This window comes from Frateuria sp. sgz306004 (genome assembly GCF_057750885.1).
This window is the reverse complement of record NZ_JBYLFE010000001.1, coordinates 57672-114669: the sequence shown is the minus strand read 5'-3', so window position 1 is coordinate 114669 and position 56998 is coordinate 57672. Positions and strand designations below refer to the sequence as shown.

Here is a 56998-nt window from a genome sequence, read left to right as displayed (position 1 = left end):
GGCGCCAACGATGGCTTCATGCACGGCTTCCGCACCGGCTCCTACGATTCCAGCGGCAACTACGTAAGCAACACCACCACGCCGAACGATGGCCAGGAGGTGCTGGCCTATATGCCGCAGGCGGTGTTGAAGAGCATCCACAACACGTCCACCGCCACGCTCGACTACTCCTCGCCCAAGTACGCCCATGCGTACTACCTGGATTCCACCCCCGGCACCGGCGACCTTTACTACAACGGCGCCTGGCATACCTGGCTGGTGAGTGGCCTGGGCCCGGGTGGCAGCGCGATCTTTGCGCTGGACATCACCGACCCCACCCAGTTCACCAACGCCAACGCCGCCAGCATTGTCATCGGCGAGTGGAGCGGTGCCACGCTGAGCTGCTCGGGCAACACCACCTGTGGCAGCAACCTGGGCCAGACCTATGGCACGCCGCAGATCCGTCGCCTGCATAACGGCGAGTGGGGCGTGATCTTCGGCAACGGCTTCAAGAGCAGCACGGGCGATGCGGGCATCTTCGTGATGACCTTTACCAACAAGGGCGTGCTGGACACCGTGTATTACCTGAGCACCGGCGTCGGCTCCTCGTCCAACCCGAACGGCATTGCCTATGTCACGCCGGTGGATTTGGACGGCGACCACATTACCGACTTGGTCTATGCGGGCGACGTGTACGGCAATGTCTGGCGCTTCGACCTGACCGATGCCACGGCCACCAACTGGGCGGTGTCCAAGTACGGCAACACGTCGGCCACACCGCTGTTCACCACCCAGACCACCACTACCAAGGCAGTGACAAGCGGCGGTAGCACCACGACCACGTCGTCCAGCAGCAGCCTGTCGCTTTCGGCGCAGCCGGGCACCGTGGTGGGTTCCAACACGGTCACCAGCGGCTCCACCACCACGACCACCACCATCACCAACCAGCCGATCACGACTCAGTTGACGGTAGTGTCCGTGTCGCCGTCGGCCACGGGCCAACCGCGCGTGCTGGTCGAGTTCGGCACGGGCTCGGTGATTCCGCAGTCGACCACGTCGGATATCCAATACTCCCCCGGCCAGCAGGCGCTCTACGGTGTATGGGATTGGTACCTGGGCCAGTCCGGCACGGCGGGTGCCCAGTACGCCACGCTCATCGGTAACTCGTCGCAACCCACCACCACCATTGCCTTCAGTCAGCTTCAGCAGCAATCGGTGACGGGCACGTTCAGCGCGGCGCAATCGGGTATCGGCCAGGGTGCGCGCACCATCAGCAACAACACCATCTGCTTCGTGGGCACCACCTGCACCAGCGTGAACGCACAGGGCAAGGTCACCAGCGCTGCCGGCACCATGCTCGGCTGGTACATGAACCTGCCTGGCTACAACGGCGTGAGCGGCGTGGGTGGCAACAACCAGACGGAACAGGTGATCTACAGCCCGATCGAAACGGACGGCTCGTTCATCGTGAACACGGTGGTGCCAGCCAACAACTCGCCGCTGACCTGCACGGTGCAAAGTGCGCAGGGCTGGACGATGGCCTTGAACCCGGCCTCGGGCGGTGCGTTCCAGAACTCGTTCTTTGCCGATGCCAACGGCAACTTCGTCAACATCAACGGCGCGCCGATCAGCGGTATCGCGTTGAACGCCACGGGTAGCCCGTCGGTGGTGACGGCGAACAAGCTGCCCTACCTGGTGACCCAGACGGTCAGCGGCGCGGGTGCGGTCAACCAGATCAACCCGCCGGGCTCGCTCTACAACAAGCGCCTGACGTGGCTGCAAGTCCACTAAGCGGGGGAGGAACCATGTCGAACGCCTTGAAGCCAGACAGCACCTCGCGGCAGGACACGGCGGAAAGCCGCCGCCCCGCCGCGCGTGCCATCAACGGCACTCGCACGCGCGGCTTTACCCTGGTGGAGCTGATGATCGTGGTGGCGGTGGTGGCCATCATCACGGCCATCGCCTTTCCGCAGTATCAGTCGCAGGTACGCAAATCCCGCCGCACCGCCGCCAAAACGGCCTTGCTCGACGTGGCCAGTCGCGAGGAGAAGTACTACGCCACGCAGAACACTTACACCGGCCTTGCCAACCTCGCCTATGCCAGCAGCGTCGTGCAGGTGCCCAGCGCCTCGCAGGATTACTACAACGTGACGGTGACGGTGGGCACGCCGACCAATGGCTATACCGCAACGGCCACGCCCCAGGGCGACCAGACCAAGGACGGCTGCGGTAGTTATTCCCTCACCAATCTGGGCGTGCAATCGGTGAGCGGCACAGCCAGCAGTTGCTGGTAATCGCGTGACCGCGGCTTCACGCCCGCATGCCGGGCGTGAAGGTGCCACAGGGCTCCGATCGGGCGCGTTCGCACCCGGGCATGGTCATCTTGGGCTGGGCAGCGGATAATTCGCGACCTGTATTCCCAGCTCCAAGTCACAGAATGTTCGTACCCGGTCAACGTTGGATCTCCACGGCCGAGCCTGAGCTCGGCCTCGGCACCGTGCTTCGCGTCGAAGGACGCGGTGTGCAAGTGCTGTTCGCCAAGGCAGGCGTGCTGCGCCCTTATGCGGTCGACTCCGCGCCACTGGTTCGCGCGGAATTCCGCCCCGGCCAACGCGTGGCGGGCAAGGGCATCGCTTTCCTGGTCGAACGCGTGGAAGTGCGCGAAGACCTGCTGATCTACCGCGGCGAAGGCCGCGAGCTGGAAGAAGGTCAGCTCGACGACGAACAGAGCGTGAGCCAGGCCGACGACCGCCTGATCGGCGGCCGCACCGACCCCGTCGCTCATTTCGAACTGCGCGTGGAAGGCCTCAAGCGCCGCGCCGAGGCCCGCCGTTCGCCCGCCTGGGGCCTGGGTGCCTCCCGCATCGGCCTGGTGCCGCACCAGTTGCGCGTGGCCGGCATTGCCTCGGCCCGCCGCCCGCCCCGCGTGCTGCTGGCCGACGAAGTGGGCCTGGGCAAGACCATCGAGGCGGGCATGATCATCGCCCGCCAGCTCGCCACCGGCCGCGCCCAGCGCGTGCTGGTGCTGCTGCCCGACACCCTGGTGTACCAGTGGTTCGTGGAGCTGCTGCGCCGCTTCAACCTGAGCTTCGCCATCTACGACGAGGAACGCTGCGAGGCGCTGGACATACCCGGCGACGGTAGCAACCCGTTCGAAGACGAACAGTTGGTGATCGCCGATTTCTCCTTCCTGGAGCAATCGCCCAAGCGCGCCCAGCAACTGCTGGAGGCGCCCTGGGACCTGCTGGTGGTGGACGAAGCCCATCACCTGGCCTGGACGCCTGAGGCCGCCAGCCCGCGCTACACCCTGGTGGAGCGCCTGGCCGAGGCCACGCCCGGTGTGATCCTGCTTACCGCTACCCCTGAGCAACTTGGCCGCAGCGGCCACTTTGCCCGCCTGCGCCTGCTCGATCCGCAGCGCTATCACGACCTGGATATCTATCTGTCCGAGTCGGACCGCTTCCACAGCCTCTCCAAAGTCGCTGACCGCCTGCTCGAAGGCCAGTCGTTGGACGACGCCCAGCGCGCCGCCCTGCAAGAAGCCTTTGCCGGCGATCCGGCATTGCTCGAACGCCTGACCGATACCGCCAAGCCCGAGAACGCGCGCGACATACTGGCCGCGCTGATCGATCGCCACGGCACCGGTCGCGCCATGTTCCGCAACCGTCGCGCCAGTATCGGCGGCTTCCCCAAGCGTGTGCCGCAGTGGCAGTTGATCGATGCCAACACGCTCAGCGACGACGGTCGCCAGGCCCTGCTGGCCGAGTTCCACGCGGATATCCAGCAGCCCTCGCCCGCCATCGAAATCGACTACGCCAACGACCCGCGCATCGACGCCCTGGTCACCCTGCTCGATGCGCACCCGCAGGACAAGTTCCTGTTGATCTGCCGTAGCCAGGCAAAAGTACTGGCGTTGGAAGAAGCGCTGCGCACCAAGAGCGGCGTGGGCGTGGCCCGCTTCCACGAAGGGCTGGGCATCGTGCAGCGCGACCGCAATGCGGCGTACTTCGCGCAGCCTGATGGCGCGCGCCTGCTTATCTGCTCGGAAATCGGCTCCGAAGGCCGCAACTTCCAGTTCGCGCACCGCCTGGTGCTGTGGGATCTGCCGCTGGATCCGGACCTGCTGGAGCAACGCATCGGCCGTCTGGACCGCATCGGCCAGAAGCACGACATCAGCATCCACATCCTCGCCGTCACCGACAGCGCCCAGCACGTGCTGGCCCGCTGGTACGACGAAGGCGTGGACGCCTTCCGCTCCAGCCCGGCCGACGGCCGCGAATTGCTTCGTCGCTTTGGCGAGGCGCTCGCTCGCCTGGCCGATGAGCACGCCCGCGGCGACGACAACCGCGACCAGGAGCTGGACGTACTGCTCGCCGAAACGCGCGCCAGCCACGAGGAAATGGCCGCGCTGATCCGCGATGGCCGCGACCACTTGCTCGAACTGGCCGCCAGCCGCGACCTGCATGCGGATGAACTGCAGCAGGCCTTTATCCGCGAAGACAACGACCCGGGTCGCGACCAGTTCATCCAGGGCTTGCTCGAACGCTTCGGCATCCACGCCGAGGAGCTGGGCGGCAAGGTGATCCTGCTCGACCCGCAATACCTCTCCACCGACGCGCTGCCCGGCTTCGCCGAAGGCCCGGTGTCGGTCACATTCGCGCGCGACGTGGCGCTGGCGCGCGAAGACCTGCCCCTGCTGCGACTGGATCACCCGATGGTGCAGGGCGCACTCGACCTCACGCTGTCCAACGAACAGGGCAACGCCGCCTTCCTGGTGGACGACACCTTGCCGCCGCGCAGCGCACTGCTGCAGGCCGTGTTCCTGCTGGAGTGCGTGGCCGACCGCAAGCTCGATGCCGAACGCTTCCTGCCTACGCAGCCGATCGTGGTCACCATCGACACGCGCTTGGCCGAGCGTGCGGATTTCCGCCCCAGCGACCTCGCCTTGCGCAAGGCCGCCGATCGCACCATCGAAGTGCCGCGCTACCGCAAGTTCCTCTCCAAGCTCGTGCCGCCGATGCTGGAAAAGGCCGAAACCATCGCCAGCGAGCGCGCCCAAACCAACATTGTCGATGCCGTGGCGCTGGCCACCGACACCCTGGATGGCGAGCTTGCCCGCCTGTTCGCCCTGCGCGCGGTGAATCCCGCCATCAGCGACAAGGAAATCGGCACCATGACCGATGAGCGCACCGCACTGCTCAAGGCACTGCCCGAAGCGCGCGTGCGTTTGGACGCGGTGCGCTTCGTCGTAAGCCCGGATTTCCTGGCGCTGCGATAACAACCATGGCCGGGGTGCCAGCACCCCGGCGTCATCACGCACGGAACGCCATGATGACCGACTCCCCTCAGGAAACCCTGCGCTGCGACTGCGGCGCCGTCGTCATGCAGCTAAGCGGCGAACCCGTCGCGCGCGCCATCTGTCATTGCCACGCCTGCCGCGATCTCTACGGCTCCATGCTCCTGGCTGCCACTGCATGGCAGCCGGAGCAGCTTGTGCATCTCGGCGACCCGACCGCCTTGCTCGACTACGCACACCCCACGCGAGACATGCGGCGAGTGAGTTGCCAATGCGCCTGGCGCCAACCATGCACCTGTTCTACGCCGCGCGCGCGATGGACGCCACCGACGCGCTACCCAAGTACCTGCAAGGCTGGGACGGCCCGCTCGCTTAAGACGTAGCCGCCGCCTCGCCCGCCACGATGCGGTGACGCACACCAAACAGCTTGTAAGCGACACTGAGCAAGGCGATCCACGCCGCGCCCACGTACAGCGCCACGCGCGTATCAGGACTCACGCCCAACATCACCACCACAAAGGCGAGAAACGCCAGGCAGATCACGCCGGTGAACGGCCACCAGCGCAAGCGGAAGCCGGAAGGCTCCTCGCCCTGCTCGCGCAGTCGGCGGCGAAAGCTGTAATGCGCCAGCAGCACCATGCTCCAGGTCCACACCGTGTTGAACGACAGGATGGACATCATCATGCCGAACACCTTGGCCGGCAGCAGGTAGTTGAGCAGCACCGCCAACAGCAGCACCGCCAGCGTGGCCAGAATCGCCCGCACCGGCACGCCGTGCTCGTTCACGTGATTGAACACCGCTGGTGCCTGCCCCTTGTCGGCCAAGCTGTAGAGCATGCGGCTACCGCTGAATGTCGTGCTGTTAAAACCCGATAGCGCCGCCGTGATCACCACGAAGTTGATCAAGCCCGCCGCCTGCGGAATGCCGAGCTTGGCGAAGGTGGTAACGAACGGGCTGCCGTGCTCGCCCAGGCCCGTCCACGGGTAGATCGCCATGATCACGAACAGCGCGCCCACGTAAAAAATAAGGATGCGCCACAGCACCGAATTCACCGCACGCGGAATGGTGCGCTCAGGGTCGGCCGCCTCGCCCGCCGCAATACCTACGGTTTCCACGCCGCCGAAGGAAAACACCACCACCGGCAGCGCCAGCACCATGCCCACCAGGCCATGCGGGAACCAACCGCCATTCGCCCACAGGTTGGACAAGCCGGTCGGCTGACCGCCATTGCCCCAGCCCACGAAAATAATGGCCAGGCCGCAGGCGATCATCGCCAGCACGGTCACCACCTTCACCAGGGTGAACCAGAACTCCATCTCGCCGTACACCTTCACGGTGAGCAGGTTCAGGCCGCCAATCATCATCACGCTGCCCAGCACCCAGATCCAGCGTGGCCAGTCGGGGAACCAGAGGTTCATGTAAGCGCCCACGGCAGTGGCCTCGGCCATGCCCACGCCCACCATCAGCAGCCAGTAGTTCCAGCCGGTGACGTAACCCGCGAACGGCCCCAGGTAGCGGCGCGCATACACGCTGAAGGAGCCGGCCACGGGATCGCGCACAGTCATCTCGCCCAGCGCGCGCATGATGATGAAGATCATCACGCCGCCCACCAGGTAGGCCAGCAACACCGAGGGGCCCGCCAGCTTGATGGCATCGGCCGAACCCAGGAACAGGCCCGCACCAATGGCCATGCCCAGCGCCATGAACGTAATGTGGCGCGGCGTAAGGCGGCGCTGAAGATGCTGTGTCATGAAAAACCGAACGTGATAGAGAGGGTGCGCTCAGCGCCAGAGCTGGCGACGCGGCTTGATCGGCAACTTGCCGCGCCAGTATTGGATAAGGATGAAGCCGCCCAGCATGCCGCCCAAATGGGCAAAGTGGGCAATGCCCGACTGCGTACCGGTCACGCCGAGCACCAGCTCATACAAGCCGTACAGCGTCACGAACAGCCAGGCGGGCATGGGAATGGGGGGAATCAGCAACATGATCCGCTCGTGCGGAAACAGCATGCCGAAGGCCAGCAGGATGCCGAACACCGCACCCGACGCGCCCAGCGTGGGGTAGAAGCCGCCCGTGAACCACCTCACCACGGCCAGTTGGGCCAGCGCCGCCATCACCAGGCACACGAAGTAGTACACGGTGAAGTTGCGCGGCCCGAACACCCGCTCGATCTGGCCGCCGAACATGTACAGGGCCAGCATGTTGGAGAACAAATGCAGCAGGCCGCCATGCATGAAGGCGTAGGTCACCAGCTGCCAGGGGCGAAAGCCCACCGCGACCACATCGCCGGCCGAAGCCTGGGCCAGTTGGTCCGCCCCCCATGGCCACAGGGCGAAATGCATTAGCAGGGTTTCGCCCATCACCTGCTGCAAAAGGTAAACGGCCACGTTGGCAATCAATAGGTTACGCGTGACGGTCGGTAGATCGAACGGCATGGCGGATGGGGTTCCAGTCAGGCAATCCGACCAAGCGTAACCGCACAGGCGGGCCACCGCCATGGACAGTCGCGACAATTTGCCACAGGCCGCCGGAAACCGCCCTGAGGCGGCCCTGCGGCGCGCCTCTTCACCCCGGGACGAACTGCTGAATGCCTGCGCACCCAACGCAACGACGGGCCATTGGTTGACATCGTCAACAACCAATGTACAAATAGACGTCCATACCGCTATTTGATGGCGACAACTCAGGTCGCTCGCAAGGGACACTCCGCATCGTGAACATCCAGCGTTTCTGCCAGGCCATCGACTCCGCACACCGCCGCATGGCGATGTGTTGCGGCTGTTGATCGCCACACCTACGCAGAAGCGCGCCGCGCGAACGCCGCGCCGACGCAGCTAGGCTCATGGCCTTTCATGGATGTCCATATGATCGTTTTGCATAACCCGACACTTGCCGCTCCATACGCACAACTGCACAGCGCGATGTGTTGGCGCGCGCACCGAATGTGTCGCATCGACTGACGCGACCCTCTTGAGCGTCCCCACGCTCATCTATTGAAGCCGCCCCTCGGCGAATTCCCAGACAGCTCCCCCGCTGTCCATACCAAGCACACTCACACCGGCCACCCTGGCCCGGCGGGCGTGCGCACAAGGACTGCCTCAAACCATGTTCAAGCCTCAACTGCTCCCGTTCGCCATGGCGGCGGCGCTGGCGGCCTCTGCCCTGCACGCCAGTGACAACACCGACACCCAGGCCAAGCAATTGGAGGCCGTGACCGTCACAGGCTCCAACATCAAGACCACCGACACGGAGGGCCCCAGCCCCGTGCAGGTGATCACCGCCGATCAGATCAAGGTGAGCGGCAAGACCACCCTGCCCGACTTTCTGCGCGCGATCTCCGCCAACACCGGCAATAGCGTCAACGAACAGCTCACCGGAAGCTTCTCCGCGGGCACGGCCGGCATGTCGCTGCGTGGCCTTGGCCAGAAGAACACGCTGATCCTGGTCGATGGCAAGCGCGTGGCCAACTACGCCACGGCCTATGAGCTGCAGGACACCTTCGTCGACCTCAACTCCCTGCCGCTGGCCGCGGTGGAGCGCATCGAAGTGCTCAAGGACGGCGCCTCCGCCGTCTATGGCTCCGACGCGATCGCCGGCGTGATCAACATCATCCTGAAGCAGAACTATCAGGGCGCCGAAGCCGGCGCGAGCTTCGGCGCGAGCACCAAAGGCACGGGCCAGACGCAGAACAACTTCCACCTGCTGCTGGGCCATGGTGACGTGAAGAAAGATGGGTACAACGTGTTCTTCGCACTCGATGGAACCCGCAGCAACCAGCTCAATGCCAGCGACGTGAGCTGGCTGCGCAACAACGATTTCCGCGACAAGCCCGGCGGCCAGCTCAACTGGGTGCCCACCAACTACTACAACAACGACCCCACGCAAGGCTTCGCCAGCGCCGTGGGCCCGGTGCAGCGCGTTCCCTATGGCGCCATCACACCCGGCAAGACGGGCGACGTATGGGCCTACAACCCGGCGCAGTACGACACGCTCATCCCGGGCGTGGAGCGCTACCACGCGGTGCTACGCGGCACGGTCAAGCTCGGTGACAACATCACCGGTTACGGCGAAGCCATGTACAGCCGCAGCCATGCCTCCTTCATCTTCGGCGCGCCGCTGGCCATCGGCAGTGGCCTGCGTGCCTGGGACAACAGCCAGCAGCGCCTGGTGAACATCGACACCACGCTGCCGGTGGGCAACCCGGCCAATCCGTACAACGTCGCCACGCCGGTCAATACCAACCTGTGGGACCTGGGCCAACGCAACAAGCGCGACCGCACGATCTTCACCCGCTTCCTGATCGGCGCAAAGGGGCGCACCGGCGCGTGGGATTGGGATCTCTCCGCGCAGCACTCCGAAAGCAGCCTCAAGGAATACGTGACGGACTTCGGCAACCGCTACGCCTTCCAGTCGCTACTGGCCAACGGCGGCTACAACCTCGCCAGCACGGGTAATTCGCAGGACATCGTCGACGCGCTGCGCCTGTCCACCATCCGCCCCGCCGTATCGCGCCTGACCACCGTGGATGCCACGGCGAGCACGCAGCTGTTCGACTTACCGGCGGGAACGGTGGGTTTTGCAGCGGGCTACCAGTTCCGCCATGAGGCGATGAACTCGCGCACGTCCGAAGCCGTGCTTTCCGGCACCGAGCTGCGCCCGGCCATCGACATCATCCAGGGCTCGCGCGACGTCAACGCTGCGTATGCCGAATTCAACGTGCCCTTGCTGAGCACACTGGAGGCCAACATCGCCGGCCGCCTCGATCACTACAGCGATTTCGGCGATGCGTTCGCCCCCAAGTTCAGCCTGCGCTACCAACCGCTGGACTGGCTGCTGCTGCGCGGCTCGTTCTCGCGCGGCTTCCGTGCGCCGTCGCTACCGGAAATCACCAACAGCACGGCCATCAGCTACAGCAGCGTGATCGATCCCTACGACCCGATCACGCCTGGGCAGCGTCGTGGTTATACGGATGTATTCACCGCCAACCCCAACCTGAAGCCCGAGCGCTCCACCAACTACAACGCAGGTTTCGTGTTGTCGCCCAGCAGCGACACCAGCCTGGCGGTGGATTACTACCATATCGTGCAGAACGGCATCATCGGCCCGGACAACGATGCGGCCCTGGTGGAACGCAAGGATCCGCGCGTGCAACGCGATGCGCAGGGTCGCATCGTCACCATCTACAACCAGTACAAGAACCAGCAAAGCCTGACCACCGACGGCGTGGACGTGGACCTGCGCCAGGTGCTGCACACGCAAGGCTATGGCGACTTCACACTCAATGGTTCGATCACGCGCCTGCTCAAGTTCAGCCAACCCCTCGTGGCAGGCGACGCACCCGTGAACGGCGCGGGCACCAACATCTTCGGTTCGTTGCCGAAGTGGCGCGGTAGCACGGGCGTGAACTGGGCGATCGGCGATTTCGCCAGCACGCTCACCTGGTACTACGTGGGCGGCTACAAGCAGAACCCGGATAACCTGCTGACGCCCGCCTACCCCGATCGCGTCAAGAGCTGGAGCACGTTCGACCTATCGGTGGCTTACACCGGACTTGCAAAGACCACGATCACGCTGGCCGTGCAGAACCTGCAGAATCGCCGCCCACCGTGGGATCCTTCGACGCCGTACTTCGACATCACCCAGGCCGATCCGCGCGGCCGCTTCGTAACACTCGGTGTCGATTACAAGTTCTGACACAACAGCATTTTCTTGCGATACCCGCATACCGAAAGCCATGGCTTTCGGTATGCGTGCCTGTCTTGATAAAGCGCTACATTGATGCGGAGAGACATGCGACTGGAAGGTATATGCGTCACCTGTGGCCGCTGGCGGTGTTGAGCGTTTTGCTCTGCGCGTGCCACCACCATCAATCGAATGCGGGTAGCGAGCGCGACGGTGATGCCAGCGCGCTGTTCGACTACAGCGATTTCTCTCCCGGAATCGTGGTGGACGATATCGGCCAGCACATGAAAGTGCTTTCTTCCGATGCGCTGCTCGGACGCGCGCCATCGGGCGAAGCCGAACGTCGCACCACGCAGTACCTGATCAAGCAGTTCACTCGCATGGGCCTGGCGCCTGGCAACGACGGAAGCTGGCTGCAAAATGTTCCTTACGTGGCGGCCAGTGTGCAGCACGCCGCGCAAGTGACGCTCGATATCACCGGGAAGAATGGCAGCACATCGCTGGCTTTTGGCCCCCAGATGGTCGTGGGCACGCTTGACGAGCATCCGCACGTAGCACTGAAGGATTCACCCTTGGTGTTCGTGGGCTACGGTGTAGAGGCGCCCGCCGAGCAATGGCATGACTATGCCCACGCCGATCTCAAAGGCAAAACGGTGATCATCCTGGTGAACGATCCCGGCTGGGCCACGCAGGATCCGCATTTCTTCAAGGGCCGCGAATACACCTATTTCGGGCGCTGGACCTACAAGTTCGAAGAAGCCGCACGACAAGGCGCTGCCGCTGCATTCATCGTGCATGACACGGCAGCCGCCGGCTATCCGTGGCGCACCGTGGCGCAGACCTGGAGCGGTGAGCGCATGGATTTGCCCGTATCCGAGGACACCGCAAGGCGCCTGCCAGTGGGCGGCTGGCTGACCACCGACGCCGCGCGCGCGTTGTTTGCGAGCGCGGGAGCCGACTTCGATGCGCTCAAGAGCCAGGCCGCACAACACGGCTTTGCGGGGGTGCCGCTGCAGGCAAGCCTAAGCGTGACGTTCGACAGCGCCATCCGACAGGGCCAATCGCACAATGTCGTCGCGCGACTGGAAGGCAAGGGACACGCCGACGAAGCCATCGTCTACTCCGCGCACTGGGATCACCTGGATGCCCCCGGCAGCCCGCCGCACGGCACGGTGGACAACGCCACCGGTGTAGCCGGATTGCTTGAGATCGCCGAGGCGTTTGCGCACCGCGCGCCCAAGCCGCATCGCAGCGTGCTGTTCATCGCCACGACGCTGGACGAATCGGGCTTGCTCGGCTCGCGCTACTACGTTGCCCACCCGCTGGTGCCGCTGGCCAAGACGGTGGCGGACATCAATCTGGATATGTTGCCGGTGAATGGCGCGGCCAGTGCGCTGTCGGTGATCGGCTTTGGGCAATCCCAGCTCGACGAATACCTCGCGGACGCCGCACACGCGCAGCGCCGTACCGTCATGCCGGACCTGACACCGGAGAAGGGTTACTTTTTCCGCTCCGATCAACTCAGTTTCGCTCGGGCGGGCGTGCCCGTGCTCTACGCACGCTCGGCCAATACCCTGCCCGATGCCGCCCCGAGCGGTGGCGATACGCCCGCATTCGAGGATCGCTTCAACCCCGACTGGGATTTGAGCGGCACCGTCGAGGATGTGCGTGCGCTGTTCATGGTGGGCAGCCGCCTCTCGGTGGAAGACAGCTACCCACAGTGGAAACCGGGAAGCGACTTTCACCGACCCGACAGCATGAAGGGGCTCTGAGAGCCCCTTCATGATCACCGCGTGGCCCGCGCCGGGCCGCACGCGTACTCAGGCAATGAACGACGCGGGTTGCAGGATCTCGATCCAGTAGCCATCGGGGTCGCGAATGAAGGCAATGTGCTTCATGCGCCCATCGGTCAGGCGCTTCTGGAACGGCACGCTCAGCGCCTCGAAACGCTCGCAGGCGACCTGCACGTCTGGCACCGACACACACAAATGACCAAAGCCGCGCGGCTCGGCGTTGCCATGGTGATACTGGAATGCCTCGTCGCGCTCGGTGCCATGGTTGTGCGTAAGCTCCAGCACGCCGGGCTGGCCCAGCACCCATTGCAAGCGCTGCTGGTCGTCGTCGGGAATCACGGCGGGGTCCGCCGCCAGCACCAGGTAGACAATCGTAAATGCAGCCTCGGCAAAATCCTGCCGATGCACCGGCGTGAAACCCAGTACACGGGTATAGAAGTCCAGCGACTTGGTCAGGTCCTTCACACGGATCATCGTGTGGTTGAAGACGAAACCGTGGGTGGCGGCCTCCGGCTTGCTCACGCCGGGCATCTGAAGCAACGTAGATAGGGACATCGGGCTCTTCCGCAAAAACGAAGTACCCAGATGGGGGCCGCCTGTGCGAGGGCAAGCCCTGTGATTCAAAGCCATAACATCACGACATTTAGAATGAAGCCATGCGCGAGCCTCGACCCACACCATCGCTGCCGGTCGCCTCGGCCAAGCACCTTTCCATCACCGATGGGTTGGTCGTGCCGCGTCTTTGGAACGGGCTGATGAGGCGACATGTTGCTCGTCGTTCCTGCTCTCGCCGGGATGACGATCAAGATCAGGCTCTCCTTTGCCTTCCACTGCACCAACGACTTTGGATTCCCGCAGGCGCGGGAATGGCCGGTCATTCGAGGTCCTCATGAGCGACGCCCCTCAGCGTGTCCTGCTTGCTGGCGCCACGGGCCTCACCGGCGGCCATCTCCTGTCGTTGCTGCTGGAAGACCCGACGGTGGCTCATGTACTGGCCCCCACCCGGCATGCACTTTCCGCGCACCCCAAACTGGAAAACCCGGTGGGCATGATCGGGCACCTGGTGGCGCAGTTGCACGGCAACATCGACACCGCGTTCTGCTGCCTGGGCACCACCATTCGCCAGGCCGGTTCGCGTGAGGCGTTCCGCATGGTGGACTACGACCTGCCGTTGTCCGTGGGGCGCCACGCACTGGCACTGGGTGCACGCCACTATCTGGTCATGAGTGCCCTGGGCGCCGATGCCGGCTCGCGCGTTTTCTACAACCGCACCAAAGGCGAGCTTGAACTGGCCCTGCAGAAGCAAGGTTGGCCACGGCTGACCATCGTGCGCCCTTCGCTCTTGCTGGGCGCACGCCAGCGGCCACGCCTTGGCGAGGTGCTCGCCGCGCCCTTCTCACGCTTCCTGCCGGGCCGGTGGCGAGGCATTGAGGCACAGACCGTGGCACGGGCACTGTGGCGCCTATCCAAGGCGCCAGGCAGCGGCTTGCGCGTGGTCGAATCGGACGAGCTGGCCGAACTGGGCGCGTAACGGCTTCGCCGCACAGGCTTCAGCTCCCACGCATCATCCCTTCGGCTAACGGCGCATAAAAAAAAGGCCGCCCCAGGGGCAGCCCTTTGACTGGCGGAGATACCGCAATCAGCTGCTGGCCAGCGCACCCGGACGCTTGGCGCCGGCAAAGCGCTGCGCCCAGTACGACTCGTCGAGGCTGTCCACGCGCACCGTCTTGCCGCGCGAGGGCGAATGAATGAACTGGCCGTTGGCAATGTAAATGCCCACGTGCGAGATGCGACCCTGACCGCGCTTGCCGGCGGTACGGAAGAACACCAGATCGCCCGGCTTCATGTCGTCGCGGCTCACCTTGAGGCCAGCGAGGAACTGCGAGGCCGAGTTGGTCGGCAGCTCCATGCCTACGGCATGCGCGAACACGTAGCGCACGAAGCCGCTGCAATCGAAACCCGTGGAAGGATCGCGGCCGCCGCGCACATAGCGAATGTCGCGCAACTGCATGGCCAGGCCGATCAGGGTCTTGCGCAGGTCGGAGGTATCGGCGGCGAGGGCGGCAACCGCGCTACCGGCAACACCGTTGCTCGGCATGCCATCGGCGTCCATGTCGTCATCCTCGCTACCCCAGCCCGCGGGCTTGGTCGCGACAGGCGCGCTGCTCGCCAGGTGGGTCGGCACGGCGGCCTGGGCCAGGCTGGCGGCCGGCGAGAACACAGCGAGCGACCCCATCAGACTGGGAGCGGCGACGGCGCTGGCGGTCGGCGTGGAGGCCTTGCCAGCGCCCGTGAGCGGTTCAGCGAAGAGCGGAAGGGAGAAGAGCGTTGCACCAGCAAGCGCAGCAGCGGCGAAGAATCGCTTCGTTGGCATGTGGGACAAATCCCTTTGCAGTTCGTGAATTGAGCCGCCGAAAGGGCTGGCGGCCGTGAGTAAGTCGTGAACTTAGCAAAGGGATCTCGATCGTTTGTTGCGATGGGGTTAACTGAACCCTGTCGTTTCAATATTTGGCACGACCTATGCATTTCAATCAAGTTATTGTTTTTATTATTGAAATATACCTGACTTGATTACTTTTTGATCAATTAATGAACCAATTATTAGATTCGGTAGCGTATGTTTCAGGCGATTCTGTGACGTACGCCAAAGATGGCCGTACCTACGCGTATGTCCGTGGCGCCCTCGGCGATGGCCAGGGGAAAGTCCCCGCTCATGCCCATGGACAGTCGTGGCAAGGCATGCCCCCGTCGCTCCTCGGCCTCTCGCAGCTCGCGCAGGCGGCGAAAGCAGGCTCGCACCTTCTCCGGGTTCTCCGACTGCACTGCCATGGTCATCAGCCCCCGCACGCGCAACGTGTCGAAGGCAGGCAAAGCGTCGAGCAACACAGGCAGTTCATCGGGCGCCACGCCTTGCTTGCTGTCTTCGGGAGAAGTCTTCACCTCCACCAGCACGTCGATGCTGCGTCCTTCCATAGCCAGGCGACGATGCAGGGCCTCGGCCAGATCGAGGCGATCCAGCGACTGCACCTCGCTGACCAGTCGCGCCACATCCTTGGCCTTGTTGGTCTGCAGGTGACCGATGACCACCCATTCGATCGGTAAGTCGGCCAACGATGCTGCCTTGCTGCGGATCTCCTGCACCTTGTTCTCGCCAAAGCGCCGCAGGCCGAGCACCGTAGCCGCTCGCACCACGTCCGGCCCAAAGGTCTTGCTTACCGGCAACAGGGAAACCTCGGATGGATCGCGCCCTGCGGCATGGCAGGCGGCGTCGATCCGCGCGCGCACCTCCGCCAGGTTGGCGGCGAGATAGGCGTAGTCGGGGGACAAATCAGTCATGGCAGGCTCAGGCAACAACGCACCGCCAGGGTGTCGTGCCGGCGTACGCCGGCACCCAGAGTCCTCGCGGCGCGATCGGGCGCTGGGCCCCGGCCCATCGGCCGGGGCGACCTCACAATGCGCTTAGGCCTTGGCGGCTTGCGCGTGATGGCGGGCGACCACGTCGGCCACCACCATCGACACCTTCTTGCCGGTGGGAATGTGCAGGAACTCGTTCGGGCCATGCGCATTGGAATGCGGGCCGAGCACACCGGTGATGAGGAACTGCGCCTTGGGGAACTTCTCGCCCAGCATGCCCATGAAGGGGATGCTGCCGCCCTCGCCCATGTACGCCGCCGGTGCGCCGAAATAGGTCTGCGAAGCATGCGCGACGGCTTCTTCCAACCACGGCGACAGCTGCGGAGCGTTCCAGCCACTGCCGTCCTTCTCCAGCTTGAAGCTGACCTTGGCGCCGTACGGCGGGTCTTTCTCCAGCAATTGCTTGACGAACTGACCGGCCTTGGCACCCGACAGGGTCGGCGGCACGCGCAGGCTGAGCTTTACCGACGTCTTGGGGCGCAGCACGTTGCCGGCGCTTTCCAGCGGCGGCATGCCGTCCACGCCGGTCACGGCCAGCTGCGGGCGCCAGGTACGGTTGAGCACCAGTTCGGTGAGATCCTCGGTAACCGGATGCATGCCTTGCACGAACGGGAACTTGTCGTACACCGCAGTGCCGAGCACCTCGGCCGACTTCTTGGCCTGCTCGATGCGCTGCGCCGGAATATCGACGTACAGCTCTTTCGGCTTGATCGTGCCGGTTTCCGGATCTTCCAGGCGGCTGAGCAGTTCGCGCAGGATACGGAAGCTCGAAGGCACTACGCCGGAAGCGTCACCCGAATGCACGCCCTCCTCCAACACCTGCACGGTGAGCTCGCCGCCGGTCATGCCGCGCAGCGAGGTGGTGAGCCACATCTGGTCGTAGTTGCCGCAACCGGAATCCAGACACACCACCAGCGACGGATTGCCGATGCGGTCAGCCAGGTGATCCACGTAGTACGGCAGGTCGTAGCTGCCCGATTCTTCGCAAGCCTCGATCAGCACCACGCAGCGCGCGTGCGGAACGCCTTGCTCGCGCAGCGCGAGCAGCGCAGCGAGCGAACCGAAGATGGCGTAGCCATCATCGGCGCCACCACGACCGTAGAGCTTGTCGCCCTTGAGTACCGGCGTCCACGGGCCCAGGCCTTCGGCCCAGCCCGTCATTTCCGGCTGCTTGTCGAGATGGCCGTACAGCACGACGGTGTCATCGCCCGTGCCCGGCACTTCGATATAGATGAGCGGCGTGCGGCCTTCCAGGCGCACCACCTCCAACGTCGCACCCGGCAGGGCGGGCAGCTTTCCGCGCGCCCAGGTCTCCATCAGCTTGACCGCCGCATCCATGTAGCCGTGCTCCACCCACTTGGGATCGAACATAGGCGACTTGTTGGGAATGCGGATGTATTCCATCAGCTGCGGCACGATCTCGTCGTCCCAAAGGCCGCTGATGAAACGGCTGAGGCGAGCGGTATCCATGAGGCGACTCCTACAACGGTGGGAAAGGCGGAATTGTATCAGCGCCGGCCGGGCGCCCGCCTCAGCCGACAGGGCTTGCGCCTTTGGCAGAGCCAACGTGCGCAGCAACCCTACCTGCTAGCACCCCCGCCACCGACTGTCGCGAGCCGCGCACCCGCGCACAGTCGCCGTGCGGACGCAGCCGCGCCGCATCCACGATCTGTTGGGAGGCTCTTTATGCGCAATACCTTCGCGATTCTGCTGCTCGCCCTCTCCATGCTCCTGCCCGCCTGGGCGTCCACCCCGGTGAACATCAACACGGCCGACGCCGCCACCATCGCCCACGCGCTGGATGGCGTGGGCCCCAGCAAGGCGGCCGCCATCGTCGCGTGGCGCGAGGCCAATGGTCCGTTCAAAAACGTGGAGGACCTCGGCCAGGTCAAGGGCATTGGCCCGGCCACGCTGGAGCGCAATCGCACCGCGATTCTGCTGAGCGATGCGGGAGCCGAGGCCAAGCCGCATGCCGCACCAGCCGCCGCGCCAGCCAAGCCCAAGGCCAAGCCCGCCAGCGCACCGGCCAAGCACGAATAATCAAACCCGTCAGAGACTTGCGTTTAGTAAAGCATCCGACCGGGGTCTGGCAACCCCGGCCGGATGGGCCTACACTCGGCCGCCTTGCCGGGTGTTAGGGCTGCCATGATCGTTCCGCGTTACCGCATCGCCGCATCGAAAATCGTCGGCGCGGGCCAGGGGCTATTTCTCGAAGAGAGCGTTGACGCGGGACACATCGTGACCGCGCCTGACGCCATTGAGCGCACCTACCGCTATGACGAACTGATGGGCTCGCCCGAGCTCTCTCAGCAACTCTATGCGAGCGCACGCTGGTTCGAGGATCGCTACACCGTTTCGCCGGATTGGCCGGACGAGTGCTACATCAATCACAGCTTCGATCCGACCGGTCTATGGCACCTGGGTTTCGTGTTCGCCACACGCGACCTGCCTGCCGGCACCGAAATCACCGTGGACTACCGGCACCTTCTGCCGCCTGGTGAAGAGGAAGCGTTCGTGGATACCGCCACCGACCAAAAGATCGTCGGCCTGCCGTGGAAGGAGAGCCTGGCCCTAAGTACGCGTGCGCTGGCGACCCTGCTCGATGGCACCCGCCTTGCTTGATGAAGCCCATGATCGAGATCCCCGTCATTGAAACCGCGCGCCTTCGTCTGACGGCGCTGGCCGAGCGCCACTTCGACGACTACGCCGCCATGTTGGCCGACCCGCTGAGCACACGCTGGGTCGGCGATGGCCAGCCGCTAGACCGCACCAACGCGTGGCGCTCGCTCGCCATGCTGATCGGCCACTGGCAACTGCGTGGCTACGGCATGTGGGCTCTGGAGCTGAAGGAAAACGGGCAGTTCATCGGTCGTGCCGGCCTGATGAAGCCCGAAGGCTGGCCCGACCTGGAGCTGGGCTGGATGCTCAAGCCGGAATTCCGCCACCACGGTTACGCCACCGAAGCCGGCCAGGCCGTACTGGATTTCGCCTGGCATGCCCTCAACGCACCGCGCGTGATCAGTCTGGTGAAGATTGGCAACGAAGCCTCCGACCGCGTGGCCGAACGGCTAGGCGGCGAACACATCGAAGACATGGATTTCTTCGGCGCACACAATCATGTGTTCGCCTATTACCCGCCCTGCCCGCAGCAACGCCGCGCTTTCGCATGAGCCGGCTCAGCCGCCTGCCAGCGGAACGCTTGCGCGGCCGGCCATGCCCGGAAGGTGGCGCGGTGATCACCGAGATCGCCAGCGGCCCCACCAGCGAGAGCTGGCAGTGGCTGTTGAGCATGGTCGAGGTTAGCGAGCAGATTCGCTTTCCGGCGCATACGGATATGCGGCGTCAGTTTGTGCCGCTGGACGGCCCCGTCGACATTCGCTTCGCCGATGGCCGTACGCAGCAACTGGCACGGTTTTCGATCGCCGAGTTCGACGAAAACAACGCACCGGAAACCTGCAGCGCCGCAACACCTACGCGTACCTTCAATCTCAAGCTAAGACAAGAAGCACAGGGCGAGCTGATTGCTCGCCCGCTGCGCGGCACCATGGTGCTGCTGGCGCCGCAGGGCTGGCGCTGGTTCCTCTGCTTGTTGTCCGGGCATGCGGACGTCTACACCGATCATCGTTCACAAGCGCTCGCACCCGGTGACATGATCTGGATCGACCCCATCGCCGGACACCCCGTGCGCCTGGAGGGTGCCGGCGAGCTGGTACTGGTGCGTCTGCCCAGCCACTGACCGCGTACGCGGCGCGCCATCACCCCAGGCCAGAGCGACGCGCGCCACCCACCGAGCGTGCCACTTCGGCCAGCGCGAACAGCCTGGCGATACGTGTCCAACCCAAAGCGATCACCGTGGCCTGTGTCAGCACAAAACCCCAAGCCAGGCCCTGCGTACCCACCGCCAAGGTGCGCGTACGAGCGAGCCCGAGCAACAGCGCTATCCCAAAGCCAAGCGCGCTGATCAGCACGTAAACGAGCACACTGGTGAAGGGGCGGCGCAGCACCTGCTGCAATCCACGCCACATGGCCACGGTCGCGGCACGCAAGTTGCCATCGGCGATAAAGGCTGCGCGCGCCGACTCGACCCAAAGCTGCGCCGCCACCACGACGGCACCTGTCAGGTACCACGCCAGATGCGCAGCCTCGGTAGCCTGCGACTCCAGCACAGCCAAGTCCGCGCGATCGTCGGCGTGGTCCAGCCCCAACGACGCGAGATACGCGGCCAGCGCGTAGATCGGCAATGCCCACAGCAGCAGGCGAAACATGCGACCGTACTCCACCAGGCCACCTTGTAGCAGCGCGCTAAAGCCAAGCGCTCGCCCCGCGCGTCCGCTGGCCACCACCATGCCTTGCAGCCAGGGCAGCAACAGCACGGCGAGCAAGGCACTCGCCAGCAACGCGCCATGCACGAGGCCATGCTGCCGGCCCAGCGCGTTCGCTACATCGCTGAACATCATCAGGTCGAACGCACGCGCCCAGGCTTGCGCATGCGTGGAATGATCCACCAGCGCGCCAAGCGCCTGGCGAAACGGAATGGCTGCCACCAGCGCAGGTATCAACAACATCAACGTCCACAGCAACAACAGCCGCCACTGCAGGGCGAGAAAGGGCGCGCGCAGCACGTTACCCATATCCACGCGGCGGGAAGATTTGTAGGCCATCACAGGGTCACCAGGAATGCGTAGAACGCTTGCAGCAGCGCTGCGATATCCGCCGTCCAGCGACGCGAAGCAACGGGCTCGGCCTTGTCGGTGAGGCTATCGTTGAGCTTGTCGGCATCGAGCAGGATCTTCCGCTCGGGATCGAGTTCTGCCGACACCACCCTGGTCGGCCGGGTGAAGACAAAACGCGCCCAGCGCCGATCATCGTCCCAATGCACATCTTCATGGCTGCCATCGGCGAACGTTACCCGCAGCACTTGAGGCACCGGCGCGCCTTCGCGCACCACGGTAACGGTGCCGCGCCAAGGGAATGGCCCAGGCTTGCCGTTGCCGTCCTGCGGGTGAGCCTTGCGCCAGTTCGCGCGCTGTCTGTCCACCTGTGCGTCGCGGTCGTCCGCGGTGTACTCCAGGCGCTCGCCCTGCCTTGCCCAATTGCCGGCCAGCGGCAGCACTTCCTGGTTGTCGATCGAGGCCACGCGGTCGTCGATGCGTGCCGTGCCATAGATGAACTGGTCGAAGATCTCGTTGACCGCACGCGCGTCGCCCGACACGTCGATCAAGGTGGCGCGCAGATCGGCCACCGACGGATGGCGGAAATGCCAGCGCCGATAGTACTCGCGCATGGCGCGCTCCATCACTGGCTTGCCCAGCCGCTCTTCCAGGTCGTGCATGGCGGTGGCGGTGCGCGCATACACCGTGCCATAGCTGGAACTGGAATAACGATCCCAACTGTTTTGACCCAAAGGGTCATAGGGACGACCAAGGCCCGCCGTGGCCCGCTCGTAATGAAAGACGTCCATCGACGGCGTGATGCCGGCACGCCGCAACCAAGTGCTTGGCACCAGAATGCGCTGATCGCGCTCGCGCAACATGCGCTGATCCCAGTACTCGTTCATGCCCTCGTCGAGCATGGGTTCCTCGAATTCATTGGAAGCCAGCAGGCCATAGAAATAGCCGTGACCGAATTCGTGGATGGTCACGAAATCGATGTTCCACTGATCCATGGTCTGCGCATCAATGCTTGCGTAGCCTTCCGCGGTAAAGAAGGTCGGGTACTCCATGCCGCCCGCTTCCTGCGCGTTGAAGGGCGGCACCACAGCCGTCACCGTGCGATAGGGGTAGGCACCCAGCGTGTTGGAAAAGTAGCTGAGCGAATCGAGCGTCGCCTTGAGCACGGGCGCAGCACTGGCCTTGTACTCAGGCGGATAGATCACACGCACCGCCACCTTCGGGCTGCCCGGCCCCTGCCAGCTCGCATCCAGAGTTTGATAACCCTTGGCCGCAACCCAGGCGAAATCGTGCACGTCGCCCTGCTGATAGTGGTAGGTGGTCTTGCCGCCTGTTTGTTCGGTCTGCCCCTGCAGCTCGCCCACGGCTCCTACGGTGTAGTCGGATGGCACCGTCAGGCGCACGTCGTAGCTGCCGAAATCCGCATAGAACTCGCTGTTGAAATGGAACTCGTGTGCGTTCCATTGGACCTGCGTGGCGCCGCGCTCACCAGGCAACTCAAGCACCGCGATCTTGGGAAACCACTGCGCGACCAGGTTGAAGTTGCCCCACCAACCGGTACGCTCCACCACGCGCGGCAACTGACTGATGAAGTCGATATCCAGCGTGAGCGTTCCGCCAGCCGGCACCGGCTCGGCCAAGTCGACGCGCACCACGGTCTGATCCGTCGCGGGGCCACCATCGGGCTGCACGAAACGCCATGTCAGCGCCGCGCTGCCTTGCTGCACGCTCTTGAGGTCCACCCAGCCCCACTCGCCCTTTTTGAGGGAGGCCGCGCCGCGCGAGTGACCGTGGGCGGTAAGCACGCTGCGCTCGGTGAAAAACGTGCTGCCTTCGTTCTGGAACGCGTTGAGATACAGATGCAAATAAACGCGATCGACCGGCTGGTTGCTGCGATTACGCCACTGCAATTGCTCGCTGCCCGCAACGCGATGACGCTCGACATCCAACTCGGCATCGATCCGGTAGGCCACCACGCGGTCGGACAGCGTGGACTCCTTGCCGGTGCGCACGCCACCCCAGGCGTCGACGGCGCTAGGCTCGCGGGGCGCGGATGCGTGGGCTTTGGCCAGCGGAATCTCCGCCACGGTAGGCGGCGGGGCAGACGTTGCCGCCGGCGCCGGCTGCTGCGCAAAGGTGAGGCAACTCCACGCCAGGCACCCGATGGCGGCCAGCCAGCGGCCGGCCTTGCTCCCTTTCTGCATCCCCATGCACCCCTCCCCCAAGGAAGGTCCAGCGTGAGGCATCCCTGTGCCGCACCCTATAGGCCAAAAGTCACGCCATGTGTCATCGGAAAGCCCAACCGCGGACTACTGTGATTTCGACGAACTCAATACACATCGCGCCGATAACGGCCCTGCTCCCGCAGGCGTTCCACCTGATCGTCACCAAGCACGTCGCGCAACACACGATCCACGCCGGGGGCCATGCCTTCCAGGCTTCCACATACATAGATCGCGGCGCCGTCCGCGACCCAGGCCTTGAGTGTGTCCGCGGCTTCGCGCAAGCGATCCTGCACGTACACTTTGCCTTGCGCATCGCGGGACCAGGCCAGATCCAAGCGTTCCAGATGACCTTGTTGGTGCCAGGACAAGATGTCGTCGCCATAGTGGAAATCGAGCGCCACCTGGCGCTCGCCAAACAACAGCCACAGGCGCGAGCGCCCCTGCGCGATGCGCGCCTTGATCAAGGCGCGCAAGCCGGCCAGGCCAGTGCCGTTGCCGATCAACACCAAGGGCACCTCAGCGTGAGGCGCACGAAAGCCGGGGTTGGCGCGGATACGCAAAGCTATGTCGCCGCCCACCTCGGCGTGTTCGGTCAACCAACCGGACCCCAGACCCAGGCTGCCATCGCCGCGCTGCATGCGGCGCACCAGCAGATGCAGGCCGCCATCCGCAGGTACCGAGGCGATCGAATACTCGCGATGTGGCAATGGCAGGAGGCTCGGCACCCATGAAGACGGCGCGGCACCACGCACCGCTTGTGGTGCAGGCCACTGGCTGCCCGCCAGCCATTCGCGCAGCGCCACTGTGCGCCCCTCATGCGTCACCGGCACATCGCCCGATTGGCCGGCTTCGTCCAGCCAGTGTTCCAAGGCTTGCGGAGCATGTCGCGGGCCAATCTCCACCAGGTCGCCGGCCTGCCACGACAATGCGCCATCGATGGGCTGCAAGGCCAGGTGAAAGCACGCGCCGCCGGTGCTGTGCGGATTGAGCAATCGACGCTCGACCAGTTGCCAGCGCTCGTAGTCGGGGCGTTCCCAATCGGGCATGTCCGCTGCGCCCGACACGACCGAAAGATGATGTTGCCAATGACGCAGCGCCGCCGCGTCGTTGTTGTCCACGTCCACCGTATCGAACCAGGGCGTGGCGCCGCCTTGATGCAACCAATGTTCGAGTTGCCGGGCGAATCCGCAGAAGTGGGCGTAGTCGCGATCGCCCAACGCCAGCAAGCCATAGCGCAGCGATGCCAGCGCCTGCGGTGCGCGCATCTGTTGGGTCACAAAGGTGGCAGCGCTGTCGGGCGCATCGCCCTCACCCGTGGTGCTGACGATGAACAGCACACGACGCAGGCGCTGCAGCGTCGCCTGATTCAACGCGCCGAGTTCGACAAGCCGTGCAGTCACCCCGGCCTGCTGCAAGCTGGAAGCCGTCTGCAACGCGTACTGGGCGGCGGTGCCCGTCTGGCTGGCAAAGGCGATCAGCATTTCGTCGTCATGCACCGCAGACTGCGCCTGAGCCCTCGACGTGCTTCGGCGCGCGACCACCCACAGGGTGAAGGCCAGCCATGTACCGACGACAGCGGCAGCGCCCAACGCGCGGCCAGCATCGGGGTGGGGCCATGTGCCTTCGGCGGCGTGCCACGCACCAAGGCACGCCAGCAACAAAGCCAGCACCGCACACAACAGCACGTTGCCCCAGGCCGGGCGCGGCCGCATCGAAGCCATGAAACTACCCGGCCAAGGCGTCGGCGAATGCAGGCGACAGTCGCTCTTCGAGACCGCGCTCGCCATGCAGGAGGAACAACACCGCGAGCCCGCGCTCACGCGCATAGGTCAAACCATCGTCAGGGCCAAGTACCGTCATCAAGGTACCGAGCGGGTCCGCGTGCAGGGCCTTTGCGGCCAGCACGCTCACCGAGGCCACGCGGTGTGGCACGGGCTCGCCGGTGCGCGGATCGATGTGATGGGAATAGCGCCGCCCGTCGGCCTCGAACTGGCGCCGATAGTTGCCTGAGGTGGCGATGGCGCGCCCACTCAGCGTAAGCACCTGGCTGAGTTGATCGAGGCGCTCCACCGCGCCCATGGCCGCACCAGGGCGTTCGACGCCGATGCGCCACGGCGAACCATCGGGTTTGCGCCCCTTGCCTTTGAGTTCTCCGCCCACCTCGACCAGCCACGCTTCCACGCCCAGGGCATCGAGCGCATGCCCGACCTGATCGACCGCGTACCCTTTGGCGATAGACGACAAATCCAGATACGCACCGCCTGGCTGATACAAACTGTGCGTCGCCGCATCCTGCTGCAGGCGCACCCAACCAATGCGCTCGCGCGCACCGCGCACCTCCTCGGGTGAGGGCGGTGCCTGGCGCGCAGCATCGGGGCCAAAGCCCCACAAGTTCACCAGCGGGCCCACCGTGGGGTCATAGGCGCCGCCACTGTCGCGGGCAAGTTGCAGCGCATGTGCGATCACTTCAAAACATTCGGTCGGCAACACATGCCATGTGCGTGGCGGCGCCTGATTGAAGCGAGACAACGCGGACTGCGGCTTGTACGTACTCATCTGGCCATCGATGCGATCGAGCGTGCGTTGCACGTTCTCCTGCACCTCTCGCAACGCGAGCCCGATGGGCAGCACCGCCCGCACGGACCAGGTGGTGCCCATGGTGTCGCCGTGCCAGGCATGCACAGCGAGGTTCGGCAGCGCGGACATCAAAGCAGGCCCTCGACTGCGCGCATTACTGCGGCAGCACTTCCAGCGTGGCCGAGTAGGACAGGCGTCGCTGCTTGGCCGGCTTGGTACTGGCTTTGTCGTCCTGCGTGCTGGCGTTGATCCAGTACATGCCGGCATGGGGCCAGTTCAGACTGAACTTGCCGTCCTTTCCAGTGGTGACGTCCTGCTCTTCCTGCGCGTTGCGGTAACGCGTTTCGCCCGCAATGGCCACCACCTTGAGGCCTGCGGCCGGCTTGCCGTCGAGCAGCAACTGGAACGTGGCCGGTTCACCGGCCGCCAGATCAGTGAACTGCGTTACCGGCACCAACTCCAGCCCCTTGCCGATGGGCTTGAGCGCCGCATCACTGGGCTTGCCGTTGGTCACGAAGGTTTCCACGCGATTGATCGACTCAGACACGTCCACGTTCTTGGCCCCGGCCGGCAATGCCTTGGTCAGCTCGGTGGCATCACCGCGCCAGCGCTTCTTCTCGCCGTTGATTTCGTAGTTCGCGAACAAGCCGGCATTCACCACCGCCACCTTGTAGGTACCGGGCTGGGTGAGGTGCACATCGAACACGCTGCGATACTGACCCGTCACGCCATGCTCGGCCTGCACGGCATTGCCGTCCGGCGCGGTAATGCTCACGCGATCCAAGGCGACCGGCATGTGGTCGGGATAAAACAAGTCGTTGGAGACGGCCGCGTCCACCGTCACCCACGGATCGGCACCAGATACGTTGGTGGCCGAGGGCACCAGCCACATCTTGTGTGCCTGCGCCGCCAGCGGCATCGACAGGGCCAGCGCCAGCGCGCTCCATTTCAAGGTCTGCTTGATCATGCTTGGGACTCTCCGTGTTCAGGGGGCCAGGTCGAGTTTGATAGCGCCGAGTTCGCTGTTGCCCTTGGCGACCAACTGTTGCGGAGCGCTGGCCGGCCATGAGAACGGCACGCGGACTACCTCGCGGCCACCCACTTCGCGCGCGGCCTCCACCACCAGTTCGTACTTGCCGGCAGGCAGCTCGGTCAGCGGCGCCTTGCCTTCGTGGAAGCTCAGCTTCTGATCACCCGCCGGACGCGTGGCACCCGAAACGCCGTCGATCGGCATCGGCAGGTCGCGTCCACCGCGGCGCCACCATTGACGCAGCTCCGGCAGCCACTTGGTACCTGCGCCCTCCTTCGAATCCTTCTGCGCGTACCACACGGCCAGTTGCGCGGCCACGCTGTGGTCCTCGCGCTCGATCCACACCGCCGTATAGGGGCGGTGGTATTCGGCCACGTTCAACGACGGAATCTGCACCGTCACGTTCAGGTCGGCCGCCATCGCCGGCGTGGCGAGGAGCAATGCGGGCATGGAAAACATCAATCGACGCATGGGAGTCCCCGTCTAATGAATGAAGATCAAGGCCAGCACCAACGGCAGCAGCAAGCCGAAGGCCACCAACGGCCACGTGGCGCCGCGTTGGGCAGCGTGCATTTTCAACAGCAGTAAGCCGGTGACCGCAAAAATCACGCAGGCCAGCGCAAACACATCGATAAACCAGCCCCACGCCGCTCCGGCGTGGCGCCCCTTGTGCAGGTCGTTGAGGTAGGCAATGGCGCCACGGGTCGTGCGCTCGTACTCCACCTTGCCGGTTTCCCGGTCGATGCTGAGCCATGCATCGCCTCCCGGGCGCGGCATGGACACATAGATGTCGTCGCTGGACCAATCACCACTGCGCCCCGTTACGCTGACGTCGAGCGCGCCATCCACCCAATTGGCCACGGCTTGCGGCAAGGCGGCGCCCTTGCGCTCGTCCTCGCCCGCCAACATCGTGAGCAACGGCGCGGGTAGCTGTGCGTTGCGATGCACGGTCTGCGCCGTGGCCTCGATCTGGCCAGCGTGATTGAGCGTGAATCCGGTAATGGCGAACAGCAGCATGCCCACCAGGCACAGTGCGGAACTGATCCAATGCCATTGATGAAGCTGCTTGAGCCAAAACGCCCGTCGCGGGCCGGCCCGATGCGCTACTACGTTGTCGCGCGACTGCGCCGCTGGTTCCATGCCCGCCTTCTGTATGTCCAATGCGTGCGGGTACCCGCGGCGACCATGCAACGAAGCATCGAGCCTGCTGTCCCAGCACCGTGCCAGGGCGCTAAGCTGCCGACTTGGGCGGCCTTCCCTGACATGAAGCCGGGACTTTGCCACAAATGAGAATCAGTCGCAATTCAACCCTCGCCGCCCTTGTCGAGGCCCTCGCCCACGATGGCCCACTCCAACGGAAGACTGCATGCGTATTTTGATTGCCGAGGATGACCCCTCCATTGCCGCTGGCGTGAGCGCCTCGCTGCGCCAGGGTGGTCACGCCGTGGATTGCGTGGCCGATGGCGCCAAGGCCGATACCGCCCTGCGCGACACGCCCTACGACCTGCTCATCCTGGACCTTGGCCTGCCCAACCTGGATGGCACGGACGTACTGCAGCGCCTGCGCAAACGCGGCACCGGCCTGCCGGTGCTGGTGATCACCGCCCGCGAAGGCCTGCGCGAACGGGTTCGCGTGCTGGATCTTGGCGCTGACGATTACCTGGTAAAGCCCTTTGCCCTGGCCGAGTTCGAGGCACGCGTGCGCGCTCTGCTGCGCCGCTACACGGCGCAAGGCGCACCGGAAATGGTCCTCGGCAAGCTTCGGCTGGATCTGCCCGGCCATCGTGCCTGGGTCGGCGACGCACCGCTCGAACTCACCGCACGCGAGTTCGGCCTGCTCGAAGCCCTGGCATCGCGCCCCGACCGCGTCACCAGTCGTGCGCAACTCGTCGAAGCGCTGTGCAGCTGGGACGAGGAGCTGACCGACAACGGCCTGGACATCGCCATCTACCGCCTGCGTCGCAAGCTGGTCGACTCCGGCACGCAGGTTCGCACCATCCGCGGGCTCGGCTACCTGCTGGAAGAGGTCAAGGAAGGCAAGGAATCGAAAGCATGAGCGAGCCGGCACCCAAGCCTGCCCAGCCCTGGCTTTACCGCATGCTTGAGCCCGATGGACGGCCGAGCCTGCGCCGCCGCCTGCTGTCCTCGCTGCTGGTGCCGTTGATGGTGCTGCTGGTGATCGAAAGCCTGGTCACCTACGGTGGTGCGCTGATCTACTCCAATCATGTGCACGACCGTGACCTGGCCGATGACGCCACCACCCTGGCGCAAATGCTCAGTCAGGAAAACCTCGGCGGGCAGATCTCGCCGCAGGCGCGCTTTCTGCTGGAGTACGCCCCGGAAGGCCACAACTATTTCAATGTGAGCAGCCAGCGCCATGGCTTGCTCGCGGGTTCGCCCGAGCTGCTACCCGCCGCTGCCAGCGGCGTCGAAGACGGCGAACCAACGCTCTACACCACCACCATAATCACGCCCAACCAGAAGCGTCGCGAACTGCGCGCCGCCACGGTGCGCATTCCGAACCTGCACGACCCCAGCGACCAGCTCACCGTGACCATGGCGGAGACGCTTCGTGACCGCCACCAACGCGCGCGCGAAATCCTGCTGCTAAGCATTCCGGCCCAAGCCATCCTGATCGCCAGCGTGTTCATGCTGGTGCTCTACGGCGTGCGCGTAGGCCTGCGTCAACTCGATCCGCTGACCGCGCGACTGGCCGCGCGCGAACACGACCTCGCACCCATCGGCGATGCCGACGTGCCCGTGGAAATTCTCCCGCTCACACGTACCATCGACGGTCTGTTCGCGCGCCAACGCGGCATGCTGGCGCTACAGGAGCGCTTCATCGCCGACGCAGCCCATCAGCTGAAGACGCCGCTGGCCGGCTTGCGTGTACACGTGGAGCGCGCCGAGGCCGACCCCAGCAAAGACACCGTGGCCGATTCCCTGCAACACATATCGCGCTTGACCCAACGCGCCAGCCGCACCTCCAGCCAATTGCTGGCACTCACCCGCGCGCAGTCGCCCGAGTTGAACGACAGCAGCCCCCTGTGCCTGCTCGATCTGGCGCACCTGGTGCCCGAACTGGTGGGCCTACGCGTGCACGACGCGATCGACGCGGGCGTAGACCTGGGCTACGAAGGTCCTGTCCAAGGCCATGTGTGGATCGACGGTGATCGCCATTCCTTGCAGGAGTTGCTCGACAACCTGATCGACAACAGCCTGCGCTACGGCGGACGCGACAGCCTGGTTACGGTAAGCCTTACCGAACAGGCGGGCCGCGCCTGCCTGGCGGTGGAGGATAACGGCCCCGGCGTACCGCCCGCCTTCCTCGAACGCCTGGGCGAGCGATTCTTCCGCGTTCCGGGTATTACCGAGGAAGGCACTGGCCTGGGCCTGGCCATCGTGCAACGCATCGCCGAACGTCACCACGCGCGCGTGCGCTATCTGTCCGGCAGCGGTGGTGGCTTGCGTGTGGAGGTGGTGTTCCCGCCCGCGCGCACGTCGCGCACGAACGATTAAGCAAGCAGGTGCGCGCAGGACGCGGCCTGGACGCTCCGGAATTTAAGATTGCTCCGATGGACCCAAGACACCGCATGAGCGATTGTGACCCTTCCGAATCGATGCTGCGCACCTGCGCAGTCATCGCGTTTTGATCCTGTCACTCACTGCGCGAACGATCCTGAGGTAGCTCCCCAGGCATGTGAAACGGTGCGGCACAACGCCCCTGCCGCCGACAGGGAAACCCCTGCGCCTCCATGCCATGAAACGACATCCGCTCCGCCCCGTGTGGCGGCACGACAACGCACTATTTCGCCGAACGGCGATTGAGCTCAGCCGCGACCCGCGGCTGATCACTCACCTGCCGCGACTCGCCATCAACGACCCATCGCCCGACGTTCGTCGCGCCGCGTTAGAACGCTGCCAGGATCTGGTCGCTGCCCAGCACATGGCGCAGAACGACACCGACGATGCCAACCGGGTCCACGCGCGACGACTCTATGTCGCCCTGATGGCCGGCACGCATCGCAACGCCCCCTCCGTCGCGGACCGCCTGCGCCTGTTGCGGGTACAGGAAGATCCTGCACTGATGCTTCACCTGTGCGCTCACAGCCCTGACCAGGGCGTGCGAGAAGCTGCACTGAAGAAACTCGAAGCGCAGCTTATCGTACGCGGGCTTGGAGCCTCGACAGATGTAGACCGGATCGACGAAAGCCCCATCTTCAACAGGGCCCGATCACGTGCTCTGCTGCGGCGTGCGATCGTCACGGCCGCCTACCAGGTCGAAGCCGCACTGAAAGCTCACGACCATGTCGCTCTCGCGCCATGGATCGACGCCATGGAGCGCTTCCTGGTCGATTGGCCGGCACGTAGCGCCCTACCCCACGGTGTCGTGCGCGCGGGCCGCCTGCTGCTCGCGCTGCAAACACGCACACTGCCCGCTACATCGCCCGCCATCGGCATGCGCTCGCAACCACCGCCGCCGATCGTGCGGTTACCCACCCTCGCCCCCGACGCCCACGCGGCGTAACGGAGAAAGCCAAGATGTTCCAACGTAAACGCCCGACCGAACAACATGCCGAAGCCGCCGCCAGCCTAATTGCACAACACACGCAGATTCGCGGCGAAGTCGCTTTCGACGGCACGCTCTATCTCGAAGGCAACGTGGAGGGCGTGGTACATGCCAACGGCACGCACGCCTTGCTGACATTGGGGCCTCATGGCGTTGTCCACGGCGATATCCGCGTGCCCAGTGCCGTCATTCATGGCGAAGTGCGCGGCAACATACACATTGAAAATGCCTTGGAGCTGGCAAGCACCGCTCGCATCATCGGCGATGTCTACTATCGCAGCATCAAGGTCGCCGAAGGCGCACACGTGAACGGGCGCCTATGTCACCAGACGGCGCCGTCCACTGAGGCACCCGCCATGCTCCATAGCGAGAGCACTCCACCGCCGGCCGCGCTGAGTGCGAACCACGAGAACGCGAGCGACATGCCCGACACCATGATCATCGATTCGGCGAGCGCGCCTGAGCACGCATCCAACGAATCCCGACACGACCGCCAGCGTCGCCGCGCCGCCAAGTAAGGGGACGATACAAAAAAACGGCGACGCATGAGCGTCGCCGTTGTCACACATCCCCTGCATGGGAACTACTCGAGACAAACCGTGCAGCAGCGCGGCGGAGCCAAAGGCCCCGCCGCAGCGCCTTACATAGCCTTCTTGGCCTTGGTCAGCAGCTGGTCGAGCAGCGCGATGGCCAAGTCGATTTCTTCGTGCGTGATATCCAGCGACGGCGCGAAGGTGATCACGTTCTTGTACCAACCACCCACGTCGAGCACGAGGCCGATCTTCTTGCCGTTGTGCTCCAGGTCGCCGGCCAGGCCGATGTCGACCATCTTGTCCAGCAGCGCCTTGTTCGGCGTGAAGCCGTCCTCGGTGCAGATCTCGGCGCGCATGGCCAGACCCAGGCCGTCGACGTCGCCGATTTCCTTGTGGCGCTTCTGCAGGTCGCGCAGGCCTTCCAGGAAGTGGGCGCCCTTCTTCGGCACGCTGGTCTCGTAGTCCAGCTCGTAACCCATCTTGATTACTTCCAGACCCAGCGAGGTGCCCAGCGGGTTGGAGTTGAAGGTGGAGTGCGTGGAGCCCGGCGGGAAGATGGTCGGGTTGATCATCTCTTCGCGCGCCCACAGACCCGACAGCGGGTTGAGGCCGTTGGTCAGCGCCTTGCCGAACACGATCACGTCCGGCGTCACGCCGAAGTGCTCGATCGACCACAGCTTGCCGGTGCGCCAGAAACCCATCTGGATTTCGTCGACCACCATCAGGATGCCGTACTGGTCCAGCACCTTCTTCAGGTCCTTGAAGAAGTTCATCGGCGGCACGACGTAGCCGCCCGTGCCCTGGATCGGCTCGACGTAGAACGCGGCGTATTCAGCCTGATTGACCTTGGGGTCCCACACGCCGTTGTATTCGGTTTCGAACAAGCGGGCGAACTGGCGCACGCAAGCGTCCGAGTACTCTTCCGGCGTCATGCCCTTCGGGCGACGGAACGGGTACGGGAAGGGCACGAACATCGCGCGCTCGCCAAAGTGGCCGAAGCGACGACGGTAGCGGTAGCTGGAGGTGATGGACGACGCGCCCAGCGTACGGCCGTGGTAGCCGCCCTCGAACGCGAACATCAGGCTCTTGCCGCCGGTGTAGTTGCGCACCAACTTGAGCGAATCCTCAACCGCCTGCGCACCACCCACGTTGAAGTGCACGCGGCCCTTGAGGCCGAACTTCTGCTGCGCGTCGACCGCGATGGTCTTGGCCAGCTCGATGCGGGTCTGGTGCAGGTACTGGCTGGCCACCTGCGGCAGGATATCGATCTGACGCTTGAGCGTGTCGTTAAGGCGCTGGTTGCCGTAACCGAAGTTCACGGCGGAGTACCACATCTGCAGATCGAGGAAGCGCGTGCCGGCCGTGTCGATCATCCAGCTGCCTTCGCCGTGACGGAAGATCTTCGGCGGGTCGACGTAATGCACGGTGTCGCCGAACGAGCTCCACTCGGCCTCATCGGCCAGCAGCTGCGCATCGGGGATCACGACGCCAGCGTTCTTGTCGTAAGCGTTCATTGGGGGAAATCCGAAAACTGAGGGAAAGTGGGGTGAGCGGGCGCGGCGCCCGCTCGGTTACGAGGCGATCGCCAGCGAAGGTGCGGGCGTCTGCTCAGCCAGCAGGCTGCCATCGAGCAGGCGCGGCAGCAGTTCCAGCGCATCCTCGAAGCCGGTGATCGGCATATAGGGGATGCCCGCGGCACGGCAGTGCTCGATCAGGCGATGCTTGGCAAACACGAAATCCACGCGGTCGGCGGCGCAGAAATCCGACGCGCCATCGCCGATCAGCAGGGTCTTGGTGCCACCCTTGCTCGCCTGCGCGGCGACGGCGCACTTGCAGGTGCCGCTGCGGCAACCCTCGGCCTGGAACGGCGAGGTGAGCTGCCACTGGCGCGGCGGCGTGGCCGGCGCCAGGTGGTTGGCGGCCAGCGGCAGGTCGTCCAGGCCGTAACGACCCAGGATCTTGTGGATGGCGTAGTCCAGGCCGTCGCTCACCACGCGGATCGGCGTGGACAGCTCGCGCGTCTTCGCCACGAAAGCCGGGAAGGCATGGTCGATCCACAGCGAGCCCAGGTGCTTGTCCAGCTCGGCCTGGGTCATGTCCAGCAGGCCCACTTGGCCCGTCATGCATTCGCGCGAGCCGATGCGGCCAGCGCGCCAATCCTGCTCGAGCGTCTCCCAGCCGGGGCGGCCGAAGCGGTCAAGCAGCGAGTCGATCACGTCCTCGACCGAGATGGTGCCGTCGAAGTCGCAGAGAATGGTCCAGCCAGTCACTAGGTGAAGCTCCGCATTGCAGGATGGCAACACGATAGGGACCTACCCCTTTCGGCCTCCTTTCCTTTTCCGAAAGAAACTGCGTAAACCTCAGGCGAACCTCAGGAATACCCCTTTACTAAGCCATCCGAAGGGCTGCTCCGGTATGCTTGGGCACTTCTTGGCGCTGTCGCCGGTCACAAGCTCACCCCAACTTGTCACCTGAACGTTCAGGATATTCGTGTTTCAGCGTCGAAATTACCCGGAATCGTCGAACATGGAAGCTGCACCCACCCGGCTACGCCCCCTGCTCTCCAGGGTGCTGATGGCCTGGGGACTGGCGACGTTAGCGGGATGCTCCGTAGCCCCGCTGCCCGATCTCAAGCCCCCTGTGCCCGAAACTTGGCGCAATGCGCCGGCTGGCGTGGCGCCCCCCACGGCCGACCTGCACGGCTGGTGGCAGGCGCTGGGCGACCCGGAGCTGAACGCACTGGTAGACCGCGCCCTGCAAAGCAACCTTGACGTGGCGCAAGCCGCCGAACGCCTGCGCGCCGCCCGCACCCTCAATCGGCACTCGCACGACCCCTACCTGCCCTCCCTGCACGGCCGCACCAACGACGTGATCGACCCGGACACCACCGCGTCGTATTTCGTCGTGGGCTTCGATGCCGTGTGGGAGCTCCCCCTGTTCGGCGCCTGGCAGAGCGCCAAGCGTGTTTCCCAGGGTCAACTGGATAGCGCCAACGCCGCCGTGCGCGGTGCGCAAGTGTCGCTGGTGGCCGAAGTGAGCCGCCGCTGGATCGAGCTGCGCTCGGCCCAGCAGCAAGCCCGCCTGCTCGGTGCCATTCGCGATGCCCAGCAAGAAAAGCTGCGCCTGCTAAAGGTGCGAGCCGGCTTGAACCTGGCGCCGCCCGCCGAAGTGGCTCGCGCCCAGGCCGAGCTGTTGCGTGCCCAGGCTGCGCTGGCCGAACCCCAGCAAGCCATCAACGCCAGCGCGCAGCAGTTGGCTGTGCTGCTTGGCCAGCCCGAGCCCGACCCGCAATGGCTGCAGCCCGGCGAGCAGCCACGGCTGGGCGATTGGCAACTCACCAGCGCCCCGGCCGACCTGCTGCGCGCCCGGCCTGAAATCGCCAGCGCCGAAGCCGAAGTGCTGCGCGCGGCGGGCGAACTGGGCATCAGCCGTGCGGATATCTACCCGCACATCGGCATTGGTTCATCGGTGCAGTGGTCGACCAACATCGCCGCCAATCACAGGGTACACACGGGCGAGGCCATTTATTCCACCGGCCCCATCATCGACGTACCTCTGTTCGATTGGGGGCAGCGCGTGGCCAACGCTCATGCCAAGGACCATGAGCTGAAAGCGGCCGTCCTGGCCTATCGCCAGGCGGTGCTGCAAGGCGTGGCCGAAGCGGAGACTGCCATGGGCGACCTCGCCCAGCTGCATGAGCGCGAGCAAACCACCATGCAGGCTGCCCAAGCCGTGCAGACCAGCGTAGACGCGCAACGCAAACGGGCCGAACTCAAGCTCAGCAGCCCGCTGGATCTGCAGGACGGGCTCATCGAGGGTCACAAGGCCGAGCTGGATGTGGTGAGCGCCGTCGCCGCGCGCGACCTCGCCTATGTCGCCCTGTACAAGGCACTGGGCGGCGCACCCGCGCCCAACACGCCACTGCCGGGGGGCACCAACTGATGGTGGCGTTGGCACGCAAGACCCTTATCTATGAATGGCGACGCTTTCTGCCCGCCATCGTCGCCGTTGGCTTTTCCGGCCTGCTGCAATTGCTGCAGGCGGCGTTGGTGCTGGGCATCTTCGGCAGCGCCGCGGTGTACATCACCGGCTCCTCGGGCGATCTGTGGGCCGGCTATCCCGGCACGCAGAGCGTGAATCTGGGCCGCTCGATCGATGCCGGCGTGGAAATGCGCCTGCGCATGGACCCGGACGTGACCGCCGTCGAACCCTTCCACTGGGTGGACGCCGACTGGCGCGGCCCCAACGACACGGGCGGCGTATCGGTGTTCGTGTCGGGCATCAACGCCCGACCGGATGGTTTGATGTTCGCCCATGCACTTCCGCTCGCGCTACGCGCGCGCTTGAACGAGCCCGACGCCGTAATCGTCGACCGCGCCGACCTCGGCAGCCTGGGCGTGGGCGTGGGCGACACCGCTGTGATCAATGGCCACCGCGTGCGCGTGGTGGGCGTAAGCAGCGGACTGCGCGCGCTGGGCGGCGTGAACGTGGTGGCCTCGCTCGCCACGGCCGCCGCGCTCGATACGGACCCCTCCAACGTCAACCGCATGACCTATTTCGTGGCCAAGCTGCGCGACCCGAGCATGGCCGACGACGTGGCCGCTCGCCTGCGCGGCGACCGCGCCTTCGGCAGCTACGACGTATGGACCGCCCCCGACTTCGCTCGTCGCTCGCAGTTGTATTGGATCTTCGACACCGGCGCCGGCGCCGGCGTGTTGTTCTTGGCCGGCATCGTGTTCCTCGTGGGTGCGGTGATCACCAGCCAGACCCTGGTGGCCGCCGTGATCGGCTCGGTACGCGAGTACGCCACGCTCAATGCCTTGGGTGTGGGCGTGGGCGCGCTGCGCAAAGTGGTGATGGAGCAGGCCTTCTGGGTTGGTGCGCTAGGCCTCATCGGCAGCAGCGTGCTGGGGGCCATCGCCTTGGCCATCGCGCGCAGTCGCAGCGTGCCGGTGTCGCTCGGCCCATGGACCACCGCCGCATGCTTGTTGCTGTGCATGAGCCTGGCCATCGTCTCGGGGTTGGCGGCCATGCGCAGCCTGCATCGTGCCGACCCTGCCACGTTGCTGCGGTGAGGCGAGCGCCATGTCCCAACCCATGACCACGCTCACTCCCCGCCCTGCACACAGCGTGTCGTTGCAGGCGCGCCACATCAACAAATCCTTCAGCAACGGGCCGACCCACAACACGGTGCTGCACGACCTGACACTGGACATGCACGCTGGCGAGCTCACCCTCATCTCCGGCCCGTCCGGCTGCGGCAAGAGCACCCTGCTCGCCATCCTGAGCGGGCTGCAACGCCCTGACAGCGGCGAAGTCATCGCCCTGGGCGAAGACCTGGGCAAGCTCAACCAGCGCTCGCTGGAACGTTTCCGCCTGCTGCACACCGGCTTCGTGTTCCAGGGCTTCAACCTGTTCCCCGCGCTCAACGCGCTGGAGCAGGTGGAGCTGCCGCTGAGTTACCTGGGCTTGCCGCCGGGCGAAGCGCGTCGCCGCGCCCGCGCCTCGCTGGAAGAAGTCGGCCTCGGCCCCCGCATGGGCCTGCGCCCGTCCGAGCTTTCCGGCGGTGAAAAGCAGCGCGTCGCCATTGCACGCGCGCTGGCCAAGGAGCCTGGCCTGTTGTTCGCCGATGAACCCACCAGCGCGCTGGATGCGGCCAACGGCCAGATCATCATCGACATCCTGCACCGCATCGCGCGTGGCCACGGCACGACGGTGCTGTGCGTCAGCCACGATCCGCGCCTGGTGGGTCACGCTGATCGCGTGCTCGCCATGGAAGATGGCCGTATCCTTAGTGATCGCGTGCCTACGCCGGCATCGACGCCGACGTGAGGCCACAAGGAACCTTCTGCATGACCCTGCGTCCGTTACTTTCCCTGTCTGCCCTTGCCCTCGCGGTGGCGTCGCTCACCGCGTGCTCGCATGGCGATGCCGACAAGGCTGCCGCGCAACAGGCCGCCACCAAGCCCGCTTACGCTGCCGTGGCGCGTGGCCGCATCGATATCGAGGGCGGCCTGCTCAAATTGAGCATGCCGCGCGAAGGCATCATCGCGGACATCAAGGTGCACGAGGGCGACCACGTGACCAAGGGCCAGGTGCTGGCCACGCTCGACCCCAAGCCTGCGCAGCTCGCCGTGCAGGCCGCCGAGGCAGAGCAACAGCAAACGCAGGCGCAGGCCAAGATGCTGGATATCCGCCTGAAGGCATCCCAGCAACGTGCTGGCCGCCTCGCGGCTGCGGCGGCCGCAGGCGCCGCCGACGGCCAAAGCGCGGACGACGCCAAGGACGCCGCACAACAACTGCAAGGCGAACTGGACAACGCCCATGCCGCCGTGGCCATGGCCACGCAGAAGCTGGACGCCGCCCGCTACGAGCTGGCGCAGCGCACCCTGGTGGCGCCGGTCGACGGGCAGATCGTGGAGCGCACCGTCCAGCCTGGCGCAGCGGTGTCGCCGCAGGGCGGCCCCGTTTTCGTGCTGCTGCCGGAAAAATTGCGTATCGTGCGCGCCGAACTCAACGAATCCTTCGTGACGACGGTGCACGAGGGCATGCCCGCCCAGGTGGTGGACGACAGCGGTAGCGGCGCGCCCACGCTGAATGCGCACGTTCAGCGCATCGGCACCGTGTTCGGTCCGAGCGCGCTGGAAGAAGACCCGCTGATTCGCGCCAACAGCCGCACCGTGCAGTGCGTACTCGTGTTCGACCAGCCACCACCGGCAACGCTGCGCATTGGGCAGCGCGTGATCGTTCAATTCAAGGCCGCCGACGCCGCCGCCGGCAAGTAAGAAGTCAGACAGTTCGCATGCAGCCATTCCTGTTCCGCAAGCCACGCCTTTCGCGCGTGGCCCCTACCGCGCTGTGCATGCTGCTCCTGTCCGGCGCACCCCGTCTGCATGCCGAAAACGTCACCGATGGCCCCACCATCATGCTCGGCGCCGGTATGCAACGCATGCCGGCCTGGATGGGTTCCAGCGACCATCGCAACCAGCCCATCCCCTATATCCAGGCCGAACTGCCCTACCACATCACCCTGTCCACCATGGACGGCCTCACCGTGGACCTTATCCACGGCGAGCAATGGCGCGGTGGCTTGTACGGCAACTATCTATGGGGACGTGAGCGCTCGGACCTTGGCCCCAAACTCGGCGGCATCATCAACTCACTATCGCCCCGCCTCAACGGTGGCGGCTATCTGGAATACCAGGCCACGGTGGAATTGAACGTGGGCGCGGACCTCAGTCACGACACGCAAGGCGCTGGCGCCTACCTCAACCTGTATGCCGACTACGATCTGCCGGCCGTCGGTTACCTCAATCACAGCGTGCAGCTGCAGTGGCAAGTCATGAATGGCGCGGCCATGCGGCGATTTTTCGAGCTCACGCCCACGCAGGCGGCGCGGTTGGGCGTCGAACCGTCCACGCCCAGCGCGGGCAGCCAGCAACTCGGCCTGGAGTATGACGCCTTTATGCCGACCAGCCAGCACACCGGCTTCGCCTTTGCCGTGAACTACACGCGCCTGCTGGGCGATGCCGCCAGCAGTTCGCTGGTGCGCCACTTCGGCTCACCCAATCAGCTCACCACCACGCTGGCGTTCGTCTACCGCTACTGAAAGCAACGCACGCGCTGCATCAGCGGTTGTCGCGCGTCCATATTTGGCCGTCCACCTCATGCACGGGAAAGCTCGCAATCGGCTCGTACGCCGGCGGGCACGTAACCGCGCCCGTGCGCACATCGAAGCGCGCGCCGTGACGCGGACACTCCACCTCGAAGCCATGCACGTCGCCACCGGCCAGGTCACCGCCGTCGTGGCTGCACACATCCTCGATGGCGTAGAGATCGCCATCGATGTTGTACACCGCGATGGCGGTATCGCCATCCCACACCACCTTGAACTCGCCGGGCAGCAACTCGCTGCGCGTGCCCACGAAAATCCAGTCGGCGAGATTCATGCGGCCTCCTGCTGAAGCGCCTTGCTCATCCACACGAAGCGCAGGTCATCACGACGGGGAATGCCAAAACGCGGTTGCCCATACGGGAAAGCGCCGGTTTCGCCAGTGAGCCGGTAACCGCGCCGCTCATACCAGGCGATCAACTCGCCGCGCTGCTCGATCACCGACATGCGCATGTCACCCAGCCGCCACTCCTCTCGCACGATGCGCTCGGCCTCCGCCAACACTTGGCGCCCCAATCCCGCCATCTGCAAGGCGGGGCTCACCGCGAACATGCCGAAGTATCCGAAACCCTCGCGGCGCTCGATATGGCAACAGGCCACCAGCACACCCTCGCGCTCGGCCAGCAGCACCAGCCCGTCGGTGCGGCCGACCAAGTCGGTCACGCTCTCCACGTCGGTGCGCTGGCCGTCCAACAGATGGGCTTCCGTGGTCCAGCCACGCTGGCTGGATTCACCGCGATAAGCAGACTCCACCAGGGCAACCACGGCGTCGATGTCGGCGGTCCCGGCCGCGCGGAATACGGGAGTAAGTTCGTTAGGCATCGTGCGATGGTAAACCGCCATCGCGACTCAGGCGAGGTTGTCCTCGGCAAAATCCCAGTGCACCAGTGACCAGAACGCTTCCAGATAGCGCGTGCGCGCATGGCGGTGGTCGATGTAGTACGCGTGCTCCCACACATCCAGCGTCAGCAGCGGCCGCTCCGGGCTGGCCAGCGGAGTGACGGCGTTGCCGGTGCTGATCACCGCCAGCGCGCCATCGAGTCGCTGCACCAGCCACACCCAGCCGGAGCCGAAGTGCCCCAGCGCGGCCAGGTTGAATGCCTCCTTGAAGGCCGCGAACGAACCGAACGAGCGCGCGATGGCATCGGCCAGCCGGCCCTGCGGCTCACCGCCGCCGCGCGGACTCAGCGAGTTCCAGAAAAAGCTGTGATTCCACACCTGCGCCGCCTGGTTGAACAGCGCACCACTAGCGTGATGCACGATGGTTTCCAAGTCCGCCTGCTCGAACTCGCTACCTTCGATCAGGCGATTCAACTGGGTAACGTACGCTTGATGATGCTTGCCGTAGTGGTAGTCCAGCGTTTCGGCCGACATGTGCGGCTCTAGCGCATCGCGGGCATAAGGCAGCGGGAGAAGTTCGATCGCCATGGGCGCTCCTGTCAGTGAGTGGGAGAAAGAGGTTGCGCGGCGCGGCGGGCCGCAGGCAGGCCAAGCAGGCTCAGCACGGCGAAACTGCCGAACAGCCAGGGCACCGCGCGACAGGCGCCTTCGACACCACCGGGGTCGCTCAAGCCTGCGGCGTTCACCACCAGGCCGGCGAGCGCCGCACCCAACGCCATCGCATACAACTGCACGGTGGAGATGGAGGCCGATGCGAGTGCGCCATCCTCGGTGGGCACGCTGCCCAACAAAGCGCTCAGCAGATGCGGCCACGCCATGCCGATACCTAACCCAACACCCGCCATCACCACGCACAACAGCAACAAGCCCGCGCCATCGGCAAAGCCTTCGCGCTGGCCCAACAGAACACCCAACAACGCCAGCGACACGGCCATCACCCAAGGGCCGCTGCGCGTGGCCCAGGCGGCAAAACGCGCGCCGCGTCCCGCGCTCAAGGTGGAACCAAAGCTCCAGCCACCGGCCATCACCGCCGTGAGGTAACCGGCGACCAGTGGCCCATGCCCGTGGATCACCTGCAAGAAGTACGGCACGAAAATCTCGGCATTGGTGCCGATCACCAGCGCCGCCATCACCAGGTAAATCGCGCGCAATCGCGAGGGCCGATAAGCCAGCTCAGGAAGCAGCCGCAAGCGGGCGCCGCGATCCAGCCAGATAATGGGCAGCACCAGCAACACGCCGATAGCCACACCCGCCGCCTGCCCCAGGCGCGAATGACTCACGCTCGCCAGCGAGATCGACAGCGCCGACAACGTCAGCAACAACAAGCGCAGCCCCGGCAGGCGAAACCGCCCCGAACGCTGAGCACTTGCCGGCAACCAGCGCGCCACCACCAGCGCGAGCACGGCGACCGCCGGCAACAACGCCCAGAACGCATCGCGCCAATGCCCCCACTGCGCAAACACGCCACCCAAGGCCGGGCCCGACAAGGTGGCAATGCCCCACATGGCCGACACCAACCCCATGGCGCGCGGCCACAGTGCAGGCTCGAACACCTCGCGGATCAACACATAAGCCAACGACACCAGCACGCCGCCGCCCAAACCCTGCAAGCTGCGCCCCACCAACAGCATGGGCATGGAACCGGCGAGTGCGCAGATGGCCGTGCCCAGGGCAAACACACCCAGCGCAAGCAGGTAGCCGCGCTTACCGCCCCAACGCAGTGCCAACGGCGCCGCAGCGCTGGCACCCACGATGGAGGCAATAACGAACAACGTAGTGTTCCAGGCGTAATACGCCATGCCGCCGATGTCCGCCACGGTGGAGGGCATCAGGGTGGTAACCATATAAATGTTGATGGCGTGGAGCGCGGTACCACCCGCCAGCGCCAGGCAACGCGTGCCATTGCGGCCAGACAGCAGCGCCTGCCAACTCGGAGAGACAGCGACAGTGGACATGCAACCTCGACAGTGCGCAGCGATGCGCCTAATATCCAAGAATGTACTTGCATATTAAGCAAAGCCATCGAGATTAAGCAAGCATGAACTTGGATAATTCAACCGACGCGCCCGCCGAGCGCATCCTGTTCCGGCTTAAAACCGTAGGCCCGCAGAGCACGGCCAGCCTGGCGGACAGCCTGGGGCTGACCACCGAAGCCGTACGCCAACAAGTGCAAAAGCTGCAGGAAGCCGCACTCATCGCGGGCGAAGCCGAGCGCGCCGGCGGCGCCGGGCGCCCGCGCCAGGTGTGGGCGCTTACCGCGGCAGGGCATGCACGTTTTCCCGATACGCATGCGCAGCTCGCCGTCGACCTGATCGGCTCCGTGCGGCAACTGTTTGGTGATGCCGGCGTCGACCGACTTATCGATGCCCGCCGCGAGGACAGCCGGCAGGCCTACCTCGCCCACCTCAAAGGCGCACGCTCCATTGGCGAACGCGTGCGGCGCCTGGCGGACATACGCCAGCGCGAGGGTTACATGGCACGCGCCGAGGCCGATGGTGCCGACTGGCTGCTCATGGAAGACCACTGCCCCATCTGCGCCGCCGCGCGCGCCTGCCAGGGCTTTTGCCGCGCCGAACTGCTGTTGTTCCAGGACGTGCTCGGGCCCGACGTACAGGTGGTGCGCGAACAACACCTGCTCGCCGGCGCTCGCCGCTGCAGCTATCGCATCAGCCCGCGCAGCTGAGCACATATCAGTCGTCGGCGTGCCCCATGGCATGACCTTCGACACTGGGCCATGCCCTGCCCCGCTCCCTAGCCTGATCGGTCGTCGAATTCCGTGTGCGCCACGGAAAGCACGCTGGCGCGCACCGTCCACCGAGGGAGAGTTACCCGCTATGAAGAACCGCATCGTCAAACCGCTGGCGCTGGCCTTGAGCCTGGCCCTCAGCACCGCCGCACTGGCCGGCCCCTCGGGCACCTTCGACGTTAAGGATCTAGACCCCAGCAAGGGCGTCTGCAGCGACTTCAACGGCTTCGTCAACGCCAAATGGGTCGCTGCCAACCCCATTCCGGCCGATCGCACGCGCTGGGGCTCGTTCGACTCCCTGCGCGAGGACAGCCTCAACGTCCAGCACGGCATCGTGGAAAACGCCGCCAAGGGCGCCGCCACCGCCAAGCCGGGCTCCATCGAGCAGAAAATCGGCTACCTCTACGCCTCCGGCATGGATGAAGCCGCCATCGAAAAAGCCGGCTTTGACCCGATCAAGCCCGAGCTGGCACGCATTGCCGGCCTCAAGAACAGCCAGGACGTTGCCGCCTACATCCGCGACAGCTACGCCACCGGCAACCCGGTCGGCTTCCGCTTCTACGGCAGCCCCGACTTCAAAGATTCCAGCAAGCAGATCGCTTACGCCGGCCAGGGCGGCCTGGGCCTGCCCACCGCCGATTACTACAGCAAGCCCGATTTCGAAAAGATCCGCACGGCGTACGTGGCGCACGTCGCCCGCACCCTGCAGCTCGTGGGCGTGAGCGAAGCCGACGCGCAGGCACAAGCCAAAGCCGTGATGGCGTTCGAAACGCGCCTTGCGGCCGCCTCCCTCGTGCCGACCGAACTGCGCCAGCCCGAGAACCGCTACCACTACGTGAGCATCGCCGAGGCCGGCAAGGTCACCCCGCACTTTGACTGGGTTGCCTTCTTCAAGGCCCAGGGCGCGGATGTCACCACCGGCTTCTCGCTGTCCCAGCCCAAGTTCTTTGCCGAGTTCGACAAGATGCTGGCCGACGTGCCGGTGAGTGACTGGCAGGCCTACCTGCGCTTCCATGCCATCGACAACGCCGCGCCCTACCTGTCCCAGGCGTTCCAGCAGGAAGACTTCGCCTTCAACGCCCAAACGCTGAACGGCCAGAAGGAAATGAAATCGCGCTGGAAGCGCACGCTCGACGCCGTGGAAGGCGGCATGGGCATGGCGCTAGGCCAGCTCTACGTTGCGCAAACGTTCTCGCCCGAATCCAAGGCCCGCGCCCAGGAACTCGTGGACAACCTGCGTGCCTCCTACAAAAAGCGCATCGAAAACCTGCCGTGGATGAGCGACGCCACCAAGCAAAAGGCGCTGGAAAAGTGGGCCAGCTTTACCCCCAAGATCGGCTACCCGGACAAGTGGCGTGACTGGAGCGGCCTGCAGCTTCAGCCGGGCAACTACTTTGCCAACGTACAGGCGGCCAGCAAGTTCAACTACGACTTCATGGTCGCCAAAATCGGCAAGCCGGTAGACCGCACCGAATGGGGCATGACGCCACAGACGGTGAACGCGTACTACAGCCCGCAGAAGAACGAAATCGTGTTCCCGGCCGCCATCCTGCAGTCGCCGTTCTTCGATGCCAAGGCCGACGATGCGCTCAACTACGGCGGCATCGGCGCCGTGATCGGCCACGAAATGGGCCACGGCTACGACGACCAGGGCAGCAAATTCGACGCCCAGGGCAACAACGCCAACTGGTGGACCGACGACGACCGCAAAGCCTTCGAAGCCCGCACCGATCTGCTCGCCAAGCAGTTCAACAGCTACGAAGCCCTGCCGGGCAAGTTCGTGAACGGCAAACTGACCATGGGCGAAAACATCGGCGACCTGGGCGGCCTCAACGCCGCCTACGACGCCCTGCAGATGGCCCTGGCCAAGAACCCCAAGGAAGCCAAGAGCAAGATCGACGGCTACACCCAGGATCAGCGCTTCTTCCTCAACTGGGCACGCGTGTGGCGCGGCAACGTGCGTCCCGAGGCACAGCTCACCCTGCTCAACACCGATCCGCACGCACCGGCCCAGTTCCGTGCCATTGGCGCACCGTCCAACATGCCGGCGTTCGCCAAGGCGTTCCAGTGCAAACCCGGGGACAAAATGGTTCGCTCGGACGACCAGCAAGTGAAGATCTGGTAACCCCGGTCTCCATCACGCCTAAGGACGCCCTGATTTTGATCGTCATCCCAGCGAACGCTGAGATCCAGCGCCTGTAAACACTTGAACGTAGAGACACTGGATGACCAGCCCTTCGGCTGTTGAAAAGCACCTCCAGCTCTTGCCCCCTTCTTGGGGTCCGCAGGAATGGCGAACAAAAGGTCGCTTAATCAGAGCCCCCTAAGACAACGCCGCGGAGCCATCCGCGGCGTTTCTTTTTGGGCCACGCAAAAGCCTCCTACCGCCTTAAGGCCATAGCCCGCCGTACAGCGCCGCCGCGCGTCACATCCGTGCGCGGCCACGACACTCGCGCTCACTGCATCGCGACGTCACTTCCGGTCGCGCCCCGTCAAACGTCATAGCAAACAAGTGACACACCGAAAGGCAGGCGACAGAGCGCCTGCCAGCGAGGGTCACTTATTGACGCAGGTCAGTCCGACTCGCCGCCGCCGCGTCGCCCGTCGAACTTCCGACGCGGTTGGCACGCTCCGTGCCATCTGAGAGGCAACGGGGACGACACCATTGAAAGAAGCGCACGCCATGACGACGAACATCAACGTGATGCATTGGGGAAAGGAAGGCATGGAACCGTTGCCACGCGCCGTGCTGTGGCGCCGCACGATTGAACGTATTCGGCACGAAGCCACCAAGCCGCGCCAATTCCCCGTTCGGGCCGCAACGATCCTCACCGCCGCGCTCACCCTGTGCACGGCCGCTTTGGTGTTTGCCACGCCCTACATGGCGCCGCGCCACTTTGCGCTCAGCAGCAACCAAAAAACGCTGGAAAGCACCACCCTCCAGCCGCTGCGCGCCGCTGGCGACTGGGTCAACCAGCACAAATACGCCATGCTCACCTTCGATGACGGCCCCAACGGCAACGCCCTCGACGACCGCATCCTCGCCGTGCTGCGCCAGCACCACGCGCACGCCATGTTCTTCGTGGTCTGCGGCAAGATGAACGATGAAACCGTGCAGGCCATGACCAAAATGGAGCGCGAGGGTCACGCCATCGGCAACCACAGCTTTGATCATGCCAAGTTGAGCACGCTCACCGCCGCTCAGCTGCCCCACGAAATCGAAGACTGCAGCCGACAGATCGCCCAGGTTACCGGCCACCGCCCGCGCTACTTTCGGCCGCCGTTCGGCATGACCAACGACGCCGTACGCCACGCCGCCGAACAAGCCGGCATGAAGCAAATGCTCTGGGACGCCAACAGCTACGACTGCCTGCTCAAGAACCCAGCCGAGATCGTGCGCCACGCCACCAACGAAACCTTCGACACCTCCATCATCCTCATGCACGAAAAGGAAACCACCGCCGCGGCGCTGGACCAGATCCTGACCAACCTGGAAAACCGCGGCTTCGAATTCGTGCTGCCGGACGACGCCATGCCGTCCGGCGAGGCGGGTTGACCCAGGGCCTGAGCCTTCTCCGGCGCTCAGGCCTCTTTTTCGCTCATCGCGTTGAAGGCGACAGCGGTACCTGGCGCGGCAAATCGCTGCTTGAAGGTGAAGGCCCAGGGCGTTGGACCAAAGCGATCCAGATGCCATAGCTTGGCCAGACCATCGCCCACGCTCGGCTCCGTACCAGCGGGCAGCCACCACAACACCTGATAGTTGCGCCCCTCCGGCGGACGGGCAAAGAACTCGCGACGCCTCGCCATGATGCCGGTGTGTGCACTGCGGTAGACGAAGTCGAACAAGGCCTCGGCGCTCTCCCACACCGACAGGTTGACGATCAACCGGGGATCAGCGGTGACCGCGATGCTGGTGGCGTTGTCCGACGCCTCGTCCTTCAGTCGCCAGACAAAGCCCGGGCTGGCTTCGGCCAGGGCATTCACGCCGGCCAATGCGTCGAAGAAGGGCTGTACGGTGGGATCACCCTGATCGGCGATCAGGGTGGCGATGTTCATCTGTGCCAGCTGCCAGGAACGTTCCATGTGACCTCCGCCCGAAAGCTTATTGCGTGGGGGATGCGGTGGACGATATCAATGGCTGGGGACGGCTCGCCTCTCAAGCCCGGCAGCCACCGCCGCGAGCCAGGCAAGGCGGACCCGCGCCTCGCCGGCGCGAGGCGCACCAGCATTCACGCCAGCGTTCGCTGCAAAGCCTTGAAGGTGCGCTCGACGTCATCCAGGGTCGTGCGCCAGTTGCAGATGGCGGCACGCAACACCGGTTGGCCATGCAAGGTGGAGGGCGACACATAGGCCGTGCCATCGGCATGCAGTGCCTTCTGCACACGCGCGACGTCCGCGGCATCGGCATCGACGGGCGCAAAACACACCACATTGAGCCGAACGGGGGCGGCCAGGCGCCAGCGCGGATCGGCCTCGATCAGCGCACCCAGGCGCTGGGCCGCCTCGCAATGGCGCTCCACCATCTCCGCATAACCCTCGCGCCCATACGCCTTGAGGGTCATCCACAACGGCAATGCACGGAAACGTCGCGAGTTCTCCGGTGCCAGATGCAGGAAGTGATCCGGCACCGGCTCCGGCGCGGGAAGGTACGCCGAATGATTCTGGAACACCTCCAACTGCAACGGCAGGTGCGCCGTAAAGGCGATGGCGCAGTCGTAGGGCACGTTGAGCCATTTGTGCGCATCCACGGTTACCGAATCCGCCGCCTCGATGCCGGCCATCCATGCTCGGCGCGCGGGTGATGCCGCCGCCACACCGCCGAAGGCCGCATCCACGTGCAGCCAGAAGCGATGTCGCTGCTTCAATTCCGCCAAGGCGGCCAGATCGTCGAAATCGACGGTGTTTACCGTGCCCGCGCTGGCGACCACGATGCTCGGCTGGTCTCCACGTTCGCGCAGCATGCGCGCGAGCGCGTCCACCTGCAGGGCCTCACGCCCAGCTTGCTGCGGAACCATCTGGATGGCCTGACGGCCAAGGCCGGCCATGCTCAACGCCTTGAGCGTGCTGGAGTGGGCGCTGGCCGAAAACACCGGCACCGGCGGCAGACCATAGACGCCGTCGGCGGCGATATCGCGCCCATACTGGTGGCCCACCCATTGCCGCGCCAACGCCATGCCCACGTAGTTGGCCATGGTCGCGCCGGTGACACAGGTGCCGTTCCAGGCGGCAGGCCAGCCCAGGAGTTGGCGCAGCATGTCCACCGCCTGCAGCTCGATCGTGGCGGCGCAGGTGTCGCCGTTGCGCTGCGCGTTCTGATCGTAGGTGCTGACCAGCCAGTCCGCCGCCAACGCAGCCGGCGTGCCGCCGCCGGTGACAAACCCGAAATAGCGCGCACCGGGGCTGCCCGAGAGCAGCGCGTCGTAGTCACGCTCGAACTCACCCAACGCCGCCAGCGCACCCACGCCGTGCTCGGGTAGCGCCGCCTGTGCGGCAAGCGTGCCCGGCAAACGGGCAGCCGCCGGGCGCTGGTCGAGACCGTCCAGGTAGCTGCCGGCGAGGGCTCGGGCGCGATCGAGAATGGCATCGAGCGCCGCGAAATCGTTCTTCAGATGTGCGTGCATGTGTTTCCCTGTGGCAACTGCGACGTCCCTGCCCATGCCCGCGGTGGGCTCACATCAGCAGCTTGCGTACCTTGAGCAGCGCAGTGATGAAGGCATCGACTTCTTCGCGCGTGTTGTAGAACGCGAGGGAGGCGCGCAGCGTGGCCGGCACGCCATAGAACTGCATCAGCGGATGCGCGCAATGGTGGCCCGAGCGCACGGCGACGCCCTGCAGGTCGAGCAGGGTTGCCAGGTCGGTGGCCTGGGCGCCCTCGATCAGGAAGGAGATGACCGGCTCCTTTTCCTTGGCTTCGCCGAACAGGCGCAGGCCCGGCACTTCGCGCAGGCGCTCGGTGGCGTAACGCAGCAGCTGCTGCTCCCAGGCATGGATGGCGTCGAAACCCACGGAGTCGTAGTAGTCGATGGCCGCCGTTACACCCGCGAAGCCGGCGATGTTGGGCGTACCCGCCTCGAACTTGTGCGGCGGCTCGGCGAAGGTGGTGCCGTCAAAGCGCACCTCGCGGATCATCTCGCCGCCACCGAAGAACGGCGGCATCGCCTCCAGGTGTTCCTTGCGTGCCCACAGCGCACCCGTGCCGGTGGGCGACAGCATCTTGTGGCCGGTGAACGCATAGAAATCGCAACCCAGCGCCTGCACATCCACCGGGCGATGCGGCACAGCTTGCGAGCCATCGACCAGCAGCGGAATGCCACGCTTGCGGCATTCACGCGCGATCTCGCGCACCGGGTTCACCGTGCCCAGCACGTTGGACACCTGCGTGACGCAAGCCAGCTTCACCTCGGGCGTGAGCATCTCGAAGAACTTCTCGAGGATCAGCTCGCCACGCTCGTCAATCGGTGCCGCCTTGACCGTGGCGCCGCTGCGCGCGGCCACCAGCTGCCAAGGCACGATGTTGGCATGGTGCTCCATCACCGTCGTGAGGATGGCATCGCCGGGCTTGAGGCGCGGCAACGCAAAGCTATAGGCCACCAGGTTCATCGCCTGGGTCGTGCCCGAGGTAAGCACCAGCTCGTTGCGCGAAGGCGCATTGATGAAGCGGGCCAGGCGGTCGCGGGCACCTTCGTAAGCGGCCGTGGCCTCTTCGCCCAGCAAGTGCACCGCACGCGACACGTTCGCATTGTGCAGGCGATAGTGGTTGTCCACCGCCTCGATCACGCTCAACGGCTTCTGGCTGGTGTTGGCGTTGTCGAAATAGATCAGCGGCTTGTCATGCACCGTGCGCGACAGCAGGGGAAAATCGGCGCGAATGCGCTGCACGTCGAACACGGTGGAAAGCGGCTGGGTCTGTGCATTCATCGGAAATGTCGCCTGGTTGCCGTGAGGTGGAAACCGCCGTGGATCAGGCCGACGGCAGGTGTTCCATCAGTCGGTGGTCGATGTACTCGCGCAGCTCGGCCTCGGGCAGCGCCTCGAACACCGCGCGGCAGAACGCCGCGGTGAGCATCGAGCGCGCCTCGGCCAACGGAATGCCGCGCGAGCGCAGGTAGAACAGCGAACGTTCGTCGAGCTGGCCGACCGTGGCGCCGTGGGCGGCCTTAACCTCGTCGGCGTAGATTTCCAGCTCGGGCTTGGTGTCGATTTCGGCCTGACCCGACAGCAAAAGGTTCTTGCTGCTAAGGCTGGCGTCGCTGCCATCGGCGCCCTGCGCCACCACGATGGCGCCGCGGAACACGCCGCGCGAGCGGCCATCGGCCACGCCGCGCCATACCGAGTCAGAGGCGGTGTTGAGCGCCTGGTGCTCGATCGCCATCTGCGTATCCACGTGCTGTCGCCCATGCAGGGCGAACACGCCACGCGTTTCCAGGCGCGACTGATCACCGGTGAGCGTGCCATGCAGGTCGTGCCGCACCAGCGAGCCGCCCAGTTCCAGCACGTACAACGACGCCTGTGCCTGCGCGTCCAACTGCACGCTGTCGTGGCGCACCAGGGTGCTGCCGTCGCTGGCGTCCTGCAGGGTAACGTGTGACAGGCGCGCGCCTTTGCGCAGCACGATGTCGGCCACCTGGGTGCACAGGTGCTGGTGCGCACCCGCCGAGGCGTGATGCTCCACCAGCGAAAGCTCGGCGCCCTCGCCCAGTTCGATCACATGGCGCACATGCCAGGAAAGATCACCTTCGGCCGGCGCGCCAATGAACAACAAGTGCACCGGCTGCGTCACCTTGGCGCCAGCGGCCACGCGCAGCACCACGCCATCGGCCGCGAGCGCCGCGTTGAGGCGGGCAAAGGCGTCACCACCTTCGCGATAGTGGCGCGACAGCGCGAAGCGCAGCGGCTCGGCGTCGGCCTGCAGCGCCTGCGACAGCGGCGCCAGGTTCAAGCCGTCCGGCAAGGCATCGATGCGCGACAGGTCGGCGCGGAACACACCGTTGACGAACACCAGCGCCGGGCCGTTCACGCCGGGCAACGCAAAGGCCGCGCCATCGATGGCGCGCGTGGTTGCCTTCGCATCGCCGAGTGCGAAGCGGCGCTGGCCCAGGGCGCGCAGCGCGGTGTACTTCCAGGCCTCGACGCGCGTATCCGGCAGCCCGCCGGCAACGAAGGCATCGAAATTCTCGCGACGCGCGGCATCCAGCCAGCCGATGCCGCTACCGGGCAGCGACGCCGGCACGGCCTCCAGCAGCGCATCGACGAATGGCGTGCGTTGCGCCTGGCTCATGCCGAGGCTCCGGTAAGCGCGGGATCCTTGTCGGCCACCCAGGCGTAGCCCTGCTCTTCCAGCTTGAGCGCGAGGGTTTTATCGCCGCTCTCCACGATGCGGCCATCGGCCAGCACGTGCACGAAATCGGGTTCGATATAGTCGAGCAGACGCTGATAATGGGTGATCACCAGGAAGCCGCGCTCGGCCGAGCGCAATGCATTCACGCCCTGCGCGACCTGCTTGAGGGCGTCGATATCCAGGCCGGAGTCGGTCTCGTCGAGAATCGCCAGCTTGGGTTCGAGCACCGCCATCTGGAAGATCTCGTTGCGCTTCTTTTCGCCGCCCGAGAAACCTTCGTTCACGGCGCGGTGCAGCAGCTCGTCGGAGATCTGCATGATCTTGAGCTTTTCGCGCACCAGCTTGAGGAACTGCATGGAGTCCAGCTCCGGCTCGCCGCGCTGCTTGCGCTGGGCGTTGAGCGCGGCGCGCAGGAAGTAGGTGTTGTTCACGCCGGGGATTTCCACCGGGTACTGAAACGCCAGGAACACACCGGCGGCGGCGCGTTCTTCGGGCTCCAGCGCGAGCAGGTCCACGCCGTTGAAGGTCACTGACCCTTCCGTCACCTCGTAACCTTCACGGCCCGAGAGCACGTTGCCCAGCGTCGACTTGCCGGCGCCATTGGGGCCCATGATCGCGTGCACCTCGCCGGGGTTCACGGTGAGCGTGAGGCCCTTGAGGATGTCCTTGCCCTCGACGCGGGCGTGCAGGTTTTCGATCTTTAGCATGGTTGTGGGAATCGGGAATAAGGAATGGGGAATAAGGAAGCGCAGTGAGGTAAGCGGTTTTCGGGATGGAGCGGTGGAATGACAGGGCGGCGAGTCGCGCTGTCCCTTCCTTGGTTCTCCGTTCCCAGGTTCCGCCTTAGCCCACCGCACCCTCCAGCGACACTTCCAGCAGCTTCTTGGCTTCGACCGCGAACTCCATAGGCAGCTCGCGGAACACCTGCTTGCAGAAGCCGTCGACGATCAGCGACACGGCGTCTTCCTCGCTGATGCCTCGGCTGCGGCAATAGAACAGCTGGTCATCGGAAATCTTGGAGGTGGTGGCCTCGTGCTCGACGATGGCCGAAGGGTTCTTCACTTCCATGTACGGGAAGGTGTGCGCGCCGCACTTTTTGCCGATCAGCAGCGAATCGCACTGGGTGTAGTTGCGCGCGCCCTCGGCGCCCTTCTCCACCTTCACCAGGCCACGGTAGCTGTTGGAGCTGCGGCCGGCGCTGATGCCCTTGGACACGATCTTGGACTTGGTGCCCTTGCCGATGTGGATCATCTTGGTGCCGGTATCGGCCTGCTGGCGATGGTGCGTGAGCGCCACCGAGTAGAACTCGCCCACGGAGCGATCGCCGCGCAGCACGCAGCTGGGGTACTTCCAGGTGATGGCCGAGCCGGTTTCCACCTGGGTCCAGGAGATCTTGGCGTCGTCGCCACGGCAATCGCCGCGCTTGGTCACGAAGTTGTAGATGCCACCGCGACCTTCTTCGTCACCGGGATACCAGTTCTGCACGGTGGAGTATTTGATCTGCGCCTTCTCCAGCGCGACCAGTTCCACCACCGCCGCATGCAGTTGGTTCTCGTCGCGCATCGGCGCGGTGCAGCCTTCCAGGTAGGACACATAGGCGCCGTCTTCGCACACGATCAAGGTGCGCTCGAACTGGCCTGTGTGACCGGCGTTGATGCGGAAATAGGTGGACAGCTCCATCGGGCAGCGCACGCCCTTGGGAATGAACACGAACGAGCCGTCGGAGAAGACCGCCGAGTTGAGCGCGGCGAAGTAGTTGTCGCCCACCGGCACCACGCTGCCCAGGTATTTCTGCACCAGCTCGGGGTAGTCGCGGATCGCCTCGCTCATGGAGCAGAAGATCACGCCGGCCTCGGCCAGCTCCTTGCGGAAGGTAGTGCCCACCGACACGGAGTCGAACACCGCGTCCACCGCCACGCCGGCCAGCTTGGCGCGCTCGTGCAGCGGCACGCCGAGCTTGTCGTAGGTTTCCAGCAGCTTGGGGTCCACCTCGTCCAGCGACTTGGGCTTGTTCTTGGGCGAGGCGTAATAGCTGATCGCCTGGAAGTCGATGGCGCCGATCTTGAGCTTGGCCCAGTGCGGCTCGGGCATGGTGAGCCAATGGCGATAGGCCTTGAGGCGCCACTCGGTCATCCACTCCGGCTCGTGCTTGAGCGCGGAAAGCTGGCGAATGATGTCCTCGGACAGGCCCGGCGGCAGGCTGTCGGTTTCGATGTCGGTAACGAACCCGGCCTCGTAGCGACGACCCAGCGCGGCGGCCACTTCGGCGTTGTCGCGAAGCGTGGCGGAGAGTTCGTTGCGATCGGTGGTTTCGGTAGTCATGGTTGTCTTGGTGTCGTCGTCGGGGGCGTTGGCGGATGAGTGGTCGTTCATCCGATCAGGGTCGCGTCGATGCGACGACTGGAGGGTTTGAGCATGTCGGACAGGCTGACCGCGCGTAGCGCGTTGCCCACCACACTGTTGACGTGTTGCCAGTTGGCGCGCACGCCGCATTGGGATTCGCGTTCGCACTGCCCTTCGGCGAGGCTGCATTCGGTCATGCCGATGGGGCCTTCCAGCGCTTCCACGATCTGCGCCAGGCTGATGTCGTCGGCCGGCCGGGCCAGGCGATAACCACCGTTGACGCCGCGGAACGATTCGACCAGCCCCGCATGGCTCAGCGACTTGAGCAGCTTGCTCACGGTGGGCAGCTCCAGGTGTGCCTCATCCGCGATCTGCGCCGTGCTGAGCACGTCGTCGGGGTGGGCGGCGATGCAGGTCATCACCACCGTGGCGTAGTCGGTGAGGCGGCTGACACGAAGCATGGGGAGCGGCCGGGGACTGCGGGAATCGGGACCAAAATGGTACAGATTACGGCGTTCAGGGTCAAACCACGGCACTGCACCAAAAGCGGGCGTGGCCCAAGTGCGGCGCACCAGGATTGGGCGATTTCGCCTATCAGAATGACCACCCTCAAGCAGTCATCGCGTGACGCTGTTGGGCGACAGCGTTCGCTACCCATTGCAAGTCATTGAAGGCACTGGATTCCGGCTTTCGCCAGAATGACGGTTGGGGACCTGAGGCCCCGTCTCGGCGCGCATGGCACGCATCCTGCTGCACTGCCACATAACCACGGCACGGGGAGCCTTTGGGTATGAAGTGGATTACGGCCATCATCAAACCGTTCACGCTGGACGACGTTCGCCAGGCACTGACGGACGTGGGCGTAACGGGCATGACCGTTACGGAAGTGAAGGGGTTCGGGCGCCAGCATGGCCATACCGAGTTGTATCGCGGCGCCGAGTACGTGGTGGATTTCCTGCCCAAGCTCAAGCTGGAAGTGGCCGTGGCCGACGCGCAGTTGGACCAGGCGGTGGAAGCCATCATGGGCGCCGCCCGCACGGGCAAGATCGGCGACGGCAAGATCTTCGTGAGCGAGCTGGAACAGGCCATTCGCATTCGCACGCAGGAGGTCGACGTCGATGCGCTTTGACTCCCGGATCAGCAAGGCCCTGTTCGCCCTCACCGCCCTGCTGGCCGCCGCGCCAGCCTGGGCACAGACTGCGCCGGCACCGACCCATATCGACAGCGGCGACACTGCGTGGATGCTTACCGCCACCGCCTTCGTGCTGCTGATGACCATTCCCGGGCTGGCGCTGTTCTACGGCGGCATGGTGCGCGCCAAGAACCTGCTTTCGGTGCTCATGCAGTGCTTCGCCATCACCGCGCTGGTGTCGGTGCTGTGGATGCTCTACGGCTTCTCGCTGGCCTTCAGCACGGAAGGCATGCAGGCGGGCGTATCCAACCTGCACTCCTTCATCGGCGGGCTCGATCGCGTGCTGCTTGCCGGGCTCAAGCCCGATTCGCGCTACCAGACCGTGCCGGAAAGCGTGTTCGTGATGTTCCAGCTCACCTTCGCCATCATCACGCCGGCGCTGATCATCGGCGCCTTCGCCGAGCGCATGAAGTTCAGCGCGCTGCTATGGTTCAGCGGGCTGTGGCTCACCATCGTCTACCTGCCGGTGGCGCACATGGTGTGGAGCGGGCCGGGCTCGTTCCTGGGCGACCTGGGCGTGCTCGATTTCGCCGGCGGCACAGTGGTGCATATCAATGCCGGTATCGCCGGCCTGATCGCCTGCCTGGTGATCGGCAAGCGCCGCGGCTACCCCAACGTACCCATGCCGCCACACAACCTGGGTTACACCGTGATGGGCGCCAGCCTGTTGTGGCTGGGCTGGTTCGGCTTCAACGCCGGCTCGGCAGTGGCCGCCAATGGCAGTGCCGGCATGGCGATGCTCACCACCCAGCTCGCCACGGCAGCGGCCGCGCTGGGTTGGCTGTTCGCCGAATGGATCGTGCACGGCCGACCCAGCGTACTGGGCATTGTTTCCGGCGCAGTGGCCGGCCTGGTGGCGGTAACGCCGGCAGCCGGCACGGCCGGCCCCGGTGGCGCGGTGGTGCTGGGGCTCCTGGCGGGTGTGATCTGCTTTTTCAGCGCCACACGCCTCAAGCACAAGCTCGGCTACGACGATTCGCTGGACGTGTTCGGCGTGCATGCCGTCGCCGGCATCGTCGGCGCCCTGCTTACCGGTCCGCTGGCATCGCCCAAGCTGGGCGGCTTCGGCACGGTGGAGTCGCTCGGGGGCCAGTTGTGGATACAGGCCAAGGGCGTGGGTTTCACCATCGTATGGAGCGCTGTACTGACCTTGGTGATCCTGAAGCTGATCGACTGGACGCTGGGTCTGCGCGTGGACGACGAACAGGAACTGATCGGCCTGGATATCGCCCTGCACGAAGAGAAGGCATACAACCTGTCTTGAGTCACAACGGCCCTCTCCCGCCCGGAGAGGGCCGCCTGCGGCGCCTACAGCCGCGCAGGCATACCCGCTAAGCTGCACGCCAACTTTCCGCGCAGCACGCCATGACTACCGCTTCCGACCGCGCCGCCGCCCGCCTGGCTTTTGCCCGACACACGCTGGGCGACGACACACTCACGCTGGCACCCGCCTCCGCCGATGCGAGCTTTCGCAGCTATTGGCGTGCGCATCATCAGGGGCGCAGCTGGATCGTGATGGATTCGCCGCCAGCGCTCGAAGACCCGCGCCCGTGGCTGGCCATCGGCGAGCAGCTCGCGGCTGCCGGCCTGCATGTGCCGGCCGTGCACGCGACGGATCTGGAGCAAGGCTTTCTGCTGATCGAAGACCTGGGCAACCGCCTCTATCTGCCGTCGCTGGAGGAGCACACTGCCGACGCGCTCTATGCCGACGCCATGGATGCCCTGCTGCGCATGCAGACGCGCATGCCGCACCAGGAGCTGCCCCGCTTTGATCACGCCATGCTGGTACGCGGACTGGAAGTGATGCCCGAATGGTTCCTCGGACGTCACCTCGGCCACACGCCCAGTTGCGGCGAATGGGACGTGCTGGAGGCGGCGTTCGACGTGATCATCCGTAACGCCCTGGAGCAGCCGCGCTGCTTCGTGCATCGCGATTATCACAGCCGCAATTTGCTGATCGTCGAGCAGAACAATCCGGGCGTGATCGATTTCCAGGGCGCACTGTCCGGCCCCATCACCTACGACCTGGCCTCCCTG

At 65.0% G+C, this 56998-nt stretch carries 51 protein-coding genes and 1 pseudogene (2 of these 52 only partly in view); 26 read left to right on the top strand and 26 right to left on the bottom strand.

The window, feature by feature from the left end:
* From AC3G2C_RS00490 to AC3G2C_RS00475, 4 genes and pseudogenes are all read left to right on the top strand, one after another.
* Positions 1–1770, top strand: the 3' portion of a protein-coding gene (locus tag AC3G2C_RS00490) for a PilC/PilY family type IV pilus protein (protein ID WP_488382646.1). The gene continues 2349 nt to the left of window position 1, outside the view; the window shows 1770 of its 4119 coding nt (coding positions 2350–4119); its start codon lies off the left edge, out of view; it ends in the stop codon at positions 1768–1770.
* A gap of 14 nt (positions 1771–1784) precedes the next feature.
* On the top strand, positions 1785–2273 hold the full coding sequence (locus tag AC3G2C_RS00485; RefSeq protein WP_488382645.1) for a type IV pilin protein: 489 nt from the start codon (positions 1785–1787) through the stop codon (positions 2271–2273).
* A 143-nt stretch (positions 2274–2416) separates the two neighbouring features.
* Positions 2417–5257, top strand: coding sequence for an RNA polymerase-associated protein RapA (rapA, locus tag AC3G2C_RS00480; RefSeq protein ID WP_488382644.1), 2841 nt, complete (start codon positions 2417–2419; stop codon positions 5255–5257).
* A gap of 5 nt (positions 5258–5262) precedes the next feature.
* A pseudogene (locus tag AC3G2C_RS00475) lies at positions 5263–5490 on the top strand (GFA family protein); the annotation flags it as partial.
* 157 nt (positions 5491–5647) lie between these two features.
* Here AC3G2C_RS00475 and AC3G2C_RS00470 read toward each other — a convergent pair.
* Both AC3G2C_RS00470 and AC3G2C_RS00465 read right to left on the bottom strand, forming a co-directional pair.
* Positions 5648–7027 carry an amino acid permease gene (locus AC3G2C_RS00470; RefSeq protein WP_488382643.1) on the bottom strand — a complete coding sequence of 460 codons (1380 nt, stop codon included), beginning with the start codon at positions 7025–7027 and terminating at the stop codon, positions 5648–5650.
* A 30-nt stretch (positions 7028–7057) separates the two neighbouring features.
* Positions 7058–7711: a rhomboid family intramembrane serine protease gene (locus AC3G2C_RS00465; protein ID WP_488382642.1), complete on the bottom strand. Its 654-nt coding sequence runs from the start codon at positions 7709–7711 to the stop codon at positions 7058–7060.
* A gap of 670 nt (positions 7712–8381) precedes the next feature.
* Between AC3G2C_RS00465 and AC3G2C_RS00460 the strand changes: the two genes are divergently transcribed.
* Both AC3G2C_RS00460 and AC3G2C_RS00455 read left to right on the top strand, forming a co-directional pair.
* Positions 8382–10970 carry a TonB-dependent receptor plug domain-containing protein gene (locus tag AC3G2C_RS00460; protein ID WP_488382641.1) on the top strand — a complete coding sequence of 863 codons (2589 nt, stop codon included), beginning with the start codon at positions 8382–8384 and terminating at the stop codon, positions 10968–10970.
* A gap of 113 nt (positions 10971–11083) precedes the next feature.
* Entirely contained in the window at positions 11084–12730 is a 1647-nt protein-coding gene (locus AC3G2C_RS00455; protein ID WP_488382640.1) for a M28 family peptidase, read from the top strand.
* A gap of 48 nt (positions 12731–12778) precedes the next feature.
* On the opposite strand, the gene gloA is transcribed toward AC3G2C_RS00455, so the two are convergent.
* Complete coding sequence (gloA, locus tag AC3G2C_RS00450) at positions 12779–13306, bottom strand: lactoylglutathione lyase (protein WP_488382639.1); 528 nt, start codon at positions 13304–13306, stop codon at positions 12779–12781.
* A gap of 334 nt (positions 13307–13640) precedes the next feature.
* Here gloA and AC3G2C_RS00445 point away from each other — a divergent pair, with 334 nt between their 5' ends.
* A complete protein-coding gene (locus AC3G2C_RS00445; RefSeq protein ID WP_488382638.1) occupies positions 13641–14282 on the top strand; it encodes a Rossmann-fold NAD(P)-binding domain-containing protein in 642 nt (213 codons plus the stop codon).
* A 108-nt stretch (positions 14283–14390) separates the two neighbouring features.
* Here AC3G2C_RS00445 and AC3G2C_RS00440 read toward each other — a convergent pair whose 3' ends face one another.
* From AC3G2C_RS00440 to AC3G2C_RS00430, 3 genes are all read right to left on the bottom strand, one after another.
* A complete protein-coding gene (locus tag AC3G2C_RS00440) occupies positions 14391–15125 on the bottom strand; it encodes a C40 family peptidase (protein ID WP_488382637.1) in 735 nt (244 codons plus the stop codon).
* Positions 15126–15373: 248 nt separating this feature from the next.
* Positions 15374–16087 carry a YggS family pyridoxal phosphate-dependent enzyme gene (locus AC3G2C_RS00435; protein ID WP_488382636.1) on the bottom strand — a complete coding sequence of 238 codons (714 nt, stop codon included), beginning with the start codon at positions 16085–16087 and terminating at the stop codon, positions 15374–15376.
* A 123-nt stretch (positions 16088–16210) separates the two neighbouring features.
* Positions 16211–17635, bottom strand: a complete 1425-nt coding sequence (locus AC3G2C_RS00430; protein ID WP_488382635.1) for a M20 family metallopeptidase — start codon at positions 17633–17635, stop codon at positions 16211–16213.
* Positions 17636–17851: 216 nt separating this feature from the next.
* Between AC3G2C_RS00430 and AC3G2C_RS00425 the strand changes: the two genes are divergently transcribed.
* From AC3G2C_RS00425 to AC3G2C_RS00410, 4 genes are all read left to right on the top strand, one after another.
* Positions 17852–18205, top strand: a complete 354-nt coding sequence (locus AC3G2C_RS00425) for a ComEA family DNA-binding protein (RefSeq protein WP_488382634.1) — start codon at positions 17852–17854, stop codon at positions 18203–18205.
* Positions 18206–18310: 105 nt separating this feature from the next.
* Positions 18311–18787, top strand: coding sequence for an SET domain-containing protein (locus tag AC3G2C_RS00420; RefSeq protein WP_488382633.1), 477 nt, complete (start codon positions 18311–18313; stop codon positions 18785–18787).
* A gap of 8 nt (positions 18788–18795) precedes the next feature.
* Complete coding sequence (locus tag AC3G2C_RS00415) at positions 18796–19335, top strand: GNAT family N-acetyltransferase (protein WP_488382632.1); 540 nt, start codon at positions 18796–18798, stop codon at positions 19333–19335.
* Positions 19332–19901, top strand: a complete 570-nt coding sequence (locus AC3G2C_RS00410) for a HutD family protein (RefSeq protein ID WP_488382631.1) — start codon at positions 19332–19334, stop codon at positions 19899–19901. The genes AC3G2C_RS00415 and AC3G2C_RS00410 overlap by 4 nt, the downstream gene beginning before the upstream one ends.
* Positions 19902–19920: 19 nt before the next feature.
* Here the strand turns inward: AC3G2C_RS00410 and AC3G2C_RS00405 are convergent, their stop codons facing one another.
* The 7 genes from AC3G2C_RS00405 to AC3G2C_RS00375 form a co-directional block, all read right to left on the bottom strand.
* Positions 19921–20826 (bottom strand): hypothetical protein, encoded by a 906-nt coding sequence (locus AC3G2C_RS00405; protein ID WP_488382630.1) that lies wholly within the window; start codon positions 20824–20826, stop codon positions 19921–19923.
* The gene (locus AC3G2C_RS00400; RefSeq protein WP_488382629.1) at positions 20826–23045 is read right to left on the bottom strand and encodes a M1 family metallopeptidase; all 2220 of its coding nucleotides are present in this window, start codon (positions 23043–23045) and stop codon (positions 20826–20828) included. The genes AC3G2C_RS00405 and AC3G2C_RS00400 overlap by 1 nt, the downstream gene beginning before the upstream one ends.
* A 119-nt stretch (positions 23046–23164) precedes the next feature.
* Positions 23165–24781 (bottom strand): sulfite reductase subunit alpha, encoded by a 1617-nt coding sequence (locus AC3G2C_RS00395; protein ID WP_488382628.1) that lies wholly within the window; start codon positions 24779–24781, stop codon positions 23165–23167.
* A gap of 4 nt (positions 24782–24785) precedes the next feature.
* Complete coding sequence (locus AC3G2C_RS00390) at positions 24786–25766, bottom strand: FAD:protein FMN transferase (RefSeq protein ID WP_488382627.1); 981 nt, start codon at positions 25764–25766, stop codon at positions 24786–24788.
* Between the two features lie 25 nt (positions 25767–25791).
* A complete protein-coding gene (locus AC3G2C_RS00385; RefSeq protein ID WP_488382626.1) occupies positions 25792–26604 on the bottom strand; it encodes a DUF4198 domain-containing protein in 813 nt (270 codons plus the stop codon).
* A gap of 18 nt (positions 26605–26622) precedes the next feature.
* On the bottom strand, positions 26623–27138 hold the full coding sequence (locus tag AC3G2C_RS00380) for a DUF2271 domain-containing protein (RefSeq protein ID WP_488382625.1): 516 nt from the start codon (positions 27136–27138) through the stop codon (positions 26623–26625).
* A 12-nt stretch (positions 27139–27150) separates the two neighbouring features.
* A complete protein-coding gene (locus AC3G2C_RS00375) occupies positions 27151–27807 on the bottom strand; it encodes a PepSY-associated TM helix domain-containing protein (protein ID WP_488382624.1) in 657 nt (218 codons plus the stop codon).
* A 226-nt stretch (positions 27808–28033) separates the two neighbouring features.
* On the opposite strand from AC3G2C_RS00375, the gene AC3G2C_RS00370 reads away from it, so the two are divergent.
* The 4 genes from AC3G2C_RS00370 (at position 28034) to AC3G2C_RS00355 (ending at position 31755) form a co-directional block, all read left to right on the top strand.
* Positions 28034–28723: a response regulator gene (locus AC3G2C_RS00370; RefSeq protein ID WP_488382623.1), complete on the top strand. Its 690-nt coding sequence runs from the start codon at positions 28034–28036 to the stop codon at positions 28721–28723.
* Between the two features lie 41 nt (positions 28724–28764).
* A complete protein-coding gene (locus tag AC3G2C_RS00365) occupies positions 28765–30186 on the top strand; it encodes a sensor histidine kinase (RefSeq protein ID WP_488383200.1) in 1422 nt (473 codons plus the stop codon).
* A 241-nt stretch (positions 30187–30427) separates the two neighbouring features.
* A complete protein-coding gene (locus AC3G2C_RS00360; protein ID WP_488382622.1) occupies positions 30428–31195 on the top strand; it encodes a hypothetical protein in 768 nt (255 codons plus the stop codon).
* Between the two features lie 14 nt (positions 31196–31209).
* Positions 31210–31755: a bactofilin family protein gene (locus tag AC3G2C_RS00355; protein WP_488382621.1), complete on the top strand. Its 546-nt coding sequence runs from the start codon at positions 31210–31212 to the stop codon at positions 31753–31755.
* Positions 31756–31877: 122 nt separating this feature from the next.
* On the opposite strand, the gene AC3G2C_RS00350 is transcribed toward AC3G2C_RS00355, so the two are convergent.
* A complete protein-coding gene (locus AC3G2C_RS00350) occupies positions 31878–33284 on the bottom strand; it encodes an aspartate aminotransferase family protein (protein ID WP_488382620.1) in 1407 nt (468 codons plus the stop codon).
* Between the two features lie 57 nt (positions 33285–33341).
* A complete protein-coding gene (locus AC3G2C_RS00345) occupies positions 33342–34040 on the bottom strand; it encodes an MtnX-like HAD-IB family phosphatase (RefSeq protein ID WP_488382619.1) in 699 nt (232 codons plus the stop codon).
* A gap of 256 nt (positions 34041–34296) precedes the next feature.
* On the opposite strand from AC3G2C_RS00345, the gene AC3G2C_RS00340 reads away from it, so the two are divergent.
* The 5 genes from AC3G2C_RS00340 to AC3G2C_RS00320 are packed head-to-tail and all read left to right on the top strand — an operon-like array spanning position 34297 to position 39379.
* The gene (locus tag AC3G2C_RS00340) at positions 34297–35712 is read left to right on the top strand and encodes a TolC family protein (RefSeq protein WP_488382618.1); all 1416 of its coding nucleotides are present in this window, start codon (positions 34297–34299) and stop codon (positions 35710–35712) included.
* Positions 35712–36845: an ABC transporter permease gene (locus tag AC3G2C_RS00335; RefSeq protein ID WP_488382617.1), complete on the top strand. Its 1134-nt coding sequence runs from the start codon at positions 35712–35714 to the stop codon at positions 36843–36845. Before AC3G2C_RS00340 ends, AC3G2C_RS00335 begins: the two co-directional genes overlap by 1 nt.
* Positions 36846–36855: 10 nt before the next feature.
* Positions 36856–37602 carry an ABC transporter ATP-binding protein gene (locus AC3G2C_RS00330; RefSeq protein WP_488382616.1) on the top strand — a complete coding sequence of 249 codons (747 nt, stop codon included), beginning with the start codon at positions 36856–36858 and terminating at the stop codon, positions 37600–37602.
* A 20-nt stretch (positions 37603–37622) separates the two neighbouring features.
* Positions 37623–38555 carry an HlyD family secretion protein gene (locus tag AC3G2C_RS00325; protein ID WP_488382615.1) on the top strand — a complete coding sequence of 311 codons (933 nt, stop codon included), beginning with the start codon at positions 37623–37625 and terminating at the stop codon, positions 38553–38555.
* A 17-nt stretch (positions 38556–38572) separates the two neighbouring features.
* Positions 38573–39379: a MipA/OmpV family protein gene (locus AC3G2C_RS00320; protein WP_488382614.1), complete on the top strand. Its 807-nt coding sequence runs from the start codon at positions 38573–38575 to the stop codon at positions 39377–39379.
* Between the two features lie 19 nt (positions 39380–39398).
* Here the strand turns inward: AC3G2C_RS00320 and AC3G2C_RS00315 are convergent, their stop codons facing one another.
* From AC3G2C_RS00315 to AC3G2C_RS00300, 4 genes are read right to left on the bottom strand one after another with little or no spacing between them, the layout of a single operon-like run.
* Positions 39399–39719, bottom strand: coding sequence for a non-heme iron oxygenase ferredoxin subunit (locus tag AC3G2C_RS00315; protein ID WP_430388380.1), 321 nt, complete (start codon positions 39717–39719; stop codon positions 39399–39401).
* The gene (locus AC3G2C_RS00310) at positions 39716–40264 is read right to left on the bottom strand and encodes a GNAT family N-acetyltransferase (protein WP_488382613.1); all 549 of its coding nucleotides are present in this window, start codon (positions 40262–40264) and stop codon (positions 39716–39718) included. The genes AC3G2C_RS00315 and AC3G2C_RS00310 overlap by 4 nt, the downstream gene beginning before the upstream one ends.
* Positions 40265–40291: 27 nt before the next feature.
* Positions 40292–40870: a superoxide dismutase gene (locus tag AC3G2C_RS00305; RefSeq protein ID WP_488382612.1), complete on the bottom strand. Its 579-nt coding sequence runs from the start codon at positions 40868–40870 to the stop codon at positions 40292–40294.
* An 11-nt stretch (positions 40871–40881) separates the two neighbouring features.
* A complete protein-coding gene (locus AC3G2C_RS00300; RefSeq protein ID WP_488382611.1) occupies positions 40882–42297 on the bottom strand; it encodes an MFS transporter in 1416 nt (471 codons plus the stop codon).
* 89 nt (positions 42298–42386) lie between these two features.
* Between AC3G2C_RS00300 and AC3G2C_RS00295 the strand changes: the two genes are divergently transcribed.
* From AC3G2C_RS00295 to AC3G2C_RS00285, 3 genes are all read left to right on the top strand, one after another.
* On the top strand, positions 42387–43025 hold the full coding sequence (locus AC3G2C_RS00295; RefSeq protein WP_488382610.1) for a helix-turn-helix transcriptional regulator: 639 nt from the start codon (positions 42387–42389) through the stop codon (positions 43023–43025).
* Between the two features lie 151 nt (positions 43026–43176).
* Positions 43177–45213: a M13 family metallopeptidase gene (locus AC3G2C_RS00290; protein ID WP_488382609.1), complete on the top strand. Its 2037-nt coding sequence runs from the start codon at positions 43177–43179 to the stop codon at positions 45211–45213.
* 558 nt (positions 45214–45771) lie between these two features.
* Positions 45772–46644: a polysaccharide deacetylase family protein gene (locus AC3G2C_RS00285; RefSeq protein ID WP_488382608.1), complete on the top strand. Its 873-nt coding sequence runs from the start codon at positions 45772–45774 to the stop codon at positions 46642–46644.
* Positions 46645–46670: 26 nt separating this feature from the next.
* On the opposite strand, the gene AC3G2C_RS00280 is transcribed toward AC3G2C_RS00285, so the two are convergent.
* The 7 genes from AC3G2C_RS00280 to AC3G2C_RS00250 all read right to left on the bottom strand — a co-directional run bounded on the left by AC3G2C_RS00280 (position 46671) and on the right by AC3G2C_RS00250 (position 54230).
* Positions 46671–47171 carry a DUF3291 domain-containing protein gene (locus tag AC3G2C_RS00280; protein WP_488382607.1) on the bottom strand — a complete coding sequence of 167 codons (501 nt, stop codon included), beginning with the start codon at positions 47169–47171 and terminating at the stop codon, positions 46671–46673.
* A gap of 146 nt (positions 47172–47317) precedes the next feature.
* Positions 47318–48709 (bottom strand): pyridoxal phosphate-dependent decarboxylase family protein, encoded by a 1392-nt coding sequence (locus tag AC3G2C_RS00275; RefSeq protein ID WP_488382606.1) that lies wholly within the window; start codon positions 48707–48709, stop codon positions 47318–47320.
* 49 nt (positions 48710–48758) lie between these two features.
* Entirely contained in the window at positions 48759–50006 is a 1248-nt protein-coding gene (locus AC3G2C_RS00270) for a cysteine desulfurase (RefSeq protein ID WP_488382605.1), read from the bottom strand.
* A gap of 43 nt (positions 50007–50049) precedes the next feature.
* The gene (gene sufD, locus AC3G2C_RS00265) at positions 50050–51366 is read right to left on the bottom strand and encodes a Fe-S cluster assembly protein SufD (RefSeq protein ID WP_488382604.1); all 1317 of its coding nucleotides are present in this window, start codon (positions 51364–51366) and stop codon (positions 50050–50052) included.
* Positions 51363–52133 (bottom strand): Fe-S cluster assembly ATPase SufC, encoded by a 771-nt coding sequence (gene sufC / locus AC3G2C_RS00260; protein WP_488382603.1) that lies wholly within the window; start codon positions 52131–52133, stop codon positions 51363–51365. Before sufC ends, sufD begins: the two co-directional genes overlap by 4 nt.
* A gap of 136 nt (positions 52134–52269) precedes the next feature.
* On the bottom strand, positions 52270–53748 hold the full coding sequence (gene sufB / locus AC3G2C_RS00255) for a Fe-S cluster assembly protein SufB (protein WP_488382602.1): 1479 nt from the start codon (positions 53746–53748) through the stop codon (positions 52270–52272).
* Between the two features lie 47 nt (positions 53749–53795).
* On the bottom strand, positions 53796–54230 hold the full coding sequence (locus AC3G2C_RS00250; protein ID WP_488382601.1) for an SUF system Fe-S cluster assembly regulator: 435 nt from the start codon (positions 54228–54230) through the stop codon (positions 53796–53798).
* Between the two features lie 329 nt (positions 54231–54559).
* On the opposite strand from AC3G2C_RS00250, the gene AC3G2C_RS00245 reads away from it, so the two are divergent.
* The 3 genes from AC3G2C_RS00245 to AC3G2C_RS00235 form a co-directional block, all read left to right on the top strand.
* Positions 54560–54898 (top strand): P-II family nitrogen regulator, encoded by a 339-nt coding sequence (locus tag AC3G2C_RS00245; RefSeq protein ID WP_488382600.1) that lies wholly within the window; start codon positions 54560–54562, stop codon positions 54896–54898.
* A complete protein-coding gene (locus AC3G2C_RS00240; protein ID WP_488382599.1) occupies positions 54888–56225 on the top strand; it encodes an ammonium transporter in 1338 nt (445 codons plus the stop codon). The genes AC3G2C_RS00245 and AC3G2C_RS00240 overlap by 11 nt, the downstream gene beginning before the upstream one ends.
* 101 nt (positions 56226–56326) lie before the next feature.
* Positions 56327–56998, top strand: partial view of an aminoglycoside phosphotransferase family protein gene (locus tag AC3G2C_RS00235; protein WP_488382598.1) — the 5' portion only. The gene runs 339 nt beyond the window's last position; only the first 672 of its 1011 coding nucleotides appear in the window; its start codon is at positions 56327–56329; its stop codon lies off the right edge, out of view.

Excerpts from the sequence above, each read along its gene's own strand:
- AC3G2C_RS00485 (WP_488382645.1), top strand. The coding sequence starts at position 1,785 with ATGTCGAACGCCTTGAAGCCAGACAGCACCTCGCGGCAGGACACGGCG.
- rapA (WP_488382644.1), top strand. The coding sequence starts at position 2,417 with ATGTTCGTACCCGGTCAACGTTGGATCTCCACGGCCGAGCCTGAGCTC.
- AC3G2C_RS00470 (WP_488382643.1), bottom strand. The coding sequence starts at position 7,027 with ATGACACAGCATCTTCAGCGCCGCCTTACGCCGCGCCACATTACGTTC.
- AC3G2C_RS00465 (WP_488382642.1), bottom strand. The coding sequence starts at position 7,711 with ATGCCGTTCGATCTACCGACCGTCACGCGTAACCTATTGATTGCCAAC.
- AC3G2C_RS00460 (WP_488382641.1), top strand. The coding sequence starts at position 8,382 with ATGTTCAAGCCTCAACTGCTCCCGTTCGCCATGGCGGCGGCGCTGGCG.
- AC3G2C_RS00455 (WP_488382640.1), top strand. The coding sequence starts at position 11,084 with ATGCGTCACCTGTGGCCGCTGGCGGTGTTGAGCGTTTTGCTCTGCGCG.
- gloA (WP_488382639.1), bottom strand. The coding sequence starts at position 13,306 with ATGTCCCTATCTACGTTGCTTCAGATGCCCGGCGTGAGCAAGCCGGAG.
- AC3G2C_RS00445 (WP_488382638.1), top strand. The coding sequence starts at position 13,641 with ATGAGCGACGCCCCTCAGCGTGTCCTGCTTGCTGGCGCCACGGGCCTC.
- AC3G2C_RS00440 (WP_488382637.1), bottom strand. The coding sequence starts at position 15,125 with ATGCCAACGAAGCGATTCTTCGCCGCTGCTGCGCTTGCTGGTGCAACG.
- AC3G2C_RS00435 (WP_488382636.1), bottom strand. The coding sequence starts at position 16,087 with ATGACTGATTTGTCCCCCGACTACGCCTATCTCGCCGCCAACCTGGCG.
- AC3G2C_RS00430 (WP_488382635.1), bottom strand. The coding sequence starts at position 17,635 with ATGGATACCGCTCGCCTCAGCCGTTTCATCAGCGGCCTTTGGGACGAC.
- AC3G2C_RS00425 (WP_488382634.1), top strand. The coding sequence starts at position 17,852 with ATGCGCAATACCTTCGCGATTCTGCTGCTCGCCCTCTCCATGCTCCTG.
- AC3G2C_RS00420 (WP_488382633.1), top strand. The coding sequence starts at position 18,311 with ATGATCGTTCCGCGTTACCGCATCGCCGCATCGAAAATCGTCGGCGCG.
- AC3G2C_RS00415 (WP_488382632.1), top strand. The coding sequence starts at position 18,796 with ATGATCGAGATCCCCGTCATTGAAACCGCGCGCCTTCGTCTGACGGCG.
- AC3G2C_RS00410 (WP_488382631.1), top strand. The coding sequence starts at position 19,332 with ATGAGCCGGCTCAGCCGCCTGCCAGCGGAACGCTTGCGCGGCCGGCCA.
- AC3G2C_RS00405 (WP_488382630.1), bottom strand. The coding sequence starts at position 20,826 with ATGGCCTACAAATCTTCCCGCCGCGTGGATATGGGTAACGTGCTGCGC.
- AC3G2C_RS00400 (WP_488382629.1), bottom strand. The coding sequence starts at position 23,045 with ATGGGGATGCAGAAAGGGAGCAAGGCCGGCCGCTGGCTGGCCGCCATC.
- AC3G2C_RS00395 (WP_488382628.1), bottom strand. The coding sequence starts at position 24,781 with ATGGCTTCGATGCGGCCGCGCCCGGCCTGGGGCAACGTGCTGTTGTGT.
- AC3G2C_RS00390 (WP_488382627.1), bottom strand. The coding sequence starts at position 25,766 with ATGTCCGCGCTGCCGAACCTCGCTGTGCATGCCTGGCACGGCGACACC.
- AC3G2C_RS00385 (WP_488382626.1), bottom strand. The coding sequence starts at position 26,604 with ATGATCAAGCAGACCTTGAAATGGAGCGCGCTGGCGCTGGCCCTGTCG.
- AC3G2C_RS00380 (WP_488382625.1), bottom strand. The coding sequence starts at position 27,138 with ATGCGTCGATTGATGTTTTCCATGCCCGCATTGCTCCTCGCCACGCCG.
- AC3G2C_RS00375 (WP_488382624.1), bottom strand. The coding sequence starts at position 27,807 with ATGGAACCAGCGGCGCAGTCGCGCGACAACGTAGTAGCGCATCGGGCC.
- AC3G2C_RS00370 (WP_488382623.1), top strand. The coding sequence starts at position 28,034 with ATGCGTATTTTGATTGCCGAGGATGACCCCTCCATTGCCGCTGGCGTG.
- AC3G2C_RS00365 (WP_488383200.1), top strand. The coding sequence starts at position 28,765 with ATGCTTGAGCCCGATGGACGGCCGAGCCTGCGCCGCCGCCTGCTGTCC.
- AC3G2C_RS00360 (WP_488382622.1), top strand. The coding sequence starts at position 30,428 with ATGAAACGACATCCGCTCCGCCCCGTGTGGCGGCACGACAACGCACTA.
- AC3G2C_RS00355 (WP_488382621.1), top strand. The coding sequence starts at position 31,210 with ATGTTCCAACGTAAACGCCCGACCGAACAACATGCCGAAGCCGCCGCC.
- AC3G2C_RS00350 (WP_488382620.1), bottom strand. The coding sequence starts at position 33,284 with ATGAACGCTTACGACAAGAACGCTGGCGTCGTGATCCCCGATGCGCAG.
- AC3G2C_RS00340 (WP_488382618.1), top strand. The coding sequence starts at position 34,297 with ATGGAAGCTGCACCCACCCGGCTACGCCCCCTGCTCTCCAGGGTGCTG.
- AC3G2C_RS00335 (WP_488382617.1), top strand. The coding sequence starts at position 35,712 with ATGGTGGCGTTGGCACGCAAGACCCTTATCTATGAATGGCGACGCTTT.
- AC3G2C_RS00330 (WP_488382616.1), top strand. The coding sequence starts at position 36,856 with ATGTCCCAACCCATGACCACGCTCACTCCCCGCCCTGCACACAGCGTG.
- AC3G2C_RS00325 (WP_488382615.1), top strand. The coding sequence starts at position 37,623 with ATGACCCTGCGTCCGTTACTTTCCCTGTCTGCCCTTGCCCTCGCGGTG.
- AC3G2C_RS00320 (WP_488382614.1), top strand. The coding sequence starts at position 38,573 with ATGCAGCCATTCCTGTTCCGCAAGCCACGCCTTTCGCGCGTGGCCCCT.
- AC3G2C_RS00315 (WP_430388380.1), bottom strand. The coding sequence starts at position 39,719 with ATGAATCTCGCCGACTGGATTTTCGTGGGCACGCGCAGCGAGTTGCTG.
- AC3G2C_RS00310 (WP_488382613.1), bottom strand. The coding sequence starts at position 40,264 with ATGCCTAACGAACTTACTCCCGTATTCCGCGCGGCCGGGACCGCCGAC.
- AC3G2C_RS00305 (WP_488382612.1), bottom strand. The coding sequence starts at position 40,870 with ATGGCGATCGAACTTCTCCCGCTGCCTTATGCCCGCGATGCGCTAGAG.
- AC3G2C_RS00300 (WP_488382611.1), bottom strand. The coding sequence starts at position 42,297 with ATGTCCACTGTCGCTGTCTCTCCGAGTTGGCAGGCGCTGCTGTCTGGC.
- AC3G2C_RS00290 (WP_488382609.1), top strand. The coding sequence starts at position 43,177 with ATGAAGAACCGCATCGTCAAACCGCTGGCGCTGGCCTTGAGCCTGGCC.
- AC3G2C_RS00285 (WP_488382608.1), top strand. The coding sequence starts at position 45,772 with ATGACGACGAACATCAACGTGATGCATTGGGGAAAGGAAGGCATGGAA.
- AC3G2C_RS00280 (WP_488382607.1), bottom strand. The coding sequence starts at position 47,171 with ATGGAACGTTCCTGGCAGCTGGCACAGATGAACATCGCCACCCTGATC.
- AC3G2C_RS00275 (WP_488382606.1), bottom strand. The coding sequence starts at position 48,709 with ATGCACGCACATCTGAAGAACGATTTCGCGGCGCTCGATGCCATTCTC.
- AC3G2C_RS00270 (WP_488382605.1), bottom strand. The coding sequence starts at position 50,006 with ATGAATGCACAGACCCAGCCGCTTTCCACCGTGTTCGACGTGCAGCGC.
- sufD (WP_488382604.1), bottom strand. The coding sequence starts at position 51,366 with ATGAGCCAGGCGCAACGCACGCCATTCGTCGATGCGCTGCTGGAGGCC.
- sufC (WP_488382603.1), bottom strand. The coding sequence starts at position 52,133 with ATGCTAAAGATCGAAAACCTGCACGCCCGCGTCGAGGGCAAGGACATC.
- sufB (WP_488382602.1), bottom strand. The coding sequence starts at position 53,748 with ATGACTACCGAAACCACCGATCGCAACGAACTCTCCGCCACGCTTCGC.
- AC3G2C_RS00250 (WP_488382601.1), bottom strand. The coding sequence starts at position 54,230 with ATGCTTCGTGTCAGCCGCCTCACCGACTACGCCACGGTGGTGATGACC.
- AC3G2C_RS00245 (WP_488382600.1), top strand. The coding sequence starts at position 54,560 with ATGAAGTGGATTACGGCCATCATCAAACCGTTCACGCTGGACGACGTT.
- AC3G2C_RS00240 (WP_488382599.1), top strand. The coding sequence starts at position 54,888 with ATGCGCTTTGACTCCCGGATCAGCAAGGCCCTGTTCGCCCTCACCGCC.